Origin of the sequence: Planktothrix paucivesiculata PCC 9631, assembly GCF_900009265.2 — a bacterium.
GTDB lineage: Bacteria > Cyanobacteriota > Cyanobacteriia > Cyanobacteriales > Microcoleaceae > Planktothrix > Planktothrix paucivesiculata.
Window position 1 is genome coordinate 1 of record NZ_LR735024.1, and the last position, 57,671, is coordinate 57,671.

General features: G+C 39.7%; 37 protein-coding genes and 2 tRNA genes (1 of these 39 running past the window's edge). 17 read left to right on the plus strand and 22 right to left on the minus strand.

Annotated elements, in window-relative coordinates; translation table 11 throughout:
- Positions 1 to 133: 133 nt before the first annotated feature.
- Together prfB and PL9631_RS26305 are read right to left on the minus strand one after the other, a co-directional pair.
- Positions 134 to 1,256, minus strand: a protein-coding gene (gene prfB / locus PL9631_RS19915; protein ID WP_156090646.1) for a peptide chain release factor 2 whose coding sequence is annotated in 2 segments (ribosomal slippage) — positions 134 to 1,183 and positions 1,185 to 1,256 — 1,122 coding nt in all. Because the reading frame shifts where the segments join, the coding sequence is not laid out codon by codon here.
- A complete protein-coding gene (locus PL9631_RS26305; RefSeq protein WP_197046450.1) occupies positions 1,182 to 1,337 on the minus strand; it encodes a hypothetical protein in 156 nt (51 codons plus the stop codon). The genes prfB and PL9631_RS26305 overlap by 75 nt, the downstream gene beginning before the upstream one ends.
- 7 nt (positions 1,338 to 1,344) lie before the next feature.
- Here PL9631_RS26305 and PL9631_RS19920 point away from each other — a divergent pair, with 7 nt between their 5' ends.
- Positions 1,345 to 3,042 carry an ArnT family glycosyltransferase gene (locus PL9631_RS19920; RefSeq protein ID WP_083623045.1) on the plus strand — a complete coding sequence of 566 codons (1,698 nt, stop codon included), beginning with the start codon at positions 1,345 to 1,347 and terminating at the stop codon, positions 3,040 to 3,042.
- A 45-nt stretch (positions 3,043 to 3,087) separates the two neighbouring features.
- On the opposite strand, the gene PL9631_RS19925 is transcribed toward PL9631_RS19920, so the two are convergent.
- Positions 3,088 to 7,032: a CHAT domain-containing protein gene (locus PL9631_RS19925; RefSeq protein WP_083623046.1), complete on the minus strand. Its 3,945-nt coding sequence runs from the start codon at positions 7,030 to 7,032 to the stop codon at positions 3,088 to 3,090.
- 123 nt (positions 7,033 to 7,155) lie between these two features.
- Complete coding sequence (locus tag PL9631_RS19930) at positions 7,156 to 8,055, minus strand: hypothetical protein (protein WP_083623049.1); 900 nt, start codon at positions 8,053 to 8,055, stop codon at positions 7,156 to 7,158.
- Positions 8,056 to 8,346: 291 nt separating this feature from the next.
- Here PL9631_RS19930 and PL9631_RS19935 point away from each other — a divergent pair, with 291 nt between their 5' ends.
- The 4 genes from PL9631_RS19935 (at position 8,347) to PL9631_RS19950 (ending at position 12,587) form a co-directional block, all read left to right on the plus strand.
- Positions 8,347 to 8,556, plus strand: a complete 210-nt coding sequence (locus PL9631_RS19935; protein WP_231516795.1) for a hypothetical protein — start codon at positions 8,347 to 8,349, stop codon at positions 8,554 to 8,556.
- A gap of 189 nt (positions 8,557 to 8,745) precedes the next feature.
- Positions 8,746 to 9,750 (plus strand): chlorophyll synthase ChlG, encoded by a 1,005-nt coding sequence (gene chlG / locus PL9631_RS19940; RefSeq protein ID WP_083623053.1) that lies wholly within the window; start codon positions 8,746 to 8,748, stop codon positions 9,748 to 9,750.
- A gap of 186 nt (positions 9,751 to 9,936) precedes the next feature.
- Positions 9,937 to 12,294 (plus strand): transglycosylase domain-containing protein, encoded by a 2,358-nt coding sequence (locus PL9631_RS19945; RefSeq protein ID WP_083623055.1) that lies wholly within the window; start codon positions 9,937 to 9,939, stop codon positions 12,292 to 12,294.
- Between the two features lie 80 nt (positions 12,295 to 12,374).
- Positions 12,375 to 12,587 carry a hypothetical protein gene (locus tag PL9631_RS19950; RefSeq protein ID WP_083623057.1) on the plus strand — a complete coding sequence of 71 codons (213 nt, stop codon included), beginning with the start codon at positions 12,375 to 12,377 and terminating at the stop codon, positions 12,585 to 12,587.
- 183 nt (positions 12,588 to 12,770) lie between these two features.
- Here the strand turns inward: PL9631_RS19950 and trxA are convergent, their stop codons facing one another.
- Complete coding sequence (gene trxA, locus PL9631_RS19955) at positions 12,771 to 13,088, minus strand: thioredoxin (RefSeq protein ID WP_083623058.1); 318 nt, start codon at positions 13,086 to 13,088, stop codon at positions 12,771 to 12,773.
- A 120-nt stretch (positions 13,089 to 13,208) separates the two neighbouring features.
- Between trxA and fabG the strand changes: the two genes are divergently transcribed.
- Positions 13,209 to 13,976, plus strand: coding sequence for a 3-oxoacyl-[acyl-carrier-protein] reductase (gene fabG, locus PL9631_RS19960; protein ID WP_083623060.1), 768 nt, complete (start codon positions 13,209 to 13,211; stop codon positions 13,974 to 13,976).
- A gap of 129 nt (positions 13,977 to 14,105) precedes the next feature.
- Here fabG and PL9631_RS19965 read toward each other — a convergent pair whose 3' ends face one another.
- The 3 genes from PL9631_RS19965 to PL9631_RS19975 all read right to left on the minus strand — a co-directional run bounded on the left by PL9631_RS19965 (position 14,106) and on the right by PL9631_RS19975 (position 18,180).
- Positions 14,106 to 14,558: a PIN domain-containing protein gene (locus PL9631_RS19965; protein WP_083623062.1), complete on the minus strand. Its 453-nt coding sequence runs from the start codon at positions 14,556 to 14,558 to the stop codon at positions 14,106 to 14,108.
- Positions 14,559 to 14,560: 2 nt separating this feature from the next.
- Positions 14,561 to 14,794 (minus strand): hypothetical protein, encoded by a 234-nt coding sequence (locus PL9631_RS19970; RefSeq protein ID WP_083623064.1) that lies wholly within the window; start codon positions 14,792 to 14,794, stop codon positions 14,561 to 14,563.
- Between the two features lie 101 nt (positions 14,795 to 14,895).
- Entirely contained in the window at positions 14,896 to 18,180 is a 3,285-nt protein-coding gene (locus tag PL9631_RS19975) for an EAL domain-containing protein (RefSeq protein ID WP_156090644.1), read from the minus strand.
- 402 nt (positions 18,181 to 18,582) lie between these two features.
- Between PL9631_RS19975 and PL9631_RS19980 the strand changes: the two genes are divergently transcribed.
- The 4 genes from PL9631_RS19980 (at position 18,583) to PL9631_RS19995 (ending at position 23,703) form a co-directional block, all read left to right on the plus strand.
- Positions 18,583 to 19,878: a glycosyltransferase family protein gene (locus tag PL9631_RS19980; RefSeq protein ID WP_083623068.1), complete on the plus strand. Its 1,296-nt coding sequence runs from the start codon at positions 18,583 to 18,585 to the stop codon at positions 19,876 to 19,878.
- A gap of 90 nt (positions 19,879 to 19,968) precedes the next feature.
- Positions 19,969 to 21,459, plus strand: coding sequence for a site-2 protease family protein (locus tag PL9631_RS19985; RefSeq protein WP_083623070.1), 1,491 nt, complete (start codon positions 19,969 to 19,971; stop codon positions 21,457 to 21,459).
- Positions 21,460 to 21,494: 35 nt separating this feature from the next.
- A complete protein-coding gene (locus PL9631_RS19990; RefSeq protein ID WP_083623072.1) occupies positions 21,495 to 21,812 on the plus strand; it encodes a DUF3067 family protein in 318 nt (105 codons plus the stop codon).
- A gap of 133 nt (positions 21,813 to 21,945) precedes the next feature.
- A complete protein-coding gene (locus tag PL9631_RS19995) occupies positions 21,946 to 23,703 on the plus strand; it encodes a serine/threonine protein kinase (RefSeq protein WP_083623074.1) in 1,758 nt (585 codons plus the stop codon).
- Between the two features lie 41 nt (positions 23,704 to 23,744).
- Here the strand turns inward: PL9631_RS19995 and PL9631_RS20000 are convergent, their stop codons facing one another.
- Positions 23,745 to 24,395, minus strand: coding sequence for a TapB family protein (locus PL9631_RS20000; RefSeq protein ID WP_083623076.1), 651 nt, complete (start codon positions 24,393 to 24,395; stop codon positions 23,745 to 23,747).
- Between the two features lie 205 nt (positions 24,396 to 24,600).
- On the opposite strand from PL9631_RS20000, the gene pbpC reads away from it, so the two are divergent.
- Both pbpC and PL9631_RS20010 read left to right on the plus strand, forming a co-directional pair.
- Complete coding sequence (pbpC, locus tag PL9631_RS20005) at positions 24,601 to 26,943, plus strand: penicillin-binding protein 1C (RefSeq protein WP_083623078.1); 2,343 nt, start codon at positions 24,601 to 24,603, stop codon at positions 26,941 to 26,943.
- Between the two features lie 150 nt (positions 26,944 to 27,093).
- Complete coding sequence (locus PL9631_RS20010) at positions 27,094 to 27,354, plus strand: Mo-dependent nitrogenase C-terminal domain-containing protein (RefSeq protein WP_331281277.1); 261 nt, start codon at positions 27,094 to 27,096, stop codon at positions 27,352 to 27,354.
- A 13-nt stretch (positions 27,355 to 27,367) separates the two neighbouring features.
- Here PL9631_RS20010 and PL9631_RS20015 read toward each other — a convergent pair whose 3' ends face one another.
- The 4 genes from PL9631_RS20015 to PL9631_RS20030 form a co-directional block, all read right to left on the minus strand.
- A complete protein-coding gene (locus PL9631_RS20015) occupies positions 27,368 to 30,061 on the minus strand; it encodes a chloride channel protein (RefSeq protein WP_083623082.1) in 2,694 nt (897 codons plus the stop codon).
- 317 nt (positions 30,062 to 30,378) lie between these two features.
- Positions 30,379 to 30,921 (minus strand): Uma2 family endonuclease, encoded by a 543-nt coding sequence (locus PL9631_RS20020; protein ID WP_083623084.1) that lies wholly within the window; start codon positions 30,919 to 30,921, stop codon positions 30,379 to 30,381.
- Between the two features lie 131 nt (positions 30,922 to 31,052).
- Positions 31,053 to 31,126: transfer RNA gene (locus PL9631_RS20025), tRNA-Val, on the minus strand.
- Positions 31,127 to 31,395: 269 nt separating this feature from the next.
- Entirely contained in the window at positions 31,396 to 32,571 is a 1,176-nt protein-coding gene (locus tag PL9631_RS20030; RefSeq protein ID WP_083623088.1) for an AAA-like domain-containing protein, read from the minus strand.
- A 332-nt stretch (positions 32,572 to 32,903) separates the two neighbouring features.
- On the opposite strand from PL9631_RS20030, the gene PL9631_RS20035 reads away from it, so the two are divergent.
- Entirely contained in the window at positions 32,904 to 40,772 is a 7,869-nt protein-coding gene (locus PL9631_RS20035) for a calcium-binding protein (RefSeq protein ID WP_083623090.1), read from the plus strand.
- Between the two features lie 237 nt (positions 40,773 to 41,009).
- Positions 41,010 to 43,997 carry a PAS domain S-box protein gene (locus PL9631_RS20040; RefSeq protein WP_083623092.1) on the plus strand — a complete coding sequence of 996 codons (2,988 nt, stop codon included), beginning with the start codon at positions 41,010 to 41,012 and terminating at the stop codon, positions 43,995 to 43,997.
- Positions 43,998 to 44,052: 55 nt separating this feature from the next.
- On the opposite strand, the gene PL9631_RS20045 is transcribed toward PL9631_RS20040, so the two are convergent.
- Together PL9631_RS20045 and PL9631_RS20050 are read right to left on the minus strand one after the other, a co-directional pair.
- On the minus strand, positions 44,053 to 45,084 hold the full coding sequence (locus PL9631_RS20045; RefSeq protein WP_083623094.1) for a C39 family peptidase: 1,032 nt from the start codon (positions 45,082 to 45,084) through the stop codon (positions 44,053 to 44,055).
- A 363-nt stretch (positions 45,085 to 45,447) separates the two neighbouring features.
- Positions 45,448 to 46,314, minus strand: a complete 867-nt coding sequence (locus PL9631_RS20050; RefSeq protein WP_083623096.1) for an SGNH/GDSL hydrolase family protein — start codon at positions 46,312 to 46,314, stop codon at positions 45,448 to 45,450.
- A gap of 64 nt (positions 46,315 to 46,378) precedes the next feature.
- On the opposite strand from PL9631_RS20050, the gene PL9631_RS20055 reads away from it, so the two are divergent.
- Positions 46,379 to 47,734, plus strand: a complete 1,356-nt coding sequence (locus PL9631_RS20055; RefSeq protein WP_083623098.1) for a serine/threonine protein kinase — start codon at positions 46,379 to 46,381, stop codon at positions 47,732 to 47,734.
- A gap of 44 nt (positions 47,735 to 47,778) precedes the next feature.
- Here the strand turns inward: PL9631_RS20055 and PL9631_RS20060 are convergent.
- A tRNA-Ser gene (locus tag PL9631_RS20060) sits at positions 47,779 to 47,870 on the minus strand.
- 279 nt (positions 47,871 to 48,149) lie between these two features.
- Between PL9631_RS20060 and PL9631_RS20065 the strand changes: the two genes are divergently transcribed.
- Entirely contained in the window at positions 48,150 to 49,883 is a 1,734-nt protein-coding gene (locus PL9631_RS20065) for a pentapeptide repeat-containing protein (protein ID WP_083623100.1), read from the plus strand.
- A 58-nt stretch (positions 49,884 to 49,941) separates the two neighbouring features.
- On the opposite strand, the gene PL9631_RS20070 is transcribed toward PL9631_RS20065, so the two are convergent.
- The 3 genes from PL9631_RS20070 to PL9631_RS20080 are packed head-to-tail and all read right to left on the minus strand — an operon-like array spanning position 49,942 to position 52,805.
- Complete coding sequence (locus PL9631_RS20070) at positions 49,942 to 50,247, minus strand: small RNA NsiR4-regulated ssr1528 family protein (RefSeq protein ID WP_083623102.1); 306 nt, start codon at positions 50,245 to 50,247, stop codon at positions 49,942 to 49,944.
- A 51-nt stretch (positions 50,248 to 50,298) separates the two neighbouring features.
- Positions 50,299 to 52,008, minus strand: coding sequence for a hypothetical protein (locus tag PL9631_RS20075; RefSeq protein WP_083623105.1), 1,710 nt, complete (start codon positions 52,006 to 52,008; stop codon positions 50,299 to 50,301).
- 29 nt (positions 52,009 to 52,037) lie between these two features.
- A complete protein-coding gene (locus tag PL9631_RS20080; protein ID WP_083623107.1) occupies positions 52,038 to 52,805 on the minus strand; it encodes a pentapeptide repeat-containing protein in 768 nt (255 codons plus the stop codon).
- A 227-nt stretch (positions 52,806 to 53,032) separates the two neighbouring features.
- On the opposite strand from PL9631_RS20080, the gene PL9631_RS20085 reads away from it, so the two are divergent.
- Positions 53,033 to 53,230, plus strand: coding sequence for a hypothetical protein (locus PL9631_RS20085; RefSeq protein ID WP_083623109.1), 198 nt, complete (start codon positions 53,033 to 53,035; stop codon positions 53,228 to 53,230).
- Positions 53,231 to 53,297: 67 nt separating this feature from the next.
- Here PL9631_RS20085 and PL9631_RS20090 read toward each other — a convergent pair whose 3' ends face one another.
- From PL9631_RS20090 to PL9631_RS20100, 3 genes are all read right to left on the minus strand, one after another.
- Positions 53,298 to 54,161, minus strand: a complete 864-nt coding sequence (locus tag PL9631_RS20090; protein ID WP_083623111.1) for an amino acid ABC transporter substrate-binding protein — start codon at positions 54,159 to 54,161, stop codon at positions 53,298 to 53,300.
- 175 nt (positions 54,162 to 54,336) lie between these two features.
- On the minus strand, positions 54,337 to 56,976 hold the full coding sequence (locus PL9631_RS20095) for a tetratricopeptide repeat protein (RefSeq protein WP_083623113.1): 2,640 nt from the start codon (positions 56,974 to 56,976) through the stop codon (positions 54,337 to 54,339).
- Between the two features lie 27 nt (positions 56,977 to 57,003).
- Positions 57,004 to 57,671, minus strand: partial view of a zinc-dependent metalloprotease gene (locus PL9631_RS20100; protein WP_083623115.1) — the 3' end only. Its footprint extends 2,077 nt past the window's final position; only the last 668 of its 2,745 coding nucleotides appear in the window; its start codon lies beyond the right edge, outside the window — the gene reads right to left on this strand; it ends in the stop codon at positions 57,004 to 57,006.

A 57,671-nucleotide genomic window follows, 5' to 3' on the forward strand; every position in this document is an offset into this window, starting at 1 on the left:
GCAAATTTGGGGATGTAACCCTAGATGTAGGGGTAATTCATGAATTACCCCTACTATTGATAGCGGTGATGCGTAATTCCTGAGTATTGTAAAATAGGATGGGCGAGAAAACCCCGCCCCTACGGTGTAAAATTTAAGCGGTTTGGGGTTCTAGGATTTGGTTTTCCTGACGTAAATAGGATTGAATAAAAGCATCCAGTTTGCCATCCATCACATCCTGAATTGCCGTGGTTTCTTCATTAGTGCGTAAATCCTTCACCATTTGATAGGGATGAAATACATAGTTTCTAATTTGATTTCCCCAAGCCGCTTCCACTAAATCCCCGCGAATTTCTGCCACCGCTTTTGCCCGTTGTTCTTGAGCAATAATTAATAGCTTTGCCTTCAACAAAGCTAGGGCTTTTTCCTTATTTTGTAACTGAGATCGTTCTTGGGTACAACGCACAGCAATTCCCGTGGGTAGATGAACAATTCGCACGGCGGTTTCCACTTTGTTAACGTTTTGTCCCCCTTTTCCCCCCGACCGAGTGGTGGTAATTTCTAGGTCTTTATCAGGAATATCCAACTCAATAGAATTATCCAAAATTGGCATAATTTCCACCCCAGCAAAACTGGTTTGTCGCTTATCGTTGGCATTAAAAGGGGAAATTCTAACTAAACGGTGAGTGCCTTTTTCGCCTTTTAAATACCCGTAGGCATAACGGCCATCAATTTCCAAAGAAACCGATTTAATTCCGGCTTCATCTCCTTCAGAAATTTCGGTTAAATGTACTTTATATCCTTGAGCTTCCCCCCAACGGGTATACATTCGCAGCAACATTTCCGCCCAGTCTTGGGCATCGGTGCCCCCAGCCCCGGCATTAATGGTTAAAATAGCACCATGTTGATCGTAAATCCCCGATAGCAGTTGTTGCAATTCCCATTGATCAAATTCTCGATTGAGTCGGGAAACCGTGGTGGTAGCTTCTTCTAGCAGGGAGTCATCGGTTTCTAACTCCAAAAGTTCTAAAATAGCTTTTGTATCCTCAATAGCTTGTCGCCAATGTTCCTGCTGCTGCACAATTGATTTAAGATCATTCAACTGTTGAAGGGTTTGTTGTGCAGTTTTTTGTTCATCCCAAAAGTCGGGTTGGGCTGCAACTTGCTCTAAATCTTGAATTTTAGCTTGAAGTGCAGGCAGGTCAAAGATAGTCCTGGGTTTTACCCAGGCGCTCAGACAACAGTTCGATTTCTCGTTTAATTTCTAAAACATCCATTGCGATCGCTAACCGTTTTTCAACACGAAAAGGTACACTTTTAATTTTAGCGGAAATTGGGGAACAGTCAACAGTTAACACCGAAACTATGTCACGTCAAATTTTTACTGGGGACAGTCCTTTGCGCCAAATGCGACCCGTTGATCGTTGGGTGGATTTATTATGGGTTTTGGGTTTATTAGTGGCGGCGTTAACCCTCTATGGACTGCATTTAGGGGGAGTCCCCCTGCGAGACTGGGATGAGGGCTTGGCGGCTCAAGTGGCGCGGGAAATTGGGCGGGGACAACAAACTTGGCTCCATCCGACTTTACATGGAATTCCCTATTTGAATAAGCCTCCTTTGGTGCATTGGTTAATGGCTTTTGCTTATCAAATTGGCGGGGTAAATGAATGGATGGCGCGGCTTCCTTCGGCATTATTAACGGCGGTTTCTGTTCCTATTTTATATGGGATTGGTTTAGAATTATTTCGCCATCGTACATCGGCTATTTTTTCGGCTTTAGTTTATCTAACTTTAATGCCTGTTATCCGTCAAGGACGGTTAGCGATGTTAGATGGAACAGTGATATTTTTATGGTTAGTTTTGGTTTGGTGTGTATTGCGTTCTCGACGGGATTTAAGATTTGCTTTAGGGTCGGGAATTGCCTTTGGATTATTATGTTTAACTAAGGGAATTTTCTTAGGATTATTATTAGGGGCGATCGCTTTTTTCTTCCTATTATGGGATACGCCGCGTTTATTAACCAGTCCCTATTTATGGTTGGGTCTAGGGTTTGGTTTAGTGCCTGTAGGTTTCTGGTATGGGGCACAATGGATTTATTATGGACAGGGATTTATTCAGGGAAATTTAGTCGATCAGTCTTTACAACGTATTCTAAAACCGGTTGAGAACCACTCCGGGCCGATTTGGTATTATGTATTAGAACTTTTAAAATATGGCTGGCCTTGGCTATTATTTTTGCCCCAGGGATTAAGATTAGCTTGGCAAAATCGGAATTTAAGTTGGGCTAAATTAATTATAGTTTGGTCTGGAATTTATTTTGCTGCAATTTCCTTGATGAATACTAAATTACCCTGGTATATTTTACCAATTTATCCAGTTTTTGCCTTAGCGGTGGGGCGATATTTGGCGGAGGTTTGGAAAGAAGGCGATCGGGATATTGGGTTATGGAAATTGGGAAAAGTGGGGCGAGGAAAGTATGAACATTTTGTTAAACCTACGCCGGATCAACTTCTGCCATTTTTTATTTTATTGGCGATGATTTCCGCCCTGGGATATTGTTATTTTGGCGGGATGCTTTCTTGGGTTAATAGTAACTTTATCGCCCAAAGAGATTTACAATTTACCATGGGAGCGTTAATGTTAACAATGTCTTTTGTGGCGGTTTTAATTAGCCAAAAAGATCGACAATTTTTACTGGTTTTATTTTGGGGAACTTATGTATCTTTATTGTTATTTTTTACTTCTAATTATTGGGTTTGGGAGTTAAATGAAGATTTTGCCGTTAAACCCGTGGCGACAATTGTGCGGGAGGGAACACCCCCCGGAGAAGAAATTTATATGGGTCATCCGTCTGGGCGTCCTTCGTTAAATTTTTATAGCGATCGCCATATTCATGCTGTTGATGATGCGACCCTGAAAGATAAATGGCAAACCCTAGATCAACCCTATTTATTATTAAAAGAAAATACCTTGAAAAAATTAGAGTTAGACAATGTTAAAAAAATTGATCAAACTCCAGATTGGATATTAATAACTAAGAAACCTTCATCATTAAAAACGTAGTGCGAGCGTCCTCCATCCCTCTTGACTTGCTATAGGTTTCTAATATTAAGCCAAACCTTGGGAAAGAAAACCCGCCCAATAGTAGGGACTAGCATAGGGATATTTTACCTCAGAACTATTTTTAGGGTGATCTACTTTTGTTTCTAAGCGCTCTGAAGAATTTTCGGAGGTTAACTTATTTAATCCTTCCAGACTTTGACAACTTCTTAAATCAAATTGTGCTAATCTTAACGCTTCTGGGCGGGTTTTTCCTTGTTCGAGATACTGATAATATAAAATAGTAAATACCGATGTGGCTTTATCACTAACCGCCCACAACGTACTCACAACATTTCGCGCCCCTGCTGATAGGAAACCTGCGGCTAAGGATAGGGGTTCATCGGTAATAGGAGTTAAAGTTAAATTAGTTTCGCAACAGGATAAAAATAAATCCGATAACTCTGGAAACCGTAAGGTAAAAATTGTGACTAAATTTAGTCCGCCATCAGCTAAAAACAATTGCGAATTTTCAGGATTATTTAAGTCTGCCTTAGCATGATGACTTGAATGTAACCGTTGCACTTTTTTCGCTAATTTGATATAATTATCTTGGGTAGCTTCTTGCCTTTTAATATAATATTCTTTAGGAACTTGATAGCGTTTAGCTAAACGATAACATTCAACTTCAGCACCCGTTAAGTCCCCTGTTGCATTGGCGACAATTCCCAATTGATGGGGTTTAGAAACCAGCTTGCGATCGCTACAATATTTTAATATTTGACAACTGGGAACCACTCTTAACCGAAAGCGATCGCTTAAATATTCCGGTAATTCTGTATGATTATCTGATACAGTCGGACTGGAATCATCTGTATCATTCCAAGCCATTTGACGAGTTTTTGCGGTTTGGGTTTCGCCACTGGGAATAATAGGATTGAGATTCAACGGTAAAGCCGCAAAAGGCATTTGATGGAGATACAAATGGGGAATAATAATTAATTCTTCTATTCCCTGTAAATAGTTATCAATTAATTGATTAATTTGCAATCTTTGAGCAAGTTCACTAAGAAAATTACCCATATTTTGCCGCCATTGATTCTTGTTTTCAACATAAGGTTTTAACCAATTTTGCAAGATCCAATTTTGCAGGGTTTTGTATCCTTGACCGTCGCAGGTGTGGAGGGTTAGAGAGTATGACCTCTCCCCCGACCCCTCTCCTGCGAGGCGAGGGGAGTCAAATTGTTCCCCCATTCCCTCGCAGGGAAGGGGAGTTAGGGGGGTTAGGTCACTCCGCCGCAACACAAACGCAAACGTTTGATCATTGGTACTATAAAAACTAACAATAGCGGTGACATCATCCTGAATTAACTGCTGAATTTCTGCTAACTGAATCACATCGACTTCTATTTGACCTGCTAATACCGGATCATGACTGCGAATTTCTCGCCAAAGCTGCTTTCTTTCGGTTTCTAATTGTTCAATTTCTGCTAAAGTTTCTGGGGAGAGTTGACCAGTTTTTGAGGGATTTTCTGGCGTATTCGCTGGGGGTGTTTGCTCTAACTGATTCATCTTTTGTTTCAAACTATTATATTCCTTCACCAATTCCGGGGGAACTTCCGCATTGGGATAGAGATCCTTACTCGCAAATAAATCCGCTAATTGCCGACACCGCGATCGCTCTGCGGTCAATAATGCCTGTTGATAATTCCCCAAATTAATATAACATTTAATCGCATTTGCATAAACCCCAATGGCTGCGGCTAAAATTTCTTGACGCTGTTGATCGGTTTGCGCCCGACTACGACTATTTTCTACTGCTTTCATCGCCCATTCATAGCCCTCCACTCCCCATTCCCAGTTCCCGATTGTAAACGCTAAATTCCCGAAATTGCGTCCTGTTGTTAAACAGTTTAGAGGTAATGTTTTGGGTTGAAAAACTATTAATGCTTGTCGATAACAATCAACTGCATCCTGATAAAGGATTTTCTGTTCTTCTCCCTCAACTTCAGAGCCAAGTTGAAAATAGGCAGCCCCCAGATTATTATTTGTCGTTGCGATCGCTTGGGGGTATGTCTGTTGTTTCTGAACTATTAAAGCCTGTTGATAAAAAGCGATGGCTGCTTTTAAATTCTCCTCTGTATTTTCTATTGCTGCTAGCTCACGGTAGACATTCCCCAGGTTATTATTAATCAATGCCCATTTTGAAGGTAATGTTTGTTGCTGACCAACAATTAAAGCATTTTCATAACAAGCAATCGCAGCTTTTAAATTCTCCTCTGTATTTTCTATTTTTGCTAGGGCTGCATAGATATTCCCCAGATTATTATTAGTCATTGCCCATTCTTCGGGTAATGTCTTTTGCTGATAAACTATTAAAGCATTTTCATAACAAGCAATCGCAGCTTTTAAATTCTCCTCTGCATTTTCTATTTCTGCTAGCTTTAAATAGACAAGCCCCAGATGATTATTAGTCATTGCCCATTCTTGGGGTAATGTCTGTTGTTGATAAACTATTAAAGCATTTTTATAACAAGTGATCGCAGTGTTTAAGTTGTCCTGGGTATTTTCTATTGCTGCTAGATTTAAATAGGCATCTCCCAGACGATGATTAGTCATTGCCCAATCTTGGGGTAATGTCTGTTGTTGATAAACTATTAAAGCATTTTTATAACAAGCGATAGCAGCTTTTAAATTCTCCTCTGTATTTTCTATTTCTGCTAGGTCAGAATAAGCATTCCCCAGATGATGATTAGTCATTGCCCAATCTTGGGGTAATGTCTGTTGTTGATGAACTATTAAAGCATTTTCGTAACAAGCGATAGCAGCTTTTAAATTCTCCTCTGTATTTTCTATTTCTGCTAGGTCAGAATAAGCGTTCCCCAGATGATGATTAGTCATTGCCCAATCTTGGAGTAATGTTTGTTGTTGATAAACTATTAAAGCATTTTCATAACAAGTGATCGCAGCTTTTAAATTCTCCTCTGTATTTTCTATTTCTGCTAGTTCTGCTAGGCAAGAATAGAGAACCCCCAGACGCTCATTAATCCTTGCCCAATCTTGGAGTAATGTTTGTTGTTGATAAACTATTAAAGCATTTTCATAACAAGCGATCGCAGCTTTTGAATTCTTCTCTGTATTTTCTATTGCTGCTAGGCGAGAATAGGCACCCCCCAGATTATTATTAGTCATTGCCCATTGTTGGGGTAATGTCTGTTGTTGATGAACTATTAAAGCCTGTTGAAAACAAGCGATCGCAGCTTTTGAATTCTCCTCTGTATCTTCTATTTCTGCTAGCTTTAAATAGGCACCCCCCAGATTATTATGAGTCATTGCCCATTGTTGGGGAAAGGTCTGTTGTTGATAAACTTTTAAAGACTGTTGATAACAAACGATCGTAGCTTTTAAATTCTCCTCTGTATTTTCTATTTCTGCTAGCTTTATATACGCATTTCCCAGACCATGATTAGTCATTGCCCAATCTTGGGGTAATGTTTGTTGTTGATAAACTATTAAAGCCTTTTCATAACAAGTGATCGCAGCTTTTAAGTTCTCCTGGGTATTTTCTATTGCTGCTAGCTTACGGTAGACAAGCCCCAGATTATTATGAGTCATTGCCCAATCTTGGGGGAATGAAACAGTTAAAGCATTTTCATAACAAGCGATCGCAACTTTTAAATTATCCTCTGTATTTTCTATTTCTGCTAGGCGACAATAGGCAGTCCCCAGATTATTATTAGTCCTTGCCCAATCTAGGATGTTTGTCTGTTGTTGTTGATAAACTTTTAAAGCCGTTTTATAAGAAGCGATCGCAATTTTTAAATTATCCTCTGTATTTTCTATTTCTGCTAGATTTAAATAGGCAGTGCCCAAATTATCCAGATTATTATTTGCTCGCGACCCCAGTTTGGTAGGGGATGGAGAGGAAAAAGATAAAAAAGTTATTAATTTTTTGATTGGCTTTAACAACCACTGCTGAATTAAATTAAGGTAAGCACCGAAGTATTTTTTCATGGGATGTTCCTCTGGGTTAATAATATTGTAGCGTGTGTTAGGGGAATTAGAAACCGGGTTTCTAGTCAGATATGGAATAGGAAATCAAGTTTTGTGAAAGAAACCGGGTTTCTGTAGTTCTAATTAGGGTTGAGGTTTCACCACCTGAAAAGATTGATAAAAAACTTGCCAATTTTGTTGTTGTTGTAACTGTTGCCATAACTGATTTAAGCTATCATCCTCTAAAATAGGAAATTGTTGTTTATGGTTACAAGTTAACCTCTCAATTTCAATCGGTTTTTCTGAAACAATTCCTAAATATTCCTCAACTCCTTCTCCCTTAAATTCAATAAAGCGATTTTTTTGAGTTGCTATTGAACCCATTTGTGGTAATAAAATCGGAGGTTGATCAATTTTATTATCGGGTGCAAAAGCTAAGGAGGGACAAACCAAAAACCGAGTATTTGTGTTTAATTCTCGATTTAATAATAATAAATAACAATCTGGATAATTTAGGTTTAACTCCATTTTCAAAGGTTGGTTACAAGGAATAGTCGGAGTCGAGTTTACAGGTTCTTCCCAATACATTCCTCGTTCTGTTGGTACAAATTTAATCCAGTTCGGTTGCGAGGTTTCCTGCTGTTTAAACTGTTGCCAAAACTGATTAAATTGCCATCGAGGAAACTTATCATTCCATAACCAATGATAAACTTTTTTCCAAATTCCCCGCTCTCCTCTTTTGGGATTTTTTAAACTTTCAATATCAACCTGATCTTCAACCATTTCAGCGTGATATTGATAAATGAAAGCATCAATCACTTGGCTTTGCGTTCTTTGGATATTAGTCGGCTTGTAGTTGAGTTTTGCATCCATTAACTTTAATAAATCATTTTTTTCTTTATTTTCATTATCAATTTCATAGTTAGACGGGTGAAAGCGTAACCGAATAAACCAGTCTTTTTCTTCTTTACTGCCATTAACTTCCTGCTGTAAAACTTTGTCGGATAATTCCTTGAGAAAACGTTCTTGAGGGGTTTCGTCCATTTTCTGTTCCTCCTGCCACCTGTGAGTCTCGCTCTATTTTCAATAGTTTAATAATAGCACGGGTTTCTCCATTGGGGAGTAGTTAATCTGAGGTTGTCATTTGTTGTCATTTAATTTAATTTAATTTGATTTGATTTAATTTCATTTATCCCAAAAAAAGGTCATTTTAACCAGATGACAAGGCTGATTTTATGAACTAAATTGGGTTTATTCACAGCAGAAACAGAGGCTCTTATGAAAAATTCGTTGTTTAATAAAGGTTCTAAATCTACCCATCAGGATGATAGCGTTATGAATAATTCTCCCTCGGAACGTAACCGAATTATTTTGGAAAATACGTCTAATATTGAAACTTTAATCGGACTTGATCCGAGATTACAAGTTAATATTTCTTCTGTTAAATCCTTAGAATATGCACCGATTAAAGCCCCTGATTTATTGGTGTTATGGTGTTTATTATTAATTGTGCAGGTGTTGATGTTTTGGAGACAGAAAAAATAATAGATTAGTTAGCACTTTTCCTCGTTTCCTCGTTGCTAGGTTCTACCTAGCAATGCCCCATACAGGCTCCGCCTGCTCTTAATAATCTTGGAGAAATATATGATTGATAAATGCGAAGAACATTAACTAATCCATGTTAATGTTAACTTTTGTATTGCAGATACTCAACACACCAACGCACAAAGGATCATGTCGGATACTCCATCGTCTCAACCTTCAGAAGAATTAACCAAAGAAGCCAATTCAGAGCGCGGCGCTAAAACCCGACAACTGTTAGGGATGAAAGGGGCATCATCGGGGGAAACCTCTATCTGGAAAATTCGCCTGCAATTGATGAAACCGATCACCTGGATACCTTTAATTTGGGGGGTGGTTTGTGGCGCTGCTTCATCGGGACATTTTAGCTGGTCAGTGGAAGATGTGTTAAAAGTGGCGACCTGTATGTTAATGTCTGGGCCATTGATGACCGGGTACACCCAGACCATGAATGATTTTTACGATCGCGAACTCGACGCCATTAATGAGCCCTATCGTCCCATCCCTTCCGGGGTGATTTCCATTCCCCAAGTCGCTACCCAAATTTTCCTGTTATTGGGTTTAGGAATAGGGATTTCCTTCCTCTTAGACACCTGGGCGGGCCATGAATTTCCGATCGTTACGGTTTTATGTCTGGGTGGGGCGTTTGTCTCCTATATCTATTCTGCACCCCCCCTGAAACTCAAACAAAATGGCTGGTTAGGGAATTATGCTTTAGGAGCGAGTTATATTGCTTTACCTTGGTGGGCGGGTCATGCTTTATTTGGAGAACTGACTCCGACAATTATGGTCTTAACCCTATTTTATAGTTTAGCTGGGTTAGGAATTGCCATTGTTAATGACTTTAAAAGTGTCGAAGGCGATCGCCAACTGGGGTTAAAATCCCTACCAGTGATGTTTGGGATCACGACGGCGGCTTGGATTTGCGTTTTGATGATTGATATTTTCCAAGCAGGGATGGCGGTTTATTTAGTTAGCATCAAGCAAAATCTATATGCCACAGTGCTTTTGCTGATGATTATTCCTCAAATCACCTTCCAAGATATGTATTTTCTACGCAATCCTGTAGAAAATGATGTTAAATATCAAGCAAGTGCCCAACCGTTTCTAGTTTTAGGAATGCTGGTTGTGGGTTTAGCTTTAGGTCACGCGGTCTAAGGGATTAATTTCCGATCAAATCGCCGATTGTCCAAACTCTGTAAAGCCTAGGATCAAGGAAAAAACCTTGATTTTTGGCACTATCACTGATTCGACAGCTAATCAGGGGAGAAACATGGCCGATTCTTGGGCTATCCTAAAATAGACTGTCGAATACTCAACTAAACCAACCATTTGTCCGAACCAATGGAAGAATCTCAATACCATCCACCAACCAAAACGGACTCCTTAGAGTCAGAAACCTACCCGGAAAATAGTTCGGGTGTGGTTTCAACCCAGCCCGTTTTGACGTCATCCGTGGTGGCGACGGAACCAGAACTCGAGCAAGTTTCTGTGGAAACCGTTTCTGAGTCAAATTCTGAAGATGTTACAGGGTATCGTCACATTCTCAAGCGGATCAATTCCAAATGGGTGAAACTACTTGAAGGTCTTAAATCCTCAGATATCCTAGCCAACAACTGGTATCGTCGTCCCAAGGTATGGATCGGAGTTGGGGTGATTAGTTTGGGCGGTGGAGCCTTGGCCTATGGGGCTTGGCAATGGCATTTGGTTGATCAAAGTCTCCCCCAAGTGTCGGTAAGTGGGATTGCCTCTTTTAATCGGGATGGCACAATTACGATTAAAGCCAATAACGGTGATATTTTAATGCAGACTGGGCCAGCGACTCGGGAAAAACTTCGACTCAAACAAATTCCCGAAAAACTGGCACAAGCGTTTATTTCCACTGAAGATATTCGGTTCTATGACCATGACGGGGTGGACTATCAAGGCATTGTTCGCGCCGTTGGCTCTAATATACTAGCCGGGGGAGTGGTGGAAGGCGGAAGTACCATCACCCAACAGTTAGCCCGGATTATTTATTTGAATCAAGAACATAGCTTAATTCGTAAACTCAAAGAGGCAATGGTCTCTTGGAAAATTGAAGACCAAATTGCTAAAGAGGATATCCTAGAACGCTATTTGAATTTAGTCTATCTGGGTTCTGGGGCCTATGGGGTGGCGGATGCGGCTCATGTTTATTTTAGTAAGTCCGTCAATGAGTTAACCCTATCAGAAATGGCAATGTTAGCGGGTTTACCCCCGGCGCCGAGTCAATATTCTCCCCTAGAAAATCCAGAAGCTGCTAAGAAAAGGCGCAATATTGTTCTCCAACGGATGCAGGATGCTCAGGTGATTACCGCAGCCGAAGCCCAAGCCGCCATCCAAGAACCCCTGACCCTCAAACCTAGTCAACCCAAACGGTTATTAGTCAAGGCTCCTTATTTTTCTAGTTATGTCTTAAAAGAACTCCCCCAATATATTTCTAAAGATGTGATCGAAGCTGGGGGGTTAACGGTAGAAACCAGTTTAGATGTGAAATGGCAAGAAGCAGCAGAAAAAACTATTAAAGATTCGGTAGAAATTGATGGTGCGGGTTCAAATTTTGGTCAAGCGGCTTTAGTTTCTATAGAACCAAAAACCGGAGAAGTTAAAGCAATGGTGGGGGGATATCAATATAAAGAGAGTGAATTTAATCGTGTTACTCAAGCTCAAAGACAACCCGGATCAACCTTTAAAGGGTTAGTTTATGCGGCGGGCATTGGGGCGGGTTTTTCCCCCTATGACAGTTATTTGGATGAACCCTATAAGGTTGATGGCTACCGCCCTCGAAATTATGGGAATAAGCATTCAGGCTGGGTGTCGATGTCCGATGCCTTGAGTCGTTCTGTGAACGTGGTAGCGGTGAAAGTATTAATTGATGTGGGGTTTGAACCCGCGATTAAACTGGCGAAGGATATGGGGATCAAGTCTTCTTTAAAACCGACCTATGCCATGGCTTTAGGTGCTTATGAGGTGAATTTGTTGGAACTAACCAATGCCTATGCTACCCTAGCGGCCGAAGGAAATTATATTCCAGCCCATGGCATCCGTCGTATTTTAGATAAACAGGGAAATATCATTTATCAGGTCAAATTTAAACCCAAACAGGTTTTAGATAAAAATAGTGCCGCCATTACTACTTGGATGTTAGAAGGGGTAGTCGAAGGAGGAACCGGAAGCCCGGCGGCTTTATCCGATCGAGATGTGGCGGGTAAAACCGGAACTTCTGAGGAAGCTAGGGATTTATGGTTTATTGGTTATATTCCCCAAGCTGTAACCGGAGTCTGGCTTGGGAATGACAATAATGATCCGACTTGGGGGGCCAGTAGTAGCGCCGCCTATAGTTGGGGGGAATTCATGCAACGGGTGGTCAAGGGAATGCCCGTTGAGAAGTTCCCCAAATTGCCGGAGTTAGAAGGACGCAAAGGCAGTATTAAGGCTAAAGCCCATCAGCCCAATACCATAGAAACCGGGTCGAAGGTAGCGATCGAAGATGGTGATCCGGTGGCCGGAGGCACGGAGCAGGGGAGTTACGCTAGTAATTCAGAATATTCTGATAGTGGCTATTCAGAAAGCTATAGCTCTGATAGTGGTTACTATAATGATGGATATTCTTCGGATGGGTATTCTTCCGATGGGTATTCTTCCGATGGATATTCTTCCGATGGCTACACCAATTACTAAACGGCTAAATTTTGTTAAACGCGCTAAAATTCATTCATGATTGATTGCGATCGCCCAGTTAAGGAGAATCTTTATTCGTTATGGATGAACTCAAACCCATTTTACAAGAATTAACCCGTGAACCCATTGCCTTTTTAGGAGGGTTTGTCTCGGGTTTATTAAAATTAAACCTTAATGATGATCCCGTTAAAAGTTGGATCGAGAAACAAGGTGGCACTACGGCATCAAGTTCCTCTGACTCTAACAATAATAACGGCAATTCCGGTGGCCCTCAATCAATTCAGATTGATTAATTAGCTGGGGATAGGACTATTTTGATACCCGATAATTCTATCTCCCTCTCGCTTATTTTTCCCTAGCTAGACTGAGGAAATACCTAATCAAGTGATTAAGTAGGGAAACTTAGGTTAATCATATTAGAAACACAAAGACACGGAGACACTAAGAAAGACTTTGTGTCTTTGTGGTTAATCCAATTAAAGTAAACCATACACCCATTTAATCAGTTCAGGCGATCGCAAAACCCCTTCATGGCGACCAACGGGTTGACCCTTTTTAAATAAGATTAATGTCGGTAACGCCATAATATTATGTTGAGAGGCAAGTTCAGGGTATTTATCACTATCAATTTTAACAATTTGGATCTGTTGATTCATTTCTTGATTAACTTCTTCCAAAATCGGGGTCATCATTTGGCAAGGGCCACACCAAGTTGCATAAAAATCTACTAACACCGGAACTTCAGAATGGGTTAGCAGTTCTTGAAAGTTATTAAAGGTTTGTTTAACGGCCATAGTTGATTCGATTCAAGTTTTGCACTTTAATTATAACTATTCTTTAGCAACTCGGTTTCTCTTAATTTGCTCAAATCTGAGATGATTATTTTTGAGAATAACAGTTGGAGAAACCAGAAAATGGAACGTTTACCAGAAACTTTACAACACTTAAACGGACAAGTAGCAATTATTACGGGCGGGTCACGGGGAATTGGTCGCGCTGCGGCCTTAGCCTTAGCTACCGAAGGGGCAAAGATTGTGGTTAATTATGCCAGTTCTTCAACGGCGGCAGATGAAGTTGTGGCAGAAATTACCCAGGCGGGCGGTGAGGCGATCGCACTCCAAGCCGATGTATCGAAAGCCGATCAAGTTGATACCTTATTTAACGAAGTCATAGAAACCTGGGGGAAAATTGATATTTTAGTGAATAATGCTGGGATTACCCGCGATACTTTACTGATAAGAATGAAGCCCGAAGACTGGCAAGCGGTGATTGATTTGAACTTAACGGGGGTGTTTCTTTGTACTCGCCTGGCCAGTAAAATTATGCTCAAGCAAAAGTCAGGACGGATTATTAATATTACCTCGGTTGCAGGACAAATGGGCAACCCGGGTCAAGCTAATTATAGTGCGGCGAAAGCGGGGGTAATTGGATTTACTAAAACCGTAGCAAAGGAATTAGCCAGTCGAGGGATAACGGTGAATGCGGTGGCGCCAGGATTTATTGCGACGGATATGACTAAAGAGTTAAAAAATACGGAAGAAATTCTCAAATTTATTCCTTTAGGTCGTTACGGTCAACCCGAAGAAGTGGCGGGTATGATTCGGTTTTTAGCCGCAGACCCGGCGGCGGCTTATATCACGGGTCAAGTGTTTAATGTAGACGGGGGAATGGTGATGGCCTAATCAAATAGTTGTTGGGCTTTAGCTCCAAGATTGGAGGACTAAACCCCAACAACATAACTGTTTAATCTTGATTTTTCTCTTATATCCTAATCTTGGATTTGAGTGCTATAATTGGTGTTATCTCAGATATTATTTTAAATATTGACTCACGAAATTTTCTGGTATTAAACACTCAAAATCAGCGATCGCTTTAATTAATTCTCTATTTCCAGAAACAAAACAATCTGCACTTCCATACTTAGCAGAAAGATAAATTTCAATATCTTCTGATGGAATTACTTTTGTCTGAATTAACCTGATCTTTTCTTGATTCCAATTTGTTGTAGAGGGAACATAAAAAATATCAAACCACCGCCAAATATTAGAGATAATTTCGCCTGCTTGATCTTTCCCATACAAATATTTAGCGACTCTGCGAATTTGATCTAAAAGCTCATCTGAAAGGATAATTTCTATATTGAGAATAGGAGGTTTATCTCGATAACCCAAGGCTTCTAGGATCAAACTTTCATTGCTTTGTTTATTAGCATCACCAATAATAAATACATTTGTATCTAAAAATATCCGTTTCAGAGAAGACATAACTAAATCCTGCCTTTTTCTTTGAGCATTTCCAGTTTGATTTGATCAATAAGCTCAACAACTTTTTCTGGAGTATCATAGCCTTTTTTTAGCATTAGCTGATAACGCAGATCAAATTCATCTGGTTCATGTTTAGCAACAACAATAACATCTACCTCAGCATTGCTAAATTCTGTGGGAACTTTAACTTTAAGTTCACCATCCTTAACGATTCCCTTTGTCTGTATAATTCTCATGCTATTTTCCTTGATTAACTCAACAGTTACCCCAATAGGTTAACCTAATCCTAATCTAATATTATAGCTGCTCAAGATAGAACATTACACTACCCATCACTTTAATCTGGATTGCGGTCTATCTGCCGAGAATTTTTAATCATCGGCAAAATAAAAGGCTGGGGTTTACCAATGCCATAGCCTTGAACATAATCAATCCCAATATTTTTAATTTCCGTCAAAATAGCATCATTTTCAACAAATTCGGCAATGGTTTTAATTTGCATAACGTGACCAATGCGATGAATAGATTCAACAATTTCCCGGGCAACCGGGTCAGTTAAAAGCTCTTTAACAAAACAGCCATCAATTTTTAAGTAATCAATCGGAAGGGTTTTTAAATAGGAAAAAGACGACATTCCACTGCCAAAATCATCTAGGGCGAAGGAACAACCTAACCCCTTAAAAGATTGAATCAGTTGTACGGCTTTTTTGATGTTGGCAATAGCTAGGGTTTCCGTAATCTCAAAACAAATCATTGCCGGAGGAATTTGATACAGTTCAAACTGTTGATAAAGAAACTTAATAAATTGATTATCATTCAGACTTGCACCGGATAAATTAATCGCATAAAATTCTTGATCCCCTAATATATTTGTTGTTGAATTAAAATCCTGATGATGTTTTTGCAAATGGTTAAAAACCGTGCGAATCACCCAACGGTCAATACTTTTCATTAAATCATAGCGTTCGGCGGCGGGAATAAATGCCATGGGTGGCACTAATTGACCCGATGTATCTCTTAACCGCAATAAAATTTCCCCATGTTTAGGGGATTTTGATGTGGGATTAGTCTCAACAATTGGTTGGTAATATAAACAAAAACGGTCTTCTTCTAAGGCTTGGGGAATTTGGGCCGCCCAGCGAATTTCTCGACGTTGTTGAATCAAATCCTGGTCATCGGCTTGATACAGGTGAACCCGATTACGACCTTGATTTTTAGCCGCATAACAAGCTGCATCTACAGCACTCAAAATCGTGGCTAAATCGCAGGTTTGCTCATCAATTCCAACTAATCCAATACTCACCCCAATGGAAAAAACTTTTTCTTCCCAGGTAAAGCGAAAATCCTTAACTGAATTGCACAAATCGACAGCTTTCTGATAGGCTTCCTCTAAGGAATAGTGATTTAATAATAAGCCAAATTCGTCTCCCCCTAAACGGGCTAAGGTATCTCTTTCTGTAACTTGACTTTGTAATAAATAACTCAATTGTCGTAATAATTCATCCCCGGCTAAATGCCCACAGGTATCATTAATAATTTTGAATTGATCTAAATCCAAATAACAAATAGCATGATTATTCGGGGATATTGAAAGCATTTGTAAGGTTTGTGTCACCAGTTTTTCAAATTCACTCCGATTAATTAATCCGGTTAACGCATCGTGGCAAGCTTGCCAGGATAATCGCCTCATTAATTCCCTTTCTTGGGTGACATCTCTAAACACTAAAACCGCACCAATAATTTCACCCTCTCGACTTCTAATCGGGGCGGCGGAATTATCAATGAATCGTTCTTTTCCATCTTTTGCTTTTAAAATAACATTATCGGAAAAATCAAAAATACACCCTTCTTCTAAAACTTTTTGAACAGGAGTGGCACTAAAATCATGGGTTTGGCTATCAAAAATTTTGAAGACATCATTTAAGGGTAAACCTTTGGCCTCAATTAATGACCAACCCGTTAATTCTTCGGCGACGGGATTGAGAGATTCAATTTCTCCGCGACTATTGGTGGTAATCACGGCATCTCCAATAGATTTTAAGGTAACTTGGGCTAATTCTCGGCTTTGTCTTAACTGATGTTCACTCGATTCTAAGGCAGCTAACATTAAAGAATTTCTTAATTCTTGGGCGGTTTCAATTTCAACGGGTTTCCAAGGTAGGGATTTTAATTTAACGGTTTCTTTCCAAAGTGCAAAAGACTGTCGTGGGGTTAAGGGAATCTCTTGTTGTTGGGCAATTTCTCTGATTTCCTGGGGATTTCCCGCCCAATTAATGGTTTGAATTACTTCCGGTCTAAACCAAATTAAATGATATTCGCTTTGATTCGGAGATAGGGAAATAGCCATAATTCCACTAATTATATCCTGATAAGATTCAGCTTCAGGATAAAGTTTAGGTAAACAATCGGTATAAAATATCTCCTGATGGCAATATCGAGATAACCATGCCATCAGTTTTTTAACTTCGGTTAAAGGCGGAGTTTGACCGACTAAAATTAAATCTTCCCCAAACCGAATTACTGCCCCTTGGGCTTTAACAAGATTGAGTAAATTCGTTTTATCTTGAGCTAAAGTTTGAATAAAAGAAGTTTGTAAAGCGGGTGCTTTTATTAAATTATTCCGAACTAATTTTAGGATTTTACGGTAATATTCGTAATCTTCACTAATTTCTTTATAGGGTAATTCTACTGCCATAACCTGTCCTAAAAATTCGCAGGCTTTGCGGGTGGTGTAGGGTAGATAACGGGAAGAATAATGGTGACAAGCAATTAAACCCCAAAGGTTTTCTTTTTTAATCAAAGAAATACAGAGAGTCGCTTCAACTCCCATATTTTTCAGGTATTGTAAATGGCAGGGAGACATCGAACGCAGGACGGAAAAACTTAAATCTAGGGGCTGTTGGCTGACTGGATGCAGGGGAGGAATAATCTCAACGGGTTGATGATCGATATCGACTAATAATCGCAACCAATTTTGTCGATAAAGTTCCCTAGCGGCTTCTGGAATATCTAGGCTGGGGTAGTGTAGTCCTAAAAAACTTTCTAAATCGGGTCGTTTATCTTCGGCAATCACAAGGCCATTATTTTCTTGATCAAATTGATAGATCATCACCCGGTCAAATTCACTAATTTTTCGGATTTCCTCTGCTAAAAATTGAGTTAAATCCTTAAAATTAGTTGCACTTTGAATTTTACAAACGGAACCTCTGACTAAATGATAAAAATTAATAAAGCTGGTATTTTTATCTTGATTGGGCTCTAGTTCTAAAATGACTACGCCCTGGTGTCGGTGTAAAATACCATCACAAACAAATTTTTTATTCTTAATATGAAAAATAAGTCGAATTGGGTTATAATAGTGGAATTTATTATGGGTTAAACAGTCTTGAATTTGAAACAGTTGCAGTTTGTCTAAAAAATTTCCTAATGGTCGATTGATAAAAGCAGCCGGAGAAACTCCACAGAGTTTCATGGTATTTCGACTAACTTGTAAAATCTTGAGGTCGGGTTCTTCTAAGGTCAACAATAAGCCATGGGGTTGAATTCTACCCGACGCATGATTAAGACCTGGGCTGATCGGAACAAAATTATGATTATCAATCATTCTTTTTTGTGGTTTCACCCCTTTTTTCCTCCTAATAGATGATAGAATAATCCCCAGTTATTGCTTGTCACAATATTTTGATTCATCCAGGCTCAATGTTTATGGATTGCCGATCAAATTTCTATTAGTGGTTCTTAGTTCTGTAAACCCAAACTACTAATCTTTTTTCGGAAACTCGGCTTCAAGTTTAATTTAGATTTTATTGTTAAAACTTGTTTGATTGTAACACAAATTTGATTTTCTTAAAAGGTTTGATTGAAAAATTAAATCTTCTTAAAGCATCGCCAGCGTGATCTAGCTCTGAATCTCCGATGAGACTTTTGATACAATCAGTAAAAATATCTATACTTTTTTGTGATTGAGTGTTAGGATGGTTAGACTCTATGAGTCGCTGGCTATCTTGGGAGTTGGGTCATCATAATGGATTATAAACAAGAATTAATTACCACGATTCACGACTTTGGTTGCGATCTCGACTTATTGGAAGCCCGACTCACCCAACTTTGTGAAACTTGCCCCACGGCTGTCCTCATTCCAGCCTTATACGAGGAACTTGAACGACCCGCTTTGACCCGGATTCGAGATTGCCTCAAAGATTGTCATTTCGTAAATACCATCGTGGTCTGTCTGTATGCCAAGACCCTGGAAGAATACACAAAAGCCGTTCATTTTTTTAGTATTTTACCCCAGCCCACCCTGGTAATTTGGGAAAATAGCCCCAGAGTTAACCAACTCTTAGAAAAGTTGCAGGACAAAGGCCTAGATTTAATGAGTTTTAAAGGCAAAGGTCGGGCGGTTTGGATTGGTTTGGGGGTAGCCTCCCTGCAAGCCGAAGCCATCGCCCTTCATGATGCTGATATTATTACCTACGATAAATCCTATCCCCTAAAACTACTATTCCCCCTGCTGGAAAAAGAACTCGGAATTTCCTTTAATAAAGCCTATTATGCCCGATTAGGGGGAGAACCCAAGAGTTTCCATGGTCGGGTGATGCGTCTGTTTGTCACGCCCTTACTGGTGGCACTCATGGATTTATATGGCTATAACAATTATCTGCGATATTTAAGTGCCTATCGTTATCCCCTATCTGGGGAATTTGCCTTAACAAATGATATCGCCCTGAATACTCGAATTCCCAGTAATTGGGGTTTAGAAATTGGTTTATTAGCCGAGGTTTATCGGAATGTTGTTCCCCAAAGAATTGCTCAAATTGATTTAGGCAACTTCGACCATAAACATCAACTGGTGGGTCAATCCTCCCAGGAAGGATTACGCAAAATGTGCGCCGATATTCTGCGGTCGATTTTGCGGACTTTAATCGAAACCGAACGGGTGGTGGTGACCCGAGAACAAATTCACACCTTACGGATTAAATTCAAACGGGAAGCCCAGGATTTTACCCGCCAATATTTTGTCGATGCTCGGTTTAATAATATGCAGTATGACCGCCATCACGAAGAAGCCATCATTGATGTCTTTGAAAAAGTCATCGCTGAAGCGGGTCAAGAATTCTTTCAAAATCCGGTCACGGCTGAAATTCCCGACTGGACAAGGGCTTTAGCTGCCATGCCCGCCCTGCGAGAACAACTGCGCGAAGCAACCCGGCGAGATATGGCAGAAGCCAAAGCAATTTTAGCCACGAATCCCGATTTTATCACCCTCGAGGATGGGAATGCCCACCCCAAAAACCTAGATACCATTCCCACAATGCCTTGATTGCAGCGACTATTAAATTAGGGGGGAATTTCCTGGGCTACAATTAATTCTCAAGGTGATCGCCTTTCCATCTCAAAATTAAGGTCAATAATGTTTACTGCATCTGATAACACCACTATTGTCGTCCTCCTGATTACCCTGGGTATCCTGGGTTGGGGGTATTATCGGGCTAGACCTTATGGGAAACTGGGTTTGTTGTCCTGGCTGCAATCCGTGGCCTTGATGTCTCCCGGGTTGCTGTTTTTCTGCTTGGCGGCGGCGGGAATTTACCTCAATTTGGTGAGTCTTTTATTTTTATTTGTGGCTTCGACGGGATTATATATTATGATTGGCCGACAACTGAGGGAAGTAGCTAATCAGAATTCAGTCTCCGAACCTAAACCCGATCATTTAGGAAATCCACCCCCCCTGCCACCGGAGGCCAGCGTTGTCCCCCCAACCTCCGATCCGGTTTTGAACCTGCGACCGGTGCCCTTATCCCCGGAAGACCTGAAAATTATTCAAGGTATTTTTGGGATTGATACCTTTTTTGCCACGGAAACCATTCCCTACCAAGACGGGGTAATTTTTAAAGGGAATCTGCGTAGTGATCCGGAAACCGCTTATCAACAATTATCCACAAATTTAAAAAAACGCATTGGCGATCGCTTACGATTATTTTTAGTTGATAATCCTGAAGGTAAACCCGTTGTAATCGTTCTACCCCAGACCAATGAACCCCTAACCACTTCAATTTCTCAAAAAATTTTAGCGATTATTTTATTCCTAATGACGGTGGGAACAATTTTTGAAGCGGGAGGGTTATTATTAGGATTTGATTTTTCAGAAAATTTAACCCGCTACGGGGAAATTATCCCGATCGCCATAGGAATTTTAACGATTTTATTTCTCCATGAAATCGCCCATCAAGTCATGGCAAAACGCTATGATATCAAGTTTAGTTGGCCATTTTTTATTCCAACAGTTCAAATCGGAAGTTTTGGAGCTTTTAATCGGTTTGAATCCGTATTACCCAACCGGACAGTATTATTTGATGTGGCTTTTGCTGGCCCCGCCGCCGGAGGAGCTTTATCGTTATTCCTGTTAATAATGGGCTTATTTTTATCTCACCCCGGAAGTGGTTTTCAAGTGCCAACGGAATTTTTTCAGGGCTCGGTCTTAGTTGGTCTATTATCTCGATTAATTTTAGGTTCCCAACTCCATGCAACCAGTGTTAACGTGCATCTTCTGACCTTAATCGGCTGGTTTGGATTAGTGATTACCGCTTTGAATTTAATGCCCGCCGGACAGTTAGATGGGGGACGGATGATGCAGGCAATTTATGGTCGTAAAATTGCTGGACGTTCAACGATTGCTACTTTTATTGTTTTAGCGATCGCCTCTTTATCTAATCCTTTAGCCCTCTATTGGGCTTTAGTAATTTTAATTTTACAACGGAATTTAGAACGGCCGAGTTTAAATGAATTAACCGAACCTAATGATACCCGTGCCGCCTGGGGATTATTGGTTTTCTTGTTCATGATTTTAACGCTATTTCCCCTCACCCCCGCCTTAGCTAACGGGTTAGGAATTGGCAGTTAACTGATCGAGCCGTATCTAGGGAGTTAATCATAACTATGACTGGTGAAGATCTGCGTCAATTATTATTAAATAAATGGGGAGTATCCTACGATATTCAACTGCGACGGACAAGGGGGAAAATATTTCTGCAAATTATGTGGAAATATTTGGAACAATTATCCTTTCCCCTGAGCGAAGCCGATTATATTGCCCATTTGAATGCGATTACTAACTATCTCAATAGTTGGGGTAGTACCGAACAAGTCAGACATTATATTCTGAACACCCGGGAAAAACCCCGCTTAGGAAAAGCCGTGAGTATTCCCCTCGACCTAGGGGGAAGATCCTCGGAATGGATAGTTGAGGAGTTGTAGATTCTTACCATCGGGGGAGTTGGCTAAATTCAACAGATGCGCTACAATCCCAGAACTGAAGGTAGACTCTGCTAAAACGATTTTTCGTTCTGGTAGGGGCGATAGTAAACGGTGGGGAGTGGGTGATTACAGAATGAATCTAACGCAGGAAATAGTTCTCCAGAACGGTAAATATCGCCTTGGTGCGGTTTTGGGTCGCGCCGAGTTGGGTGTGACCTACCAAGCTACTCATCACCTCACGGATCAAATGGTGGTGATTAAAACCCTTCATCCCAAATTTAGAAATTCCGTTGATTTCCCTCAAATTAAGCAGCAATTTCTTGCCATTGCTAAGGGCTTAAGTCAGTGTCACCATCCAAATATTGTCCGCGTTCTGGACTTATTTGAAGAACAGGGTTTACCCTACATGGTCATGAATTATATTCCGGGGCAAACCTTAGAACAGGCCCTACAATCGAGTCCCAAACTCTCAGTTGATCAAGCCCTAAACTATATTAGTCAGATTTCTTCGGCATTGCGGAAACTCCATCAACAGGGTTTACTCCATTGTCATCTCCAACCTAAAAATATTCGCCTCCAGGGAAATACCCTAACTTTGGTTGATTTTGGCTTAACCAATGGCTTTATCGAACCTCGACCGGAGTTTCCCATCCGCAACCGCGTTTTATCCGTGGGTTATGCCCCTTTAGAACATTATCTTCCCCATCAACAATTGACTCCGGCAACGGATATCTACAGTTTGTCGGCAATCTTCTATTATTTGTTAACGGGTGAACCGCCCCTAGAAGCCCCCCTACGAGTCAATCAAGCCACCCAGGAGTTACTCAATTCTACTAAACCGAGTTTAAGACAACTTCAACCCACCCTGAGTGTGGTGGTGGAACGCTTGATATTTTGGGGATTAGAAATTGAACCCGGACGGCGGCCTCAGAATCTGGATCAGTGGATCGCTTTTTTACCCATTCAAGCCACCCCGACGGTGATTCAGTCTGCGAATACGGTGATTCAACCGAATCCCGTGGTTACTCCCCCCAAAGCCGAACCCGTGGCGGTGCAACCCGTGGTTGAAACCCCGGTATTAGTAAAAGTTCCTCCCAGTCCTCTGCCACCGAAACCCCAACCCATTCCCCAGCAAATTCCTAACTGGCAACCCGTAGAATATACGCCCTCTTTCAGTTTTTTGGTTCCGGTTTTATTCCTAATTACATCCTTATTTTTTGGTTGGGTTGGGTTTGATTTAACCCGACGTTATGGGTATATTATTAGTCAGAAAACCAAGATTCAGCTTAATCATCCCTTTAACAATTTAGATGCCACGGAACCGATGTTTGAGAATCCCTCCATTCAAACTCAAGCCCCGACTGAAGTGGCCCCTCAACGTTCGGCTGAAGAACCCTTAGAAGTGGGAGATTATCCCCAACCAGATGTAGAAGCACAAACCGAGGAAGAATCACCCGTTGATCAATATCATAATAATTCCGATGTTGTTGCTGAAACTGAAGCAACAAGTCCATCAACTTATGAGTCTGAAATAGACCAATATTTACTCTCTCCCTCCACAGAAGAATCGGAAACTGCCGTTACAGATTACTCAGTTTCTAATCCTGTAAATAGTTATTCGGATCAGACAACGGTTCCCCCCTATACCCCTCCCGAACCGAGTTACTCTCCCGATCCCAATATTACCCTACCGCCAGAGGTTCCATCCGCCGAGGGTGGGGGTTATGTTACGGAAGAATCCGCGCCTAATGATTACACAGAACCAACGGTTCCCATCGAACCTGAATATCCTGTTTATTCAGAAGAAACTACCCCCATAAATTCATATCCTAGCGAGGGAATCAGTCCTAGTATTCCCTATGCTCCTTTAACTTCTCCCTTGACTAATTAAGGGATTTGAGGTGGGTTTTGAACGTGCGATCGCCTCTTAATTTAATTAGGAGGAAAGGTATATTTTTCTAATTCCGTTGTTGTTTTTAAAGTGCCTTGAGCATCAAAAATTTGCCATTTAATCGGCCCAATAAAGTTCCCATACCAAGCTACTTTTTTAAAGGGTGTTCCGGCTTTTGTTCCCTCAATTTCTAGTTTAAACGTTGAAAATTTCCCGGCGGGAACTTCAATATCTTCTATTCCTACAACCCGATAATTTTCTTTAACTTCTGTGGTCATCACCGCAATTTCTTGACCTTCCCAAGTCCAACTATCGCCGGATGCAGGGGGATTTTTTAGGATAGTTTTGGCAGGTTCTAACCGATATTCTGTATTATTTCCCCCAAAAGTATACATTTGTCGATATTCTTTGACTAATCCATTGGGTTTACCATACCAAATATAAAACGGTGCAAACCCTAAATTATTTTCAGTTTTATACAGGGTTGTCCCATCGGATTGTGGTTCTAACCCTTCAACTTTAACCGTTAGTTTAGATGACTTCCCATCGGCGGTTTTCGCTTGATATTCCCACACTCCCCCAATAGGTAAAGGGAAATAATCCGGGGGTGGTGTTTGGGCAAAAGTTTTGAACCCCATCATCACTAGGACAATCGTTATAAATAATCCCCAAAAGCGTTTTTGATTGAACATAATTTTAAGTCTCCCTACTCTGTCGTGCTGAACTTGAATCCTTTGGTAAATTATAAAGCTAGGTTACAAGGATGGGTTTTAATCCGTCAATTAACAAGATTCTGGTGTAGAACTATTCAGTCAGTTATTAAGACTTTGATTAATTTCCAGATGATCAGGCGATCGCACTGCCAATATTAATTATACTTATCTATCATACTGAGATATGAACCGAATTCTGCCCCCAATTTCGTCCTGTTTTCGTCATCGGGCAATCCAAACTATTTTAGTCCTATGCTGTTTAGGGGTAATAATACGATTATTTCCCTATTTTATCCCGATTCATGCAGAAGATATTCAACAAAAAGATGTTGCTTTTGAATTTAGCGATCGCAATAATTTACCATTAGGAACAATTCTAAGTTCTGATCAAAATCATACCGCAATTGTTCCTTTAAGTCAAGTTTCATCCCATTTTATTCAAGGAATTATTGCGGCTGAAGATAAACGCTATTATCAATACGGGGCAGTAGATTATGTTGCCCTAGTTCGTGCTATTTTAGAAGCCTTTCAAGCCAAACAAATTGTGAGTGGTGCATCTACTATTACCATGCAATTAGCAAGATTATTAGAACCCACTCCTCGAACTTTACCCCATAAATTCGGCGAAATTTGGTTAGCTTGGCGACTCAGCGCCGGAATGAATAAACAGCAAATATTAGAAAATTATATTAACCGTTTACCCATGGGCGGGAATTTATATGGGGTTGAAGCCGCCGCCAAAACCTATTTTAATACCTCGGCATCGGAGTTAAATTTAGCCCAAGCTAGTCTATTAGCAGCCCTTCCCAATGACCCCACCGATCTCAATCCTTATTATAATTTATCTGCTTTAAAAAAACGTCAAAATTATGTCTTAAAAAGAATGGTTGAAGATGGTTATATTACAAAGATTCAAGCCGAACGTGCCTATCAAGAAACCCCACAATTCCAACCCCAACAACAAGGAATTATCGCCGCGCCGCATTTTCTATTTTGGTTAACGGAACAATTAACTAATTCGATCCCTATTTCCCCAGTTAACTCCAAGAAATCAGGAAAAGTACAACCATCAACCTATAAAATCAAAACCACAATAGATCGCCCCTTACAGCAATTTGTTCAAGCCCAAACCCAACAAATTATTACCAGTTTAAAAGATCATAATGTTCATCATGCTGCTGCTTTAGTGATTAATAATCATACCGGAGAAGTATTAGCCTATGTGGGTTCTCCCGATTATTTTAATAGCGATCAATTCGGGCGAAATGATGGGGTACAAGCCCTACGACAACCGGGATCAACCTTGAAGCCTTTTTTATATGAATTAGCCCTAGCTAAAGGAGTAATTCAACCCCATAGTATTCTAGCAGATGTTCCCAGTTATTACGCCATTCCCGGGGCAAAAATCTACAGTCCAACGGACTATAGCGAAACCTTTTTGGGCCCGGTGCGAGTGCGTTCAGCCTTGGCTAATTCCTTAAATATTCCCGCCGTTAAAATATTAGAAAAAGTCACCGTCCCAGTTTTTTTAGAACGGTTAAAACAGTTGGGATTTAAACATTTAACTCAATCTTCTGATTATTATGGTTTGGGATTAACATTAGGCAGTGGAGAAGTTAATTTATGGGAATTAGCCCAGGCTTATTTTATAATAGCAAATCAAGGTAAAATAGTCAACCCTGATGTTATCATGAATCAAACTCAAAATATCAAAAATTCTCAAGTTTATATTGATACTCCTGTCACCTGGCAATTAATTACCAATATGTTAAGCGATGCCCATGCTAGATCCCATTCCTTTGGCATTGATTCTGTGTTAAATTTACCCTTTCCCGTTGCAGTAAAAACCGGAACTTCTTCTAATTATCGAGATACCTGGACAGTGGGTTTTACAACTGATTATACGGTAGCAACTTGGGTGGGAAATTTTGACGGTCAAGGGATGCAAAATGTCTCGGGGGTGACGGGGGCAGCACCCTTATGGAATCGAATATTATTGCATTTACACCAAACCCAAGAACCCGCTAATTTTACCCCCCCTCAAGGGTTAGTTCAGTTACCCATTTGTGCAACTACTGGGTTGCGTCCGATGGCAGATTGTTCCGGGGGAATTGTATTAGAATATTTTGATAATAAAGCAATTGCTGAATATAAAAAAAAATCCCCGCAATTAGTTTTAAATTCCGAATATAATGAATGGTTATCTCGACAATCCCATCCTCAGTTAACGCAAAATCGGTTAAAAATTATTGCTCCTCAAACCGATGATTATTTTGTGATTCAGTCTGGACAATCTTCTAAATTAGAATTGAAAATTATTAACCCATCTCAAGAGTCGGTGGAATGGTGGTTAAATGGGAAAAAATTAAAAGATCAGGCTGCTAATTCTCTGTTTTGGCAATTACAAACCGGACAATGGAAGTTAACTGTTAAACAGGGAACTCAACAGGATAGTGTTCAATTTCAAGTCCAAGAATCCGAGAAAAAACCCTATCGTCGAGGTTTTTCAGTGGTTGATCCTAAATAAATAGGTTGAAACTTTCCTTTACAAAAACTTTATAATCCTATACAAACTCTTTTCCAATCCTTTACCTAATTGTTGATTGAGATTTGTAAAGTAGAAGATAGACAACTGAAAAAACACGGTTGTATTTGTACCTAACAAATGGATATATCTATGCGTAACTTAATCTCTGCTGTATTTAACCCCCTGCGTCAATGGTTGGATAATCTGGATATTCATAACCCAGATGTAGCATTATTTTTATATCGAGCCATTCCGGCCCAATGTCCGTTTGCTCGGGATATTAAACTATTTGGACATACGCTTTTACATATTCCGCCGCTGTGCAAATTCAATCCTCTATATGAAGAATTGATGGGTTTACGGTTTCGGGCGATGTGTTATTTAGTTGATGAATGTGGCATGACCATTTGATTGTTTAAATCAATTATTTTTCAATCGCAGGTCGAACTAAAATGACCGTACATTGGCAATTTTTAGCGATCGCTTCTGGAATATTACCCTGAATTACTTGGCGTAACATTCCCTCTCGACTTGCCCCTAAAACAATCACATCACATTGATCTTTATCCGCTAAATCAATCACCGCTTCCGATACAGAATTAGAACAAACGCTAGTAGAAATTACCTCTGTATTTAAGCGATGACTTAAATATTCAGAAGCCTGGTTAAACTCCCTAATTTGCTGTGTAGACATAACGTTTTTAACCACCCGCAAAAGACGAATTTTTGGATAAACACTTAACTTAATTAAGGCAGGTAAAAGCTGCACTGAAACGGAATTTTCCAGAGTATCCCTCATCGGGACTAACCAACGATGCCAACCTAAAACCGGGCAAGTCGCCAGATCTAAATTAACCTCCGTTTTAGCAGAATTAGACGTTTGATTTTGTCCCCATTTTATTAACATTACCTGGCAAGGGACTTGACGAATTACCCCATCCATCACATTTCCAAAAATCCGATCGGGTGCTGATATATCCCCATGCCAGCCCATTAATAATAAATTAATATGTTCTTCTTGAGTTGTCTCTAAAATTGCCTGGGAAACATCATGGGCAACTCGAATTTGAGTATGTACAGATATCTTTGAATTCTGCCCTAAACGTTCTGCTTGTTGTAATAAACGCCGACTTTTAGTTAATCGAACCGAGGTTTCTGATGGAGATTTACTATAGGGAATAGTGATAACTGTCATACATTCTAATTCATAATTGCGTTCTAGGGCGATCGCCACAGCAACTTTTAATAAAGCCGGGGCAGTTTGGGGGTTATAAAGTGATACTAATAAACGACCATTCCCCGTTTGTGGGCCCCGAGTTTGATAGGCAATATAAGAGGGTTCATAATGGCGGCCGACCTGAGTTGTTTCCCCACTCATTTGTCCTAATTCTGCCCGAATAATATCACTGCGGGTAATAATTCCCACTAAATGATGATGTTCGACAACAGGTAAACGACTGAGTTTATAATGACCTAATAAATATAAAACATGAGTTAAATTATCATCGGGATCAACCGTAATGGGTTGAGTCGTCATCACCTGAAAAATTGGGGTATTTTCCGGCAATTGGCGGCTGGTAATTTGGGTTAAATCCGTTTGAGTAATAATTCCCACTAACTTACCGTTATCTACCACCGGAAACCCGCGATGATGGGATTTAGCAAAGGCTTCCATCACCTGTTCTAAGGTTAAATGACCTGCTAAAATTTCGACATTTCTTTGCATCACATGGGCAGCCCGTAAGTTTGCCAAAGCCCCATCAATTGGCTGATCGGATTTTAGTTCAATACCACTGAGTTTTAATAACTGATCATAGAGAGATTCGGGATCAATTTTTTCTGCAATTAAATAGGCTACAATCGAGGAAATCATTAGGGGTAAAACCAACCCAAAATCCGTTGTAATTTCAAACACAATCACAACAGCAGTAATCGGAGTTCGCGCCACAGCACAAAAAAAAGCCCCCATTCCTGCAAAGGCAAAAACCATCGGTTGGTCAATTCCTAACATTAATTCCGATTCCCAACTTCCAATTAAATGACCTAACGCCGAACCTAATACTAAAGAGGGAGCAAATAGTCCCCCAGGCGCGCCAGAACTGGCGGCAATTACAGTTAGAATAAAATGAGCAATAAAAGCGATCGCACTGGTTTGCCAGGACAATTCACCACTTAAAATTAATTGTCTAATTCCGGTATTATTTCTAAAGGAAAGGGGCAATAAGGACACCACTAAACCCGATAATAACCCAGCAACCGCCATGCGTTGAGGCAATCCCCAGCGTAAAACCCGACGGTTAAATTTGGAACCAGCAATAATACTTTTACTAAAAAATGCCCCTAAAATACCCGCTAGAATTCCTAATAAAATAAATAAGGGAATTTCCCTAGCATAAAGTAATCTATCCTGTACCGTGTTTAATATAATCGCTTTGGAAACCGTATAACTCAGTTCTTGACCCCCTAATAAACGGGAAACCACCGCACCAATAAAAGAGGCAATAATTGCCGGCCCCAGGGTAATTCCTGACACATCATGTAGCAGTTCTTCTACTACAAATAACACCCCAGCGATGGGGGCATTAAATCCCGCAGCTAACCCAGCGGCGGCCCCACAAGCTATTAATTGGCGGCGATAATTCGGGGAAGTGGGAACCCAACGACTAATCCAAGCCGCTAAAGCCGCACCAATTTGGACGGTCGGCCCCTGACGTCCTAAAGTTAATCCCGAACCCATGGTAAACATCGTGCCGATTAGTTTAGCAAATGCCACTCGAAAGTCTAGGGAAATGGGTTCTCCAGCCAATGCAGCTTTAACTTGTGGAATCCCACTTCCGGCGGTTTCTGGAGCTAATCTTTCGACTAAAAAACCCGTTAATAAACCCCCGATTAATCCCACGGCGGGAAGAAAAATCCAAGCCGGAATTGCAGAATTTAAGGAGGTGGAAATGCGCCAGGAGCCTAACCAACCCGCACCTTCTTTTAATAGAAATGCAGCTAAACCAGACACCAATCCAATTAAACCCGCTTCAATAATGGCAAAACGTTTTGGGGTCGTAGGGGATAAAATTTTGGAGAACAGAACTGAAACTTCTCTGGAGATAGAGATGCGCCACATAATCACAATAGAACTTTGGGCTACTGTTTAGGATAGCAGTGAAAACTCCTATATTTCGATCAATTAAAATTTGTCGCTACAGAAACAAAACCTACCAATATAACTTCAAAAATTTTGTTGTTGGGCTTTAGCCCACTTAGGGCTAAAGCCCAACAACGATTTCCCTCGTTTCTAGGTTCTACCTAGAAATGCTGACAAGGTGGCTCTGCCACCTCATTTCTCAGAGGCGGAGCCTCTTAAATGAGTTACCTGGTTCCACCAGGGAACTAGGGACAAAATCATATTTTTTGGTGTTGAGTTAATCGGTGATCCCGTTTTTATTTTAATAGTCTTTCAACGGATATCTCAATATCAGGAAAAGCTAAAGGGTTAATATTACCTTGATTAATAATTTGTTGACTCAAATAGATGTTGTTTTTGGGATCTCTAAATACTATTAATTGTTTTTGGGATAAATCTAAAACCCAATATTCTTGAATATTAGCCTGGGCGTAAATTGATAATTTTAATTCTAAATCTTTTTTTAAACTGCTTTTAGCTACTTCAATAATCCAAAAAATATCCTCACTATATGGATGATGATCTTTATAAATTGACTCCGGTAGTCGGACAATAGCAATATCGGGTTCTGGTTCAGATTCAGAAAGGGTAATGGGGCCATTAAAACGAATATCGGCTTTAGCTGTTAACAAGGTTTCTAAGTATTTTGTGCCTTGCTTAACCGTATAATAATGAGAGGGACTTTCTGGACTCATTTTAATAACTTCACCGGCTAAAAGTTCGACATTGCGATCGCACAAAATTCCAGCATCAATCATGTTATGATAATCTTCAACAGACCATTTTAATAATGTCTTCATTATCAAATTATCTCCTAATCTTCGGGAGTTTAAAAGGTTATATCCTATTATAATCAAAAAGAATAAAGCCCGTGACGAAGATTTAACTCATACCCTAATTATAGGTAGTATCTCTAAATAATCTCTGAAGATGGACACAAGTGGACTCGAACCACCGACCCCCACGATGTCAACGTGGTGCTCTAACCAACTGAGCTATGCGTCCGACAATTTCCTAATGTAGCACAACGCCCCAGATCATGCAAGCTTTTTTCAGATCTTTTTTTCTGCCTGGGTAATCACAAGGGCAAACACCCCCATTATAAGGGATTGGGGTGCATCCAGGCGAAACCCAGGGCTTGCAATTTATGTTTGGTTTGGACAGGCAAGCTGGATTTGCCCATTTGTCGGGAATTAAACACAGAACAATATTCTCCAGATTTCAGGAGATTGTAAATATCCTGATCGGCGATTTTGAAAATATAATTGATATCATCAACAGGAAATAGCAGCTTTATTGCCCCCGCTTTTAACTAATCCCCTGCTATAGAGTTTATGATGGGTTTTTAGGCCACAAAGAAGGGTAGTGTTAATTAAATAGGGATGTCCCCCAACTAAGTTGATCGATTGATGAATTTCACTGTCTTTTAAATTCAGGTTTTTTTTGTTAACTAATTGCTGACCTTCTGCTAAGGTTAATTCGGTTAATTCCACAGAAACACCCCCATTAAAAAGGGATGGGTGAATATTTAAAGGGACATCAACTTCTGTGGAATAAACGACGGCCAAACGCAGTTGTTTCCACAAACTAAAACTTCTAGCCTGTTCATGCCAAAACCGCAGCAAGGATAGGAATTCATTGGCAATGGTGGGATGGGGAAAAATCAAGTCTAAATCATCTATGCAGAGAATTAGGGGTTGATTAACTTGAGATAAGATATACTGTGAAAAGTAGTTATTACAACAGGATTTACTCCCGAAAATATCCCCTAACCAATCTTGCTTTAAGTTAGTCGTTAGTCCTAATTCTTGGCTAACTTGAAAATAAAACCATTTTAAGAAGGAATCCAGATTTTTGAATTGTTGCTGCTCGACTAATTGTAAACTCAAATTAACGGTTAAATAACCTTCTGTTTCTAACTGGGTTAATACTTGAGTGATTAGGGCGGTTTTTCCCTTTTCTTGAGGGCCTTTGATTTGCAGGAGGGAACCGGGTTGAGTCAGGGTATTGTAACAGATGTTTTCTAGGGTGGGACGGGGAATATAATCGGTTTGTTCGGTTTTCGGTTGGGGAGGATGGGCGATCGCACTTTTAATAATTTCGGCGTTTTTCCCGTCCCCGGAAGCAGATAGGGATTTTTCGCTGAGACGGTACTGGGTGATCCAGTCCTGGTAGGATATCTTCAGTAAAAGGAGACAAAGACCGTCGGCGATCCGATATTCACAACTATTTCGAGCTTTGGAATAAATCTCTGGTAAATACACTGCGGATCTCACTGAGGGAGATGTGGGGGGAGCGGAGGACAATTCCCGGCTCCAATCTTGCTCGAAAACAGCCCAGGAAATGCGCTTTCCGAGCTTATATTGATGATCAAATTTTTCTTGCCACTGCTGCTTGAGGGCGGTGGGTAGGGGAACTAGGCAGTTATTTCCGGTAGATGCACAAGTCATAAGGGTTAGTCTGAAAAGAGTTTGAATAAACGGTCAAGAGTGAGTCTGAGAAAAACCATAAGTTATTAAATTAATAATAGAAGGAAAAGAGAAAATCTCAACGAGCTTTTCAATTTCTTTTCAATTTCTTTTTAATTTTCCCTTTTTCTTTATCCGTAGTGATACGGTTAATTTAATTAGGGAAATTACGGATTATTGCTAATTCATCTACCAATTTCATTGATTTTGGTAACAATTTTAATGCAGTTAATCCTTAATTTCTCGGAGTTACTGAAAGCTATTGTGATTTTTTATTGTTATTCTCCGTAATTTTACGGACAGGGAGTTCTCTAATGAATACTATTAATTCTTCAGCATCGTCCGATGACCAATTCTTTACAAATGCTCTTTTGGGCCAATTAACCACGGCTTTAACGGGGTGGGTCACGGAACCGCAACAGTTGGCCCAGTTATTTCAATCAGGGTTAGGGGGGTTTGCGAGTCGGGGGGACTTCACTACCCAGATGGGAATGGTGTTTGGGGAGGGGAATGATTATAGTTTGTTACAAAGTGATTTTGCTGCGGGGAATTTTCAGGGGTTTCCTTTAGTTGAAGTGCGATCGGGTGCGGAGTTGAAAGGGGCTAATGCGGTTTATGTAACGGAAACCAATACAATTATTTTTTCTGAAGATTTCTTGCGTCAGTATGGGAATAATTTGTCTGTTGTTAATAGTGTTTTATTAGAGGAGTTTGGTCATTCGATTGATGCGAAGGTGAATGTTAGTGATACTCCTGGGGATGAGGGGGAGTTATTTTCTAATGTTGTGCAGAGGATTAAGTTGAGTGAGGGGCAGATTGAGGGGTTGAAGCAGGAGAATGATTTTTTAAGTTTAAGTTTAGGTCAAACTCAAAATCAGAAAATACAAGAAGATAGTTATTTAAATTTAAATTTAAATACCAACTTGTTAGATGTTGAGCAATCTGATGAAACATCTAAAATATACTCTTTTAGTAATCATATTGATCCTGTAAAACTAACTAAATTACTAATATTTGGTACTTATACTCCATCATCAACTGACTACAACTTACACATCAGAAAATATACACAAGCTCCATATCCAGAATCTATCAAGTATGATGCAACTGATTTTATGACGAATGGTGCTGGACGTTATGCTTATCCAGCACTGTGTCCCTTAGTACAAGAGTTCTTTAACCATGATTTTCCAATGGGTGAGGAAAAAACTTATACATGGTCACAATGGTTCCCATTGGCAAATGAGTTAAGGGTAGCTAGAGATCCAAAGTTCAAGCTAAAAGAAGAAGATTCAAATTCAATAGTAATATCAAATTATACAACTGGCTTTAATAATTATGACTATGCTGAACGCTCATATATCTTTGGTACCAGCCCTTTTAAACTAAATACTGATAATATAAAATTCCATGTTAGTTCATCAGGAAAAAAATGGATTACTAATTTCGAGGTATATCCTGATCAGGATAATTTTGATTTCATTTCTAATAGCGAAATTGCTAAAGTAGCGAATAACGTATTAAAAAGATTGTTTGATCCTTACGATCTAAGTCTAAATCGCCCATCAGTTTACATTAATTTTGAGGGAGAAGGTAAATTTTATGATACTTATACACAATCTAGTTTTGATTTTGATAAAGATCGACATGACTCTGACAAATATGATGGTACTTTTTCCGAAGATATATTTTGGAATAGTTTTAAGAATTTGTCTTATGCACTAAAATTAATTTCAGCGGCAGGGATTGATAATTTTTTAGGGATTGATGATATATTTTCAGGGATTGATGAATTTCTTTCTTATGAATCTGATGGTCGAAAAGTAATTTATGGCAGTCCAATAAATGATGTTCTTAATGGCAGATCTAGCGTTAAGCCATACCCAGATTCTACTGCATTTTCCGGTGGTTATTTTATTGTTGGTGGTCTAGGGAACGATTACCTCAAAGGAGATGTATTTGCTGACAAAATTATAGGAGGTTCTGGAGATGATACTACTATAGGAGGAGACAGTACAGATGACTTATATGGAGAAAATGGTCAAGATCGCCTTGAAGGCGAAGGTGGAGATGATTATTTAGAAGGAGGGGCAGGAAGTGATAAATATTACGGGGGTGATGGTAATGATCTAGTTTTTGATACTGGAATAAATAATAATCTTGGTTCCCCATCTGGAGATGATTATTTTGAAGGAGGGTCTGGAAAAGATATCTTCTATGGTGCTAATGGTGATGATACTGCTAAAGGAGGAAACCATGAAGATAAATTATATGGAGAAGATGGTCAAGATCGCCTTGAAGGTGAAGGTTGGGATGATTATTTAGAAGGTGGTTCTGGAAACGATCAGTATTACGGGGGTGATGGTAATGATTTAGCTGATGATGATAGTGCAGTAATTGGTAATATGGGCTTACCATCTGGAGATGATTATTTTGAAGGTGGTTCTGGAAATGATAGCTTCTATGGTGCTGATGGTAGTGACACTGGTTATGGTGGTACTGAAAATGATGTTTTAAAGGGTGAAGGTGGTAAAGATTTTCTTTATGGTGGTGCAGGTGACAATGATGTTGCTGGTGGTTTCTTTGACTGGACGAATAACTGGTGGGGGTTAGAAGAAGATGGAGAAATTCAACAAAACGATTCTAACGAAGCAAGTTTTACAATAGCAGGTTTAAGTTTATTTGCAGAAGCAAGTACAACTGATTTTTCTACTAATACATCAACCAATCAAAACAATTTTAATACAGTCTATGCTGCTGAAGCTAATTCCTCAGAATCATTGGATAGTGATGATTTTATCTCTGGTGGTTCAGGCAATGATAGGATTAGTGGAGATGAAGGTAATGATGAAATTTATGGGTATCAAGATAATGACTTGATATTAGGTGGTACAGGAGACGACAAAATTAATGGAGGTAGTGAAAATGATAGTATTACTGGTAACGATGGATCTGATGTAATTAGTGGTGATTTCGGAAATGATTTGCTGTACGGTGGTCAAAATAATGATCAAATTTCTGGTGGGGATAATCAAGATCAAATTTATGGCAATGACGGCGATGATAATATTTCTGGTGATGCTGGTGATGATCTAATTCAAGGAAACATCGGACAAGATAATATTTCTGGTGGGTCTGGTAACGATAACATTTCTGGAAATGAAGGTAATGATAATATTCAAGGAAACTTAGGTAACGACTTAATTTATGGTGGAGATAATGAAGACACCATTAAAGGAAATGAAGACAACGATAATATTTTTGGTGACAAAGGTAATGATGTAATTGAAGGAAACACCGGACAAGATCAGATTTTTGGCGGTGAAAATAACGATACCATTGCAGGTAACGAAGATAACGATTATATTCAAGGGGATGCAGGAGATGATCGCATTACCGGAGATGGCGGAGATGATAAAATTCAAGGGAATGAAGGAAGCGATCGCATTGAAGGAAATGACGGAAACGATTTAATTTCCGGGGGTCAAAACGAAGATACGATTTATGGAAATATCGGAAATGATAATATCTTTGGTGATGAAGGTCAGGATGTCATAGAAGGAAACGAAGGAGAAGATAACATTTCCGGTGGTAACGATAACGATACTATTTATGGTAATCAAGATAACGATAATATTAAAGGGGATGCTGGTGATGACAGTATTCAAGGAAATGAAGGGGATGATATTATTCAAGGGAATGATGGAAGCGATCGCATTGAAGGAAATGACGGAAACGATCTAATTTCTGGCGGTCAAAACGAAGATACGATTTATGGAAATACCGGAAATGACAATATCTTCGGGGATGAAGGTCAGGATGTCATAGAAGGTAATGAAGGAGATGATAATATTTCCGGTGGTAACGATAACGATACTATTTTTGGTAAGGAAGATAACGACAATATTAAAGGGGATGCTGGTGATGACAGTATTCAAGGAAATGATGGGGATGATAAAATTCAAGGAAATGAAGGAAGCGATCGCATTGAAGGAAATGACGGAAACGATCTAATTTCTGGTGGTCAAAACGAAGATACGATTTATGGAAATATCGGAAATGACAATATCTTTGGTGATGAAGGAAACGACATCATTGAAGGTAATGAAGGAGAAGATAACATTTCCGGTGGTAACGATAATGACACCATTTCCGGTAATCAAGATAACGATAATATTAAAGGGGATGCTGGTGATGACAGTATTCAAGGAAATGAAGGAAAAGATCAAATTAGTGGTGGGGACGATAACGATATTATTAACGGAAACGATGATGATGATCTAATTTTCGGTGATGGCGGCAACGATCTTATTCATGGGGATATTGGCGCTGACTTCATTAGTGGTGGAAACGATAACGATCAGATTTATGGCGACCTTGGCGCTGATTTAATTCAAGGAGATGCAGGAAATGATATTATTTCCGGTGGCGAAGATAATGATACGATTTCCGGTAACGATGGAGATGATCAAATCGAAGGAAATACCGGAGAAGATTTAATTCATGGTAACGCCGGAAACGATCACATTAAAGGCGGCGACCAAAACGATATTATTGCAGGGGATGGAGATAACGATACCCTCTTAGGCGAAAACGGAGAAGATCGCCTTTATGGAGGAGACGGTAACGATAATATTGTCGGGGGTAACGATAACGACCTCCTCTACGGCGAAAACGGCGACGACTCGATGGAAGGAAACGCTGGAGAAGATAACCTCGCCGGGGGAGACGGTCAGGATAAACTGAGTGGGGGTACAGAAAAAGACTTTATTAACGGTCAGTTTGGGAATGATACCCTGTTTGGGGATGAGGGAGATGATACCCTCTACGGCGAAGAAGGAGAGGACTATCTCTATGGCGGTGATGGAAACGATACCATGATCGGCGGTGCTGGCGGAGATGTCCAAGATGGCGGCGCAGGTCTGGACTTAATTTCTTACTATACCTCCCCCACAGGTGTTTTAGTCCGTCTCCAACCCGGTCAAGGCGTCGGAGGAGATGCGGAAGGCGATCGCATTTATAATGTGGAAAACGTCGAGGGGTCAAACCATAACGATACCTTAATTGGCGATAATGGCCCCAATGAATTACGAGGGTTAGGGGGAGATGATATCCTCGATGGTAAAGTTGGGGACGACTCCCTCTATGGCGGTTTAGGAAACGATAACCTCGATGGTCGCGAAGGAAACGACCTGTTAATGGGAGGAGACGGAAACGACACCATTGATGGCCGTTCTGATGATGATAAAATCTCAGGGGGTGCGGGTAATGATCTCCTTGACGGCGGAAGTTCGGGTAATGATACGATTTCCGGTGGGGATGGTAACGACAATATTGAGGCTAATTCCCATGATGACAACGTTGATGGCGGTGCGGGAGATGACAACGTTGATGGCGGTGCGGGGGATGACCTCGCTTTTGGGGGAGACGGGAATGACACCCTAGATGGTCACTCTGGTAATGATACCCTGATCGGAGGCGAGGGAAATGATATCCTCCTAGGGGACGCTGGGGATAACTGGTTAATTGGGAATGGTGGGAATGATGAAATGTACGGCGGGAAAGGGAAAAGTGTTGATACCTTTGTGATTAGTGTCGATGGTAGTGTTGATACGATTTATAATTTTGAATTAGAGAGCGATCGCCTACAATTTACAGAAAATCTTAACTCGTCTGACTTCAGTTTTACTCCTGACAATCAAGATTTATTGTTAATCTATCAAGGAAGTACGGTTGCAATTCTCAAAGATATTGGTAGCAAAGGAAAGCCAAATAAACCTAACGGAAAAGATCCTGAAAACACCCCAGACTTGAATCAATATCCAACGTTAACAGCCGCAGTTTCTTTACCCACTTCCACAGAAACCGAGCTTTTAGCTAATATTAGCGAACCTCCTCCCCCTCCTGCTGTGGGTGGTAGCGAGATTTTCCCGGCGGTATTTGAGTCTCCTTCTCCCGATAATATTGCTGCTATTCCTGAAACTTCTGCTGATTTTGGTAATTCTAATTTTGACGGATTTTTCACGAATACTTCCGATCCCTTTGCGAATGTTTTTGAGGGATTTGTAGCAACCTATTCTCAATTCAATGCAGTTGATTTTTCTACCCTAGCTGATTTCAGTTTTAATCCCATTGAAAACCCCTCCATTGTAGACCCCATAACTAACCCTGATATTCCTTCTGATAACGAGGAAACAGATAATCCTGTTATTAATCCTCCAGAAGATAACTCAGACCCCGTAACTAACCCAGAAATTCCTTCTGATAACGAGGAAACCGATAATCCTGTTGTTACTCCTCCAGAAGATAACTCAGACCCCGTAACTAACCCAGATATTCCTTCTGATAATGGAGAAACCGATAATCCTATTGTTAACCCTTCAGAAGATAACTCAGACCCCGTAACTAACCCAGATATTCCTTCTGATAATGGAGAAACCGATAATCCTATTGTTAACCCTCCAGAAGATAACTCAGACCCCGTAACTAACCCAGATATTCCTTCTGATAACGAGGAAACCGATAATTCTGTTGTTAATCCTCCAGAAGATAACTCAGATCCCGTAACCAAACCTACCAATAATTCCGATAATTCTCAAAATGGGAAAAACGATAATTCTGTTGTTAATCCTTCAAAAGATAACTCAGATATCGTAACCAAACCTACCAACAATTCCGATAATTCTCAAAATGGGAAAAACGATAATTCTGTTGTTAATCCTTCAAAAGATAACTCAGATATCGTAACCAAACCTACCAATAATTCCGGTAATTCTCAAAATGGGAAAAACGATAATTCTGTTGTTAATCCTTCAAAAGATAACTCAGATATCGTAACCAAACCTACCAACAATTCCGATAATTTCCATGATGGGAAAAACGATAATTCTGTTGTTACTTCTTCAGAAGATAACTCAGATATCGTAACCAAACCTACCAATAATTCCGATAATTCCCATAATGGGAAAAACGATAATTCTGTTGTTACTTCTTCAGAAGATAACTCAGATATCGTAACCAAACCTACTAACAATTCCGATAATTCTCAAAATGGAGAAACCGATCATTTTGTTGTTAATTCTCCAGCAAATAACTCAAATATCGTAACCAAACCTACCAACAATTCCGATAATTCTCAGAATGGAGCAATCGATAATTCCATTGTTACTTCTCCAGAAGATAACTCAGACATTGTAACCAAACCTACCAACAATTCCGATAATTCTGATAACGGAGAAACCGATAATTCTATTGTTACTTCTCCCGCAAATAACTCAGGTATCGTAACCAAACCTACCAACAATTCCGATAATTCTCAGAATGGAGAAACTGATAATTCTGTTGTTACTTCTTCAGAAGATAGCTCAGATATCGTAACCAAACCTACCAATAATTTCGATAATGGAGAAACCGATAATTCTATTGTTACTCCTTCAGAAGATAACTCAGATATTGTTTCTAATTCTGCCAATAACTCCCCAATAAATGAACAAACAACAGCTTTAAACACATTACCACCGGAAAAAACCACACCTCCAGAAGTTACAGGTGAAGTGAATTCTGGAACCGAAGGGAATGATATGTTATTGGGAACAAATAGTAGTAATATCATTAACGGATGGTCAGGAGATGACACCATCTTCGGTTTACAAGACAATGATAATTTGTCTGGTGATGGTGGAAAAGACATAGTATTAGGGAACGAAAATAATGATTTTCTTTCCGGTGGAGAGGGTAATGATACCCTTTATGGCGGTAAGGATAATGACACCCTTTTAGGTCAAACCGATGAAGATATCCTTTATGGAGATTTAGGGGATGATGAACTCAATGGAGGGGATGGAAGTGATCAACTCCTGGGAGGACAAGGAAACGATTCTCTCTATAGTAGCCAAGGTATCGATACCCTCACAGGTGAATCAGGGAATGACACCTTTATCCTAGACTATTTCTCTGAAACCGGAACCACAGAAGACTATTCTCTGATTGTTGATTTCAAACTCGGTGAAGACATGATTCAATTATTAGGAACACCCAATCAATATCGCCTAGAAACGGCTTCTCCTGATGTCCCCAACGGAACCGCAATCTTCCGCACCCTCAATGGCCGAGAGCATTTGATCGCGATTGTCTCAAACGACCTATTAACTAACCTGGAAACTGAGTCCTTCCAGTTTGTCTAAAGCCAAATCGTGAAACTTTGATGGGGATGTGGGGGCTAATGTCCCCACATTTTGTGGTGCAGAAAACGGGTTTCTGAAAACATTGGTCAGGATGATGGCGATTTGTAACTCTTGCAGACAGTTATGATGAAGGATAGCTAATCAAACTTAGGGGTGCTATGCCTAAACTATCTGTTTAAAGACTCGGGATTAAGAATAAAGCTATGATCCCTGATCCATCCTCCTGACTCACCCACCATGAGATCCACTCCCTCTACATCTTTGTTCCCCCCCAGTAAACCTAAAGTGCGCCTGCGAACTACCCTTGTTGTTACCTTTGTCATTCAAATTGTTGCCGCCGTTGGACTGGTCGGGTATCTTTCCTTTAGAAATGCTCAAAAAGCCGTCAATACCCTGGCTTCCCAACTGCGTAGCGAACTGAGCGCCCGGATTGAACAGGAACTCAAAAGCTATTTTGAAAACCCCTACAGACTTAACCAACTCAATAGTCGTGCATTTTTTCGCGGAGAACTCGATGTTACAAGGGTTGACAGCGCGCCTCCCCTGTTAGATCAATTAAAAATATCCCCCCTGCTGTATTCGATTTATTGTGGTAACTCCCAAGGAGAATTTTTAGGGGCGGTCAGGATCTTAGAAAATAATACCTTGGGGTTGTGGACGGCGAACATTGAAACGGGACAACATTTATATCTCTACAATATTGATAGTCAAGGACGGCCCACCACCTTACACAAGGATAGTGGGGCTATTTATGACCCGCGACAACGCCCTTGGTATCAAAAAGCCCAAAAAACCGGGCGTCCGGTCTGGAGTGATATCTATTTAGCCTTCTCCACCGGCTTACCCACCGTTACGGCCAGTCAACCGATTTATAATCCCGAAACCGACGAACTCCTGGGGGTTTGCGCCACGGATGTTCTACTTCCCGATGATTTCCGCAAGTTTCTATCGAGTTTAGCGATCGGAAAATCTGGTATTGCTTTTGTTAGCGATCGCACAGGTCAGTTACTTTCGAGTTCCACCAATGAAACCCTGACCGTCGGAGAAGGGAAACAAGCCAAACTCCTCCCCGCAACCGATAGCCAAAATCCCTTAATTAGAGGCGCGACTCAACAAATTATCTCTGAATATGGCAGTTTTGCCAGCTTAGATCAACCTGTACAAACGGAATTTCTACTCAATAATCAACGGAAATTTATTCAAGTTTTACCCTTTAAAGATGGTCGGGGACTGGACTGGTTAATTGTGGTGGTGATTCCAGAAAGCGATTTTATGGATGAAATTAATGCCAATAATCGCTTGACTATTATTTTATGTTTAGTGGCATTAGTGATTGCAATTCTAGCAGGAATTGCTACCTCCCGTTGGATTTCCCAACCGATTCTAAAATTAAGTAACGCCTCAAAAGCGATCGCTCAAGGAGAGTTGGATCAACATATTGAAACCAAAGGGATCACAGAACTTGAAATTTTAGCAAGTTCTTTTAATACGATGACGGAGCAACTGCAAGAATCCTTTGCCAAACTAGAAACAAAAAATGCGGACTTACAACAGGCAAAAGAGGCTTTATCCGCCGCCAAAGAACAGTTAGAAGCGGTATTAAATGCCGTACCCGGTTCAATTTCTTGGATGAGTGCTGAGGGAATTTATTTAGGGGTAAATCGTCATCTAGCGGATAATTTAAGTTTAGAAACTGAAGAAATTTTAGGTCAAAAAATCGGATTTTTTGAACAGGGTTCAGACTATGTTAAATTTCTACATCGATTTCTGGAAAGTCCTGAACAATCAGCCTCTCAAATTCTGCCAATTATCCAAAATGATCAACGACGTTACTATTTAATTGTGGTGCAAAAATATCAGCAAGGTTCGGCTTCTGTGGCGGTGGGAATTGATATTACCGAACGTCGGCAAGCAGAAGAAGCCCTGAGAATTGCAGAGGAAAACTATCGCAGTATTTATGAAAATGCCTTAGAGGGAATTTTTCAATATCATCCTGAACATTCTTATATTAATGTTAATCCAGCCATGGCTCGGATTTATGGTTACGATTCTCCTTCAGCTTTGATGGATATTTTACCCGATTCCAGTTATTCTTTATATGTGCAACCGGAACGCCACACAGAATTTATTCATTTAATGCAGGAACAGGAAACGGTTTCTAATTTTGAATTTCAAATTTATCGAGCGGATCGTCAAAAAATTTGGATTTCTGCCAGTGCTAAACCGGTGTTTAATCCCGAGGGTGATTTACTTTATTATCAAGGATTTATTGCTGATATTACCGAAAGAAAAAAAGCAGAAGTTGAGCGTCAAGAGTTTATTGAAGAACTGTTTGAAGTCAATAGTAACTTAGAAGTTGCCATCCAAACTCAGTTAGAATTGACAGAAGCCGCCACTCGTTTTGTCCCGCAACAATTTCTCTCTCTCCTGGGTTATAACAGCATCGCAGAGGTGAAATTAGGGGAAGGAGTACAACATGAAATGTCTATTTTATTTTCCGATATTCGGGACTTTACCAGTATTAGTGAAAAGATGACCCCGGAAGATAATTTCAAATTTATTAATTCCTATTTATCCCGGATGGAACCTGTGATTACCCAATATCAAGGGTTTATTGATAAATATATTGGGGATGCGATTATGGCGTTATTTAATGGGGGTGCGGATGATGGGATTCAAGCGGGAATTACTATGTTAAAAGAACTGGCTGAATATAATAGTACCAGAAGCCGAGCCGACCGCCCGAAAGTGTCGATTGGAATTGGGATTAATACGGGATTTTTAATGTTAGGAACCGTGGGCGGCGAAAATCGGATGGATAGTACGGTGATTAGTGATGCTGTGAATTTAGCCTCTCGAATTGAAGGGTTAACTAAATATTTTGGTGTGCCTTTATTAATTTCTGAATATACGTTAAAGGCGTTACAAGATCCTAGTCTTTATGGTATTCGATTAATGGGTCGAGTTAATGTTAAAGGCAAATCGGAAATGGTGTCTGTTTTTGAAGTATTTGATGCCGATTTACCTAAAATTAAAGCGGGAAAATTAGCGACTAAAGCCCTATTTGAAGAAGCGGTTTCTCTTTATAATATGGAAAATTATCAGGAATCCCTGAAAGCCTTTGAAGCCTGTTTAACCTTAAATCCCATTGACCGAGTGGCTAAATTTTATTTAGAACAGATTCGCCAGATTCCCCGAAATCTCCAGTCTCCCGGGGAACTTTAAGCTATTTGTAGGAGTAATTCATGAATTACTCCCACTAATAATCGGTAAGTTACGATTAAGTCGAAAGAAAATGCACCCAAAAATTTCCATCGGGCATACAAACTCGACGGATTAAATTGTAGGAATAGCGCAAATAAGCACCACTCAAATCCGTGCGATATCCCGAGGGAAACCATTCCCCATAGGGGTCATGTACCAGTAAGCCTTTGTCATCGAAACCCACCGCCGGCATAATATGACCAAAGGAGGTAAAATAACCGTGAATTACCGCCGGTTTACCCTCCGCTAACCAGTCTTGTAATTCCTCTAGGGTTGTCCGTTCGGAAAAGTAATCTTTAGCCCCATAATCTCGGGCAATTTTGGCTAAATCGTAGGGACTCCAGCGGCTATACCCTTTTTTGATGGCATATTCATAGAGCTCGTCTTCAAATTGACCGCTACTGCTACGCCGAGGAATGCCTAAATATTGCAAACACATGGCGATGGAAGTCACATTACAAGACCCGGTGGGATTATAAAAGTTATCCAGTTGAGATTTATAGGGAAAATTAGCGAGTTTGATACTTTTAGGACGGGGTTTTGGATAAACTAAATCTTTCCCTTGATAAATTTCAGCGTGTTGGTCAAACACATAACCAATTGATTGTTCTCCCAATTCATTCCCCCGAAAGGCAACTCTAATATGACCGCGCAGGGGTTCATAAGCAAGAAGTTTGAATTCTTGACCCGCTTTTACCGCTTTTTTTTCAGTCTCACTGAGTTGAGAAGAAGTAACGGGTCTGAGTTTTAAAATTGTTTCTTTGGTAATTTTAAGAACCGGAATATCGCTGGGAATTTGTTCCCGTTTGGTTTCAATTAGTTTCTTGGCGGTTTTTAATCCCAAAAACCCAGGTTCCTCGCATTCCATTAAGGTTTGAAACCGATGCAGGGCGGCGGTGGATTTCTGCCCAAAGCTGCCATCTGCTGGGGGATCAAGCAAGGTCAAATTAATTAAAATTACCTGAATTTGGCGGGTTAAGTCTTGATCCGATGCGATCGCATTCACATCATAACGTTGTTCGGTTCCTAAAATGTCTTGTAATTTCATATTCAGTAATAAAGGCTATAACTTTAGAGTCGGACAAAAATAAACGATAATGGCAATAACTGAATTTCGATGTTTTAAGTTAAACCTCTGAATTGATGGAAGAATTTCAGACGTTATTGATTATCGCGTAAATCAGCATGATTGGATAGTCCCCAATTAAAATTAACAATTCTCAACTATTTCCAAAAAAGGGGGAATTACTCATGATGGGGGTGATACCCTAACCCTGGTTATTAACAGCGACAGGACTTACGCACCCAACCAAAGAAACCGGGTTTTTTTCCACATATTATCTAAAAAACCCGGTTTCTCGGGCGACGGTGCGTAAGTCCTAAGCGATCAGAATTGCTATAGAGAATTGAATTAATTACTAACTTTTAAACTTTGGATTTTAGGTTCAGGCACACCCCAACCTTTAAGAATATTATAGGCAATAATTTGATGTCCGGCAATATTCGGGTGAATCCCATCTCTAGTTAATAAATTTTGTCCTTGTCCCCCATAGCGTTGATAGGTGCTGATTACATGACGAAAAGGAATATTTAAGTCAATAAATTGACAGCGATATTGTAGGGCAACTTCCCGCATAACGGCGATATATTGGGAAATTCGCTGGTTTTCTTGACTACTGAGATCTTCCTGAATAATAGTAGGGGATAATAATAAAACTGGAATTGCTTTTGAGGTGGCAGCCTGTACCATGGCGGTTAAATTTTGTCGATATTCTTGGGGAGTAGGAATATTAGGTCTGGCTTGGGTCGGAGTTTGGAAACTTTGTAAAACATCATTCACCCCAATATTAATTGTAATTAAATCGGGTTTTTTATCTAAAACATCCTGTTTAAATCGTTCATTCAGTTGGGTTGAAGTATTTCCCGAAACTCCCGAACTGATGATTTCAACCGGTTGATTAGGATAGAGTAGATTCAAATAGCGTTGTAATAACCAGACATAACCGCCATATTGTCCTCCACTTTGGGTAATACTATCTCCAACTACCAGAATGCGCTGTTTATTGCGTAGGGCTTCGGGTTGGGGTTCAATAATCGGTTGAGGTGATGCAGGTTGAGGCGGTTTAGGGACGGAAGACGGACGAGGAGTGGAGGCGGGAGGGAGATTTGGGGACGGTGCGGCTTGTATCCGTAAAGATGCGGCTAGAGCATACCATCCCAAACCAGCGATTGTAAGGGTCAGAAGAAATCGGAATACAATGGAAGGAACCTGTTTCATCACATTACTCAGTTGTCAGTAATCAGTTATCAGTGTAAGACAGGACTGAAGTATAAAATTAAATATGTTTAATCCACAACAAATCCTTGAAGACCGCTATCAACTCCAGCATCAATGTGGACGTACCGCCACCGGACGCCAAACTTGGCTGGCAAATGATCAAAAAACTCAAGAAAAAGTGATTATTAAACTATTAGCTTTTAGCCCCCAAATGCCTTGGGAAGAATTAAAACTCTTTGAACGGGAAGCCCAAGTTTTACAGGCTTTAAATCATCCCCGGATTCCCCGTTATCGAGATTACTTTGCTATCGATCAAAATTCGGGCGGGGGCTTACCTTGGTTTGGATTAGTGCAAGATTATATTCCCGGTTTATCCCTCCAAGACCTATTAGAAAAAGGGCATCGTTTTACTGAAGCTAAAGTTAAAAAAATGGCTAAAGATATCTTAAAAATATTAGTTTATTTGCATGAACTTAGTCCTCCAGTTTTGCATCGAGATATTAAACCTAGTAATTTAATTTTAGACAGTTCAGAACAGATTTATTTAGTAGATTTTGGTGCAGTACAATCTCAAGCATCGGTGACAGGCGTGACATTTACTGTGGTGGGAACCAGTGGTTATGCACCATTAGAACAATTTTGGGGAAGGGCGGTCGCAGCTTCGGATTTATATGCTTTAGGAGCCACATTAATTCATTTATTAACCAATACTTTTCCGGCGGATTTACCCCAACAGGATTCTCGGATTAAGTTTGCTAATCGAGTCAGTTTGAATCCCTATTTTATCCGATGGATTGAACAAATGACAGAAATTTCCCTAGAAAAAAGAATACAAACCGCCAGGGAGGCTTTAAAATCCTTACAATCTAAAAAAATGGTTCTGCTCAAAGATCAAAATACCGCCCCCCCACAGGCTTTAATTCCCAAACTGATTAGACCTTTTTATAGTAGAATTTGTCTGCATAAAACATCCGAAACCTTAGAGATATATTTACCCCCGAAAGGGTTCGCAAAACTATTGCAAATGGAAATGGGATCTTTCTATTTATTGATCTTGTATTTGATCGCATTATTATTTCCCATTTTGTCACCTCTATTTTTTACCTATTCATTTTTATTTTTATCTTCAATTCTAGGAAGTTCAATCTTATTATGGATATTTTTCTTTATAGATGAAAAAACCTTTGTGGAATTTGATCATTTCCAATTCAGAATTTTTAGAAAATCCAGGGGAATTAAATATCGTTTACAATCGGGTTCCGTGGGGAATATTATGGGCGTGTTTATGGAAAAAAAACAATCCAAATATCAAGTAGTGATTCGGACAACCTCGGGAACTCACACTATTGGTGAACTATTTGTCGCGGAGGAATGCGCCTGGTTAACCCAGGAAATCCAAGACTGGCTTTATCCTCGGTAAAGAAACCGGGTTTCTCACGATTTCTTGCTTAAGACTTTGATCAACGGAGAGGGAGGGATTCGAACCCTCGGTACGGAGTTACCTGCCGTACAACAGATTAGCAATCTGTCGCTTTCGACCGCTCAGCCACCTCTCCTTGGTGACAATTAAATATACTAACAGATCATTTTGAGTCTGTCTAGGGGGAGGGTAAAAAATTTTGGGGTGATGGGAATTTGGGTTGATTATCTCCCAGACTTGACCTCTCGCCCTTGCCTTGCAGGTTATGGGGTTGGGGGGTTTAGGTCTTAGGCTTGACAAGAGAAAATCACAAAGCCTTCCTGGGGTCAAGGGGAAGGGAATCCCCCTGATCACGACTAGAAGAAACAAGATAGACTGTTGATTAACCCTTTTCTGCTTTTTTTCAAGCTGTCCCATGAACAGACAAGAGTTTTTAGATCGGTATCAAGCGGGAGAGCGCAATTTTACCTATATTGATTTAAGCGGGGTAAATCTAAGCGGTGTCAATTTACAAGAGATTAACCTCACGGGAGCGAATCTGACAGGGGTTAACCTCAGTTGGGCGGTATTAAGCAAAACTCAATTAGTGGGAGTCTGTTTTCGGCGGGCTGATTTACGCAATACGGTATTAACCCAGAGTAATCTCAATCAAAGTAATTTGAGTGGTACCAATCTCACCAAAGCAGACTTACGATTTGCCACATTAAAACAAGCGGATTTGAATTGGGCGGTTTTAGTTGAAGCCGATTTAAGTAATAGTGATTTAACGGGAGCGAAATTAGATCAAATTAATTTAGAACAAGCAAAATTAAATCATGCTTTATTAATCGGTGCGGAATTAATGGAGGCGAATTTAACCGGGGCGAGTTTAGTGGCGGCGAATTTAACCGGGGCGAATTTACGGGAATCCCGACTCACGAGCGCCAATTTAAAAGATGCTATTCTAACTCAATCTAATTTAACGGAAGCTGACTTAAATGGTGCTACTTTGCGGTCGGCAAATTTGACCGAGGCGGATATGCACCGAGTGGTATTAACGGGGGCTGATTTAACCGATGCGGTGCTTGATGGTGCGGATTTAAGTCGAGGAAATTTAACCGGAGCTTATTTATTAAAAACCAGTTTTAAAAAGGCTTATTTATTACGGGCAAATTTAGAGGAAGTTTATCTACTTTGGTCAAATTTAACCGAAGCGAATTTGAGGGGGGCAAACCTGCGACGGGCGGATTTAAGCGGGGCTTATTTGGTGGATACGATTTTGAGTGAAGCGGATTTGCGGGATGCTTTATTAATCGAAAGTCATTTAATTAGAACCAATTTAGAGGGGGCTAATTTAACCGGTTGTTGTATTCATAATTGGGAAAAATCAGAGGTTGAACTGAATAAGGTAGAGTGTGAATATGTTTATAATGAGTTTGATTATACTAATAAAAAACCTAAAAATCGTTATCCCAGTGATCGGAATTTTTTACCGGGAGAATTAGCCCAGGATTCCCCGGAAGATAGCCAGTTAATTCCGGTAGAATTTACCGAATATCCCCATTGGGAAGCGTTAGTTTATACTTTGGTTAAGGTAGAACAGGAGAGTCCTGAACTTGAGTTAATGATTCAAGGATTTGAAACTCAACCGGATAGTTTTTTACTTCAGGTTAGAGCCAATCATTTAGTTAATGCTAAACTGATGAGTCAACAGATTTTAAATTCCTATCCCTCAATGAAGCAGAAACTTTTACAGAAGCGATCGGATATTTTGGGGTTATTAAGTTTAGAGGTTCCTATTTTTAATGGTGCGGTAGATTTGGAGGGAATTCCTGAAGCGGTGATGTCTACTCCTACAATTGACGGGAATAATCATCAGACTTTGTATCAAGAAGTTTCTCGTCAAATCCAAGGAATTTTGCGATCGCAGGAACCAGAAAAATTTGTGGTCAGTGTCCAGAGATTGTTAGATTTTCTAGCTAAAAATGGTGTGGAACTTGAGGATCTTCAGCATCAAGTAATTATTCAAGGTATTGTGCAACGCGCCCAACGGGAACCTCTATTTAAGGAGAATTTATTCCGTTGGGAACAGGTCGCAACTCCTACGGAGCGAGTTTCGTTGATGGGGGAATTAGTTAGATTTGCGATCGCTCTTTTATGGGAGGAGTGAATGGCATTAAATCTAGTTGATTCATCAAGGGGGACGAAATTAACTACTTTTCTACTAACTATTTAGCGCCATAATAAAACAAGATTTCCTTTTCTTTTAACCCGGCAAATCCCGCATCAATTAATAATTGATTCAGTTCAGTTTCAGGAATATGTTTAGCACCAATGCGAACAATTCGAGAGCGCATTGTATTACTCACACCACTGCGTTGACGTCCGGCTTCTAAGCCCATCACTTGATGATAAAGATCCAACTTAACCGCAGGGATCGGTGTACCATCAAAGTCAATTCCTTTGGCGATCGCCACATCAATTGCATCGGCGCCCGTAGTTGATTCCGTTGATAGATTAGCTTCTGAAGTCATGAGAGATCATCCAATTTAATCTTTAAACTATTCTATTCTACCGTTAAAGGTTTAACGATACATTCTAGTTTCTAAATCTTTAATAATCGGTTGTTTATCCGGTTGTCCCTTCAATAGTTTGAGGAGTCCTAACCCTTGATGAATCGGTTTATTACTGGCCGGTTCAGCAAACCCAGTTACCCCGTCTATTTCACCCATAATCGTCCGATAAAATGCCGCACCGAATAAATGATCAATGGGTTTTTTTCCCTCTCCAAAGGAACCCACGGCCATCCAATTATTTCCAATCGCGGTGGAGGGATTTCGGGTTTCTGAAACCGCCGGAATTCCTAATTTAATTTTATCAGAAATTGACTTTTGTGCTACTTCTGCGATCGCCACCCGGGCGGTCATTTCCATTAAAGGAATCGCTCCTTTTATAATCACATTGCCTGATAATAACCCCAAGCCCCCCCGAGAAACAGAATTATAGGATTTTTCCGCTAATCGATCAATTTTGACCTCAGCAATATCAATCCGTTGAATATCCGTTGCCGGATAATCTTGATACTTTTCTAAAATAGATTGCATCGTTGTTTGAATACTTTTAAAGGATTCTAAATAATCATCATCATCAAACTCATTATTTAACGCCAAATCCGGTTGACGGATTAATTGATAAATCACTTTCCCCATAACTGGAATTTCAGCATTAATCATCCATTCATCTAAACTTATGAGGGTTAAAGCATCGACAACAGTTTTGCCTTCGCGCAGTTGAATATAGGTTTTTGCATAGCGTTTTTTATCGGATTCGGATAACTGGGGTTGATTATAAATAGTATTAATAATCAGAATGTCTAAGGTTAAAACCCTGGAGGTAATACTTCCGCGTAAATAGTATTTTTTTAAGTTGGATTTCAGGGAAGAATTGAGAATAATCGTATCAATATTTGTTAAAGCGACTAAATCGGGAACCGCTTCCCCTGACCGGACATATTGATAGGTTCCTTTTAATTTAATTTTTTCCTCTAGGTCTAAATCCGATGTTTCCAAGGCTTTTTCTAAGCAATGTTCTAGGCTCAAACAACGGGAATGGTGACTGGCAATAATATAACGTTGACCGATATCAGAATAAAGTTTAGAGGTTAGCACCAAATAATCTAATAAATCTAAGGCGGTACAATCTTGGGTTGCCTGTCCATTATTTAATCGATTATAGGCTTCTAAACATCTAATTTTAGTCTGTTCATAGAGAGAGAATTGATTAATTAAACGATTGACTTGTCGATCCAAATTCAATTCTGAACGATAAAAACTATGCAAGACTAAAAAGGCATCATTTCCCCTAATTCCACATCCTTTCAGACGTAAATTTGCTCCTTCTGTGCGGTGAGGGGGAATTCTAACGGTATAACTTTTGCCATTTTTTAAAGTAACGGTTTGACTACCTCCTTGATCGGCCGATTGATAGGCAATAAAAATATGATAAAGTTCATCTAAACTGCAATCAATTCCCTGGGGATTGGATAAAGGTTCTTCTGATTCTAAGCCGAAATGATCGATCCAATCTTGACCTTTTTTCCAAGTGGATTCTACGGAATGGGTTGCCGTATCTCGGAGGGTTTTTCCGGCTTCAGTCGCTTTATGAGTTATGGCTTCTCCCGCATTAGATACGGAATGTTTAGCGGCTTCAGTCGCTTTTTGCGTTAAAGATTGACTTGCTTTAGTCGCTTTTTGACTAATAGAATTCCATAAGGATTTATTTTTGCGATCGCCCATTGATTAATTCCCTCCTGTAATTTTATCGATTAAAACAGTAACTTTAATAATATCGGAGCCGCCGATTCTAACATTCCCACAAATCCACCACGAGGTTTATTTTCGTCGGGATTGAGTCGATATTCCAAGGTTTCAACTAACTGGAGAGCAACTTGTTCACCCTCGGGAGAATTTAAGGTTTTATAGAGTTGTTCGGCTTGTTTGGCATCTGCGAGCGCCCCGGTTAAATTTCCTAAATCAGCCAGCGCCATACTGCGAGCAAAATAGGCCGCGGCTAACTTTTCATCTAATCTCAAGGCTTGGTTATAAAAATCAATAGCGTTTACATAATTACCTGCCTTGGCTTCACCAACTCCCAGACGGTAAAAGTCCTCCGCATTGCCCACACTCGCCGGAAGTCCCACAACGCCGACTAACTGAGCGTTATTAATACTGTTGGCATCTAAAACCGCATTGCTGAGATAGGAACTTCTTAAATCTGTGCCGTTGAGGTTGGCTCCAGTTAGGTTAGCTCCGGTTAAGTTAGCTCCAAATAAACTCGCCCCCGCCAGGTTAGCCCCCTGTAGATTAGCTCCGGTGAGGTTAGCTCGGCTGAGATTGGCTCCCACCAGGTTAGCCCCATTTAGGTTAGCACCCACTAAGTTCGCCAGCACCAAACCTGCACCACTGAGGTCACAATTTTGACATTGTTTGGTGGACAAAAGTTGTTGAGTCTGTTGTAAGTTTTCGGCCTGTGCTGGAGTTAGGGGACTGAGTGCTACCAACAACGCAACACCAGCTACAATTTTCTGTTTCATAGGACAGACTAATCAAAAGGGGATTGTAGCCATGATAAAATATTGTCTGGGTAATTGCTACGGTTCCCAGACGGACTTTCCATTTTATCTCTATTTTGGTTAAGTTGATCAAAATCACACTGAAAAAGTGAGTTTAATCACACTGATTCAAGTTGTTGTATCACAGGCAAAATCAGAAATTAAAGGAATAATTAGGATCTGAAGCCATCAGGTTGTAGGTGCTACCCATGTTAATGACGGAACCCTCTGTGAGTGTCGAAAGGTTGGTCAATCAAATTTTTTGTTCTCGAAAAATTACCCGCAATGACCAACGGTTATTAATGTCGTTATTACTCTCCAAAGACGCATTAACTTCAGAAGAACATTCTTATATTGATCAGGTTTTTGAGCGTCTGCGCCGAGGTTTGATTCATGTGGTTGAATAGGAATCATAAATTACTCTTAAAAACCCAAAACAGGACTACAGGAATAACAGCCTGTAGTTCTGTTTTTTTAAGGTTTTGTACTTGTTTGAAACCGTTGATAAGGAAAACGCCCGGTTTTCGGATCAAACCATTTATTCCAGAGTTGAGTATTTGCTTCGCTGGTAATTGTTTGATTGACTAAATTTCCCCATTGAGCACTATTTTTAGGTAAAATACAACCGTAATTTTCAAAGGTTAGAGGTTGTTCTGGGACTAAACGAAACTGTTTAAAGTCCAGTCCCTGTTGCCATAATTCACCCAATAAAAGAATCCCATCACTGGCAATTAAATCAATTTCTTCGGCTTTTAAGCGACGAATTCCATCGGTACGACTCCCCACAACTTGCCATTTTGCTTCGGGATAAACCGGACGAAATTGATCATCGGTGGTTGTCCCCAATAAAAATCCCACGGTAATATTATTTTCTCGGATTGTTTGTAATTGGGTTTCGGAAGTTCGGGTGGGGTTTAAACGTTCTGCATCCGCTTCTCTAGCTAAAAGTTGAATCCCAGAGGTAAAATAGGGCGTAGAAAAATCAACCTTTTGTTCTCGTTCTGAGGTGATACTGGTCGCCTCACAGACAATATCTAATTGACCTTTTTCTACCTGTTCAAATCGATTTTTTAAGGTAACGGTTTTTAATTCTAATTTAATCGGTTTATTCAGTTGTTTTTCTAGGCGCTGTTGAATCAGTTTAATTAAATCAACAGAATACCCTTGTAAGCTATTATTTTTGTCTGTATAGCCAAAGGGAACCGCATCCGTCCGCACCCCGGCTGTTAGTACCCCGGTACGATTGACTTTTTCTAACACGGTTTCAGCCCAAACCGAGAGGGGAAAACTAACGGTAAAAAGAAGACTCAAGAGAGAAATAGCAAGTTTTTTGTCCATGGGTGTTAGATTCTTTAGCAGATTAGAACGTCCTGTCATCCTATAGCATTAATTGGGAACTCAAGGCAAGGGGAAAACAGAAAGAAAATAGGTAACACCGAAACAGAAAAAACTAGAAATAGCAAGTCTAAATTAGTTTTTTAAGATTAAATTAGCCGAGTCAGGGCCAAAGATTCTACATTTTTAAACGTTCGAGTCGCTTTAAAAATTCCTGAATATTAATCAAAATATCTTCAGAAAAATGTTGAGAATAAATTAAACTATGGAGATAATAACCCGGGCAGGTTTCTCCAATATAATAAGAATAATCTAAGCCGACTAAATTACTAATCCACCAATAACAATGATAGACGTAATTTGGGGAAAATAGCTCTATAACTTGGGTTTGAGGTTGACAAAAAACAAGATTAGTTAACCCACTGCCATGAGGTGCAATAATAATTTCAGCTTGGGAAAATAATGCAGCTTGTTCAAGCACAGACATCGATTCTAATTGAATATACTCAAAGCCCAAGGGTTGCAAAACCGCTAATAATTCATTCTCATTTAAAATTCTACGGCTTTTTGCTGAATTTCTAGTAATATAAATTCGTTTAAATTTAGGTGAATTTGCCAGACTCTCAGAAGTCAAAAAATTTCGTTTTAAAAAATCACAAGTCCATTTCGGCATCCAAGCCGCACAACCCGGGAAAGAAGGGACAATTAAATCTTGGGCTTGGATATGATGGAGTTCTTGAATATTAATTTGTTTGTTTTTGGGAATTTCTAATTTTTCTAAAGTTTCCTGTTGAAAAGGCAACCGATTATCAACGATAAAATAATCAATATTATTGCTATAAAAACAGCTTTTTTTTAATAATTCAATCCTAGGTAAACTATCTAACATCCAGTGAAAATAAACGGAATTAGAAAGTCCAGCGATAATAGCAACCGTTCCATTTATCTGATGAATGGGGGGTAATTTATTAACGGATAAAATAGAATGGTGACTGGGATGTTTGTTGGGATGACCTGGACTCAATAAAGGAAATTCCGGGGAAAGATCTCCTAAAAAATGCTGTTCATTCGTGAGAATAGCCGATTGAGTTTGGTCAGAACTTAACCAGAATCTCCCTTGAGGAATTTTAACCACAAAAGCGGCAGGAAGCTGCATCCTTTCACCAAATCTAAAACTAAAATGAATAGGATCATCTAAGGATTTTGGGGGAGTAAGATTAATTACAGTTTCGGGATAAATTTGCTGATAATTATGTTGATTTAAAGGATGGGATTTAATCCAATTTTGGGTTAATTGATCAAATTGATTCGGAGGATTAATCAGTTGAATTTCTGAAAGATTCATAGAACTATTTAATTTCTCAGATTCCGATAAAACGTTTAATAAATTTTGAATAAAATTAGCAATAGAAGATTCCTGTTTTAAGGCTTTTTTAAAATGAAATAATCCGGCTTCAATTTGGTTATTATATATTAATAAAAATCCTAAATATCCGGCATATAAAGCAGATTCAGGATCGAATTTTAGGCATTGTTTTAAACTAGCAATAGCTTCCTGAATGTCTCCTACCTGAAATAAAGCCTGACCCAAACCATAATAGGCTTCAACCAGATGATAATTCAAATTAATAACCGTTTTGAAATTTGCGATCGCCGAGTGATAAGATTCTAATTTTAATCGGCATTTTCCCAGGGCTAAATGATAATTAGCTTGTTTTTCTTCTAAGGAAATTGTATCCTCAATGATGGACAAAGAACCCGACAAGTTAGCCCCGAGGTAAGACTGAATTGCCTCCAAATAATTATGTTTATTATAATACAATATATCCCCAAAATTTAGATAAACTCTAAAATTATTGGGGGCGAGATTCTGAGCTTTTTTAAGTAAACTCAAAGCAGCATCTGGATGCAAACGAGATAAAATTTTACTGAAGCTCAGATATAATTCTATTAAAGGTGTTGAGGGAGATAATAATAATGTTAAAAATTCTACCACCAGGGGATTAATATTCCGAGTTGATTGGGTTTGATTTTGAATTAAAGCCTGATAAAATTTAGGCTGTTTTTGGATTCCTTGTTTGATAAAATTCAGCCCCTGGTCAAATAATCCCAGGATCATTAAACTCATCCCTAAATCACTATAAGCAGGTGCATAATTAGGTTGAAGTTGAATCGAATTTTCAAACGGATTAATTGCTAATTGCCATTGTTTAAGTTGAGTATAACAAAGTCCTAATTGATAATAAATTAAATAATCTGGAGAATGTCTAATAACGGCTTGATAACATTGAATTGCAGCTTCAAATTGTTCTAATTTTTGAAAAATAACACCTCGATTTAGATAGGCTTGAACAGAATCCGGTTGTAAATCAATCACGGTTTGCCACGTCCTAATCGCGGTTTCTAAATCTCCTTGAAGTGCAAAAGTATGAGCTAAATGATCATAAACCTCAACATCTGTTTCACACCATTCTAAAATGGCTTGATTAATCCATTGGGAAAATTCAAGCTCTTGAGATGATAAATATTCTCTAGCTTTATCTTTTAAAAAATTGATAAATTCAGGGATTTGGGTTGTTTCTAAATTAGATTCAGTAAAAGCAGAAAACCAAATGGTTTGGGCTTGAAATAAATCACCCTGTAATAACCAAGATAGTCCCAAATACCAATAGTAAGTAATAGAATTAGGAGAAACTAAAATACACTGTTCATAAACAGAAATCGCTTTTAAAAATTGTTTTTGACTTAAATAAAGATTTCCTAAATTTTCAAGTTCAGAAATAGATAGAGGTTGATTTGAGGTTGTATTTTCGGACACGGTATCACCTGTTAATTAAATCCAAAGTTAGTAGGATATTACCTCTGATTCTAAGACTTTTTGAATGCGATTCTGAGTTTGTTCTAAATGGGCTAAGGTATAAGCATTCATTTTATTCCTACTCCGTTTTAAGGTAATTTCTAACTGATTATTTAGCTGTTTAAGCTGATACCAAGCTACGGTTTCCGCATCTTCAGGAATTGAGATTTTTCGCAATACCATCTTACTTAAAATGTCTAAATGTTCTCGTTGTAAAGAACGCCGAATACTAGAAATTTCAATCGTCCCATTCGGGGCTAAAATTTCCGTCCAGATGCCATTTTGCAGGGTTTCAAATAATTCGGGTAGGGTTAAAGCATTATTTGCCGTTGTTTTTAATTCTAACTCTCGCAATCGAAATAAGCGATTTGAAGCTAATACACCTCTTAAAATATAACTCTGAAACTCACTGATTTGACTAAAAATAGGATAACTCAAGTAACTATCCTGATCGGGATTTGCCCAGTCTGACCAACGGGCGGGGGCTAATTGGTTTAATAAATTAGGAGAAAAATCAAAGATCTGATCATTAAAAACATAGGTTTCTAAGAGTTTTAAAGCATGGCGTTGTTTTTCAATAGAAATCGGTTCAAAAGGTAAACGACTGCTGGCCTGTCCCCCCGGTATTCGAGTAAAAGATTGTCCCCCAATATAAA

Excerpts from the sequence above, each read along its gene's own strand:
- PL9631_RS20000 (WP_083623076.1), bottom strand. The coding sequence starts at position 24,395 with ATGTTCAATCAAAAACGCTTTTGGGGATTATTTATAACGATTGTCCTA.
- PL9631_RS20070 (WP_083623102.1), bottom strand. The coding sequence starts at position 50,247 with ATGACTTCAGAAGCTAATCTATCAACGGAATCAACTACGGGCGCCGAT.
- PL9631_RS20030 (WP_083623088.1), bottom strand. The coding sequence starts at position 32,571 with ATGACTTGTGCATCTACCGGAAATAACTGCCTAGTTCCCCTACCCACC.
- PL9631_RS20035 (WP_083623090.1), top strand. The coding sequence starts at position 32,904 with ATGAATACTATTAATTCTTCAGCATCGTCCGATGACCAATTCTTTACA.
- PL9631_RS20090 (WP_083623111.1), bottom strand. The coding sequence starts at position 54,161 with ATGGACAAAAAACTTGCTATTTCTCTCTTGAGTCTTCTTTTTACCGTT.
- PL9631_RS20040 (WP_083623092.1), top strand. The coding sequence starts at position 41,010 with ATGAGATCCACTCCCTCTACATCTTTGTTCCCCCCCAGTAAACCTAAA.
- PL9631_RS20065 (WP_083623100.1), top strand. The coding sequence starts at position 48,150 with ATGAACAGACAAGAGTTTTTAGATCGGTATCAAGCGGGAGAGCGCAAT.
- PL9631_RS19920 (WP_083623045.1), top strand. The coding sequence starts at position 1,345 with ATGTCACGTCAAATTTTTACTGGGGACAGTCCTTTGCGCCAAATGCGA.
- pbpC (WP_083623078.1), top strand. The coding sequence starts at position 24,601 with ATGAACCGAATTCTGCCCCCAATTTCGTCCTGTTTTCGTCATCGGGCA.
- PL9631_RS20015 (WP_083623082.1), bottom strand. The coding sequence starts at position 30,061 with ATGTGGCGCATCTCTATCTCCAGAGAAGTTTCAGTTCTGTTCTCCAAA.
- PL9631_RS19995 (WP_083623074.1), top strand. The coding sequence starts at position 21,946 with ATGAATCTAACGCAGGAAATAGTTCTCCAGAACGGTAAATATCGCCTT.
- chlG (WP_083623053.1), top strand. The coding sequence starts at position 8,746 with ATGTCGGATACTCCATCGTCTCAACCTTCAGAAGAATTAACCAAAGAA.
- PL9631_RS19935 (WP_231516795.1), top strand. The coding sequence starts at position 8,347 with ATGAATAATTCTCCCTCGGAACGTAACCGAATTATTTTGGAAAATACG.
- PL9631_RS19930 (WP_083623049.1), bottom strand. The coding sequence starts at position 8,055 with ATGGACGAAACCCCTCAAGAACGTTTTCTCAAGGAATTATCCGACAAA.
- PL9631_RS20010 (WP_331281277.1), top strand. The coding sequence starts at position 27,094 with ATGCGTAACTTAATCTCTGCTGTATTTAACCCCCTGCGTCAATGGTTG.
- PL9631_RS20050 (WP_083623096.1), bottom strand. The coding sequence starts at position 46,314 with ATGAAACAGGTTCCTTCCATTGTATTCCGATTTCTTCTGACCCTTACA.
- PL9631_RS19990 (WP_083623072.1), top strand. The coding sequence starts at position 21,495 with ATGACTGGTGAAGATCTGCGTCAATTATTATTAAATAAATGGGGAGTA.
- PL9631_RS19965 (WP_083623062.1), bottom strand. The coding sequence starts at position 14,558 with ATGTCTTCTCTGAAACGGATATTTTTAGATACAAATGTATTTATTATT.
- PL9631_RS19925 (WP_083623046.1), bottom strand. The coding sequence starts at position 7,032 with ATGAAAAAATACTTCGGTGCTTACCTTAATTTAATTCAGCAGTGGTTG.
- trxA (WP_083623058.1), bottom strand. The coding sequence starts at position 13,088 with ATGGCCGTTAAACAAACCTTTAATAACTTTCAAGAACTGCTAACCCAT.
- PL9631_RS20055 (WP_083623098.1), top strand. The coding sequence starts at position 46,379 with ATGTTTAATCCACAACAAATCCTTGAAGACCGCTATCAACTCCAGCAT.
- PL9631_RS20045 (WP_083623094.1), bottom strand. The coding sequence starts at position 45,084 with ATGAAATTACAAGACATTTTAGGAACCGAACAACGTTATGATGTGAAT.
- PL9631_RS19970 (WP_083623064.1), bottom strand. The coding sequence starts at position 14,794 with ATGAGAATTATACAGACAAAGGGAATCGTTAAGGATGGTGAACTTAAA.
- PL9631_RS19980 (WP_083623068.1), top strand. The coding sequence starts at position 18,583 with ATGGATTATAAACAAGAATTAATTACCACGATTCACGACTTTGGTTGC.
- fabG (WP_083623060.1), top strand. The coding sequence starts at position 13,209 with ATGGAACGTTTACCAGAAACTTTACAACACTTAAACGGACAAGTAGCA.
- PL9631_RS20080 (WP_083623107.1), bottom strand. The coding sequence starts at position 52,805 with ATGAAACAGAAAATTGTAGCTGGTGTTGCGTTGTTGGTAGCACTCAGT.
- PL9631_RS19945 (WP_083623055.1), top strand. The coding sequence starts at position 9,937 with ATGGAAGAATCTCAATACCATCCACCAACCAAAACGGACTCCTTAGAG.
- PL9631_RS19950 (WP_083623057.1), top strand. The coding sequence starts at position 12,375 with ATGGATGAACTCAAACCCATTTTACAAGAATTAACCCGTGAACCCATT.
- PL9631_RS20085 (WP_083623109.1), top strand. The coding sequence starts at position 53,033 with ATGTTAATGACGGAACCCTCTGTGAGTGTCGAAAGGTTGGTCAATCAA.
- PL9631_RS20020 (WP_083623084.1), bottom strand. The coding sequence starts at position 30,921 with ATGAAGACATTATTAAAATGGTCTGTTGAAGATTATCATAACATGATT.
- PL9631_RS19985 (WP_083623070.1), top strand. The coding sequence starts at position 19,969 with ATGTTTACTGCATCTGATAACACCACTATTGTCGTCCTCCTGATTACC.
- PL9631_RS20075 (WP_083623105.1), bottom strand. The coding sequence starts at position 52,008 with ATGGGCGATCGCAAAAATAAATCCTTATGGAATTCTATTAGTCAAAAA.